50 protein-coding genes, 2 pseudogenes and 1 riboswitch (2 of these 53 cut by a window edge) are annotated in these 55806 nt (G+C 71.9%); of the genes and pseudogenes, 26 read left to right on the top strand and 26 right to left on the bottom strand.

The window, feature by feature from the left end; translation table 11 throughout:
* The 4 genes in view from ACESMR_RS12345 to ACESMR_RS12330 are tightly spaced (at most 49 nt apart) and all read right to left on the bottom strand, a layout consistent with a single transcriptional unit that may run on beyond the window.
* Positions 1–599 carry the 5' portion of a choice-of-anchor D domain-containing protein gene (locus ACESMR_RS12345; protein ID WP_373047379.1) on the bottom strand. The gene continues 220 nt to the left of window position 1, outside the view, so 599 of the gene's 819 nt are visible here — the first part of the coding sequence; its start codon is at positions 597–599; its stop codon lies off the left edge, out of view.
* Positions 599–2632 (bottom strand): choice-of-anchor D domain-containing protein, encoded by a 2034-nt coding sequence (locus ACESMR_RS12340; RefSeq protein ID WP_373047378.1) that lies wholly within the window; start codon positions 2630–2632, stop codon positions 599–601. The genes ACESMR_RS12345 and ACESMR_RS12340 overlap by 1 nt, the downstream gene beginning before the upstream one ends.
* Positions 2632–4644: a choice-of-anchor D domain-containing protein gene (locus ACESMR_RS12335; protein ID WP_373047377.1), complete on the bottom strand. Its 2013-nt coding sequence runs from the start codon at positions 4642–4644 to the stop codon at positions 2632–2634. Before ACESMR_RS12335 ends, ACESMR_RS12340 begins: the two co-directional genes overlap by 1 nt.
* Positions 4645–4693: 49 nt before the next feature.
* A complete protein-coding gene (locus ACESMR_RS12330; RefSeq protein ID WP_373047376.1) occupies positions 4694–7012 on the bottom strand; it encodes a neutral/alkaline non-lysosomal ceramidase N-terminal domain-containing protein in 2319 nt (772 codons plus the stop codon).
* A gap of 234 nt (positions 7013–7246) precedes the next feature.
* Between ACESMR_RS12330 and ACESMR_RS12325 the strand changes: the two genes are divergently transcribed.
* Both ACESMR_RS12325 and ACESMR_RS12320 read left to right on the top strand, forming a co-directional pair.
* Complete coding sequence (locus tag ACESMR_RS12325; protein ID WP_373047375.1) at positions 7247–10132, top strand: MopE-related protein; 2886 nt, start codon at positions 7247–7249, stop codon at positions 10130–10132.
* A complete protein-coding gene (locus tag ACESMR_RS12320) occupies positions 10129–12840 on the top strand; it encodes a choice-of-anchor D domain-containing protein (RefSeq protein ID WP_373047374.1) in 2712 nt (903 codons plus the stop codon). Before ACESMR_RS12325 ends, ACESMR_RS12320 begins: the two co-directional genes overlap by 4 nt.
* A gap of 13 nt (positions 12841–12853) precedes the next feature.
* Here the strand turns inward: ACESMR_RS12320 and ACESMR_RS12315 are convergent, their stop codons facing one another.
* Both ACESMR_RS12315 and ACESMR_RS12310 read right to left on the bottom strand, forming a co-directional pair.
* Entirely contained in the window at positions 12854–13876 is a 1023-nt protein-coding gene (locus ACESMR_RS12315) for an arginine N-succinyltransferase (RefSeq protein ID WP_373047373.1), read from the bottom strand.
* Positions 13877–13884: 8 nt separating this feature from the next.
* Positions 13885–15267 (bottom strand): M20/M25/M40 family metallo-hydrolase, encoded by a 1383-nt coding sequence (locus ACESMR_RS12310; protein WP_373047372.1) that lies wholly within the window; start codon positions 15265–15267, stop codon positions 13885–13887.
* A 135-nt stretch (positions 15268–15402) separates the two neighbouring features.
* Between ACESMR_RS12310 and dtd the strand changes: the two genes are divergently transcribed.
* Positions 15403–15852 (top strand): D-aminoacyl-tRNA deacylase, encoded by a 450-nt coding sequence (gene dtd / locus ACESMR_RS12305; RefSeq protein ID WP_373047371.1) that lies wholly within the window; start codon positions 15403–15405, stop codon positions 15850–15852.
* Between the two features lie 10 nt (positions 15853–15862).
* On the opposite strand, the gene ACESMR_RS12300 is transcribed toward dtd, so the two are convergent.
* From ACESMR_RS12300 to ACESMR_RS12260, 9 genes are all read right to left on the bottom strand, one after another.
* Complete coding sequence (locus ACESMR_RS12300; RefSeq protein WP_373047370.1) at positions 15863–16786, bottom strand: energy transducer TonB; 924 nt, start codon at positions 16784–16786, stop codon at positions 15863–15865.
* Between the two features lie 33 nt (positions 16787–16819).
* Positions 16820–17716 carry an ABC transporter ATP-binding protein gene (locus ACESMR_RS12295; protein WP_373047369.1) on the bottom strand — a complete coding sequence of 299 codons (897 nt, stop codon included), beginning with the start codon at positions 17714–17716 and terminating at the stop codon, positions 16820–16822.
* Positions 17713–18726, bottom strand: a complete 1014-nt coding sequence (locus tag ACESMR_RS12290) for a hypothetical protein (RefSeq protein WP_373047368.1) — start codon at positions 18724–18726, stop codon at positions 17713–17715. Before ACESMR_RS12290 ends, ACESMR_RS12295 begins: the two co-directional genes overlap by 4 nt.
* Positions 18710–20929, bottom strand: coding sequence for a serine/threonine-protein kinase (locus tag ACESMR_RS12285; protein ID WP_373047367.1), 2220 nt, complete (start codon positions 20927–20929; stop codon positions 18710–18712). The genes ACESMR_RS12290 and ACESMR_RS12285 overlap by 17 nt, the downstream gene beginning before the upstream one ends.
* Positions 20926–22467, bottom strand: a complete 1542-nt coding sequence (locus ACESMR_RS12280) for an adenylate/guanylate cyclase domain-containing protein (protein ID WP_373047366.1) — start codon at positions 22465–22467, stop codon at positions 20926–20928. Before ACESMR_RS12280 ends, ACESMR_RS12285 begins: the two co-directional genes overlap by 4 nt.
* Positions 22468–22573: 106 nt before the next feature.
* Entirely contained in the window at positions 22574–23632 is a 1059-nt protein-coding gene (locus ACESMR_RS12275) for a FecCD family ABC transporter permease (RefSeq protein WP_373047365.1), read from the bottom strand.
* Positions 23629–24459 carry an ABC transporter substrate-binding protein gene (locus ACESMR_RS12270; protein WP_373047364.1) on the bottom strand — a complete coding sequence of 277 codons (831 nt, stop codon included), beginning with the start codon at positions 24457–24459 and terminating at the stop codon, positions 23629–23631. Before ACESMR_RS12270 ends, ACESMR_RS12275 begins: the two co-directional genes overlap by 4 nt.
* The gene (locus ACESMR_RS12265; RefSeq protein ID WP_373047363.1) at positions 24459–26138 is read right to left on the bottom strand and encodes an MXAN_6577-like cysteine-rich protein; all 1680 of its coding nucleotides are present in this window, start codon (positions 26136–26138) and stop codon (positions 24459–24461) included. Before ACESMR_RS12265 ends, ACESMR_RS12270 begins: the two co-directional genes overlap by 1 nt.
* Complete coding sequence (locus ACESMR_RS12260; RefSeq protein ID WP_373047362.1) at positions 26135–28141, bottom strand: TonB-dependent receptor plug domain-containing protein; 2007 nt, start codon at positions 28139–28141, stop codon at positions 26135–26137. Before ACESMR_RS12260 ends, ACESMR_RS12265 begins: the two co-directional genes overlap by 4 nt.
* Before the next feature lie 97 nt (positions 28142–28238).
* A riboswitch (cobalamin riboswitch) is annotated at positions 28239–28446 on the bottom strand.
* A 161-nt stretch (positions 28447–28607) separates the two neighbouring features.
* Here ACESMR_RS12260 and ACESMR_RS12255 point away from each other — a divergent pair.
* The 6 genes and pseudogenes from ACESMR_RS12255 to ACESMR_RS12230 all read left to right on the top strand — a co-directional run bounded on the left by ACESMR_RS12255 (position 28608) and on the right by ACESMR_RS12230 (position 33976).
* On the top strand, positions 28608–29069 hold the full coding sequence (locus ACESMR_RS12255; RefSeq protein ID WP_373047361.1) for a MarR family winged helix-turn-helix transcriptional regulator: 462 nt from the start codon (positions 28608–28610) through the stop codon (positions 29067–29069).
* Positions 29020–30252, top strand: a pseudogene (locus ACESMR_RS12250) (MFS transporter); the annotation flags it as partial. The gene ACESMR_RS12255 and the pseudogene ACESMR_RS12250, both read left to right, overlap by 50 nt.
* A 187-nt stretch (positions 30253–30439) precedes the next feature.
* Positions 30440–31189 (top strand): arsenical resistance protein ArsH, encoded by a 750-nt coding sequence (gene arsH, locus ACESMR_RS12245; protein ID WP_373047640.1) that lies wholly within the window; start codon positions 30440–30442, stop codon positions 31187–31189.
* Positions 31186–31956, top strand: a complete 771-nt coding sequence (locus ACESMR_RS12240; RefSeq protein ID WP_373047639.1) for a phosphodiesterase — start codon at positions 31186–31188, stop codon at positions 31954–31956. Before arsH ends, ACESMR_RS12240 begins: the two co-directional genes overlap by 4 nt.
* A gap of 293 nt (positions 31957–32249) precedes the next feature.
* Complete coding sequence (locus tag ACESMR_RS12235) at positions 32250–32966, top strand: hypothetical protein (RefSeq protein WP_373047360.1); 717 nt, start codon at positions 32250–32252, stop codon at positions 32964–32966.
* 344 nt (positions 32967–33310) lie between these two features.
* A complete protein-coding gene (locus ACESMR_RS12230) occupies positions 33311–33976 on the top strand; it encodes an ATP-binding protein (RefSeq protein ID WP_373047359.1) in 666 nt (221 codons plus the stop codon).
* A gap of 253 nt (positions 33977–34229) precedes the next feature.
* Here ACESMR_RS12230 and ACESMR_RS12225 read toward each other — a convergent pair whose 3' ends face one another.
* A complete protein-coding gene (locus ACESMR_RS12225) occupies positions 34230–35210 on the bottom strand; it encodes a LysR family transcriptional regulator (protein ID WP_373047358.1) in 981 nt (326 codons plus the stop codon).
* A gap of 110 nt (positions 35211–35320) precedes the next feature.
* On the opposite strand from ACESMR_RS12225, the gene ACESMR_RS12220 reads away from it, so the two are divergent.
* Both ACESMR_RS12220 and ACESMR_RS12215 read left to right on the top strand, forming a co-directional pair.
* The gene (locus ACESMR_RS12220; protein WP_373047357.1) at positions 35321–35644 is read left to right on the top strand and encodes a rhodanese-like domain-containing protein; all 324 of its coding nucleotides are present in this window, start codon (positions 35321–35323) and stop codon (positions 35642–35644) included.
* 30 nt (positions 35645–35674) lie between these two features.
* Entirely contained in the window at positions 35675–36166 is a 492-nt protein-coding gene (locus ACESMR_RS12215) for a DoxX family protein (RefSeq protein WP_373047356.1), read from the top strand.
* A gap of 129 nt (positions 36167–36295) precedes the next feature.
* Here ACESMR_RS12215 and ACESMR_RS12210 read toward each other — a convergent pair.
* The 6 genes and pseudogenes from ACESMR_RS12210 to ACESMR_RS12185 all read right to left on the bottom strand — a co-directional run.
* Positions 36296–36463 (bottom strand): annotated as a pseudogene (locus ACESMR_RS12210) (integrase core domain-containing protein); the annotation flags it as partial.
* A 195-nt stretch (positions 36464–36658) separates the two neighbouring features.
* Entirely contained in the window at positions 36659–37015 is a 357-nt protein-coding gene (locus ACESMR_RS12205; protein ID WP_373047355.1) for a ComEA family DNA-binding protein, read from the bottom strand.
* Positions 37016–37026: 11 nt separating this feature from the next.
* Positions 37027–37302 carry a hypothetical protein gene (locus ACESMR_RS12200; protein WP_373047354.1) on the bottom strand — a complete coding sequence of 92 codons (276 nt, stop codon included), beginning with the start codon at positions 37300–37302 and terminating at the stop codon, positions 37027–37029.
* Between the two features lie 186 nt (positions 37303–37488).
* A complete protein-coding gene (locus tag ACESMR_RS12195) occupies positions 37489–39576 on the bottom strand; it encodes an Ig-like domain-containing protein (RefSeq protein WP_373047353.1) in 2088 nt (695 codons plus the stop codon).
* A 30-nt stretch (positions 39577–39606) separates the two neighbouring features.
* Positions 39607–40284, bottom strand: coding sequence for a PKD domain-containing protein (locus ACESMR_RS12190; protein WP_373047352.1), 678 nt, complete (start codon positions 40282–40284; stop codon positions 39607–39609).
* Positions 40285–40498: 214 nt separating this feature from the next.
* Complete coding sequence (locus ACESMR_RS12185) at positions 40499–40792, bottom strand: DUF3467 domain-containing protein (RefSeq protein ID WP_373047351.1); 294 nt, start codon at positions 40790–40792, stop codon at positions 40499–40501.
* A gap of 54 nt (positions 40793–40846) precedes the next feature.
* Here ACESMR_RS12185 and ACESMR_RS12180 point away from each other — a divergent pair, with 54 nt between their 5' ends.
* The 4 genes from ACESMR_RS12180 (at position 40847) to ACESMR_RS12165 (ending at position 44790) form a co-directional block, all read left to right on the top strand.
* Complete coding sequence (locus ACESMR_RS12180) at positions 40847–41662, top strand: alpha/beta hydrolase (RefSeq protein ID WP_373047350.1); 816 nt, start codon at positions 40847–40849, stop codon at positions 41660–41662.
* Between the two features lie 24 nt (positions 41663–41686).
* A complete protein-coding gene (gene glpK / locus ACESMR_RS12175) occupies positions 41687–43171 on the top strand; it encodes a glycerol kinase GlpK (RefSeq protein WP_373047349.1) in 1485 nt (494 codons plus the stop codon).
* A gap of 78 nt (positions 43172–43249) precedes the next feature.
* Complete coding sequence (locus tag ACESMR_RS12170; RefSeq protein ID WP_373047348.1) at positions 43250–43984, top strand: hypothetical protein; 735 nt, start codon at positions 43250–43252, stop codon at positions 43982–43984.
* A 77-nt stretch (positions 43985–44061) separates the two neighbouring features.
* On the top strand, positions 44062–44790 hold the full coding sequence (locus ACESMR_RS12165; RefSeq protein WP_373047347.1) for an alpha/beta fold hydrolase: 729 nt from the start codon (positions 44062–44064) through the stop codon (positions 44788–44790).
* Here ACESMR_RS12165 and radA read toward each other — a convergent pair.
* Positions 44787–46208: a DNA repair protein RadA gene (gene radA / locus ACESMR_RS12160; protein WP_411293366.1), complete on the bottom strand. Its 1422-nt coding sequence runs from the start codon at positions 46206–46208 to the stop codon at positions 44787–44789. The two genes, ACESMR_RS12165 and radA, sit on opposite strands and share 4 nt — an antisense overlap.
* Before the next feature lie 72 nt (positions 46209–46280).
* Positions 46281–46727: a DoxX family protein gene (locus ACESMR_RS12155; protein ID WP_373047346.1), complete on the bottom strand. Its 447-nt coding sequence runs from the start codon at positions 46725–46727 to the stop codon at positions 46281–46283.
* A gap of 143 nt (positions 46728–46870) precedes the next feature.
* Here ACESMR_RS12155 and ACESMR_RS12150 point away from each other — a divergent pair, with 143 nt between their 5' ends.
* From ACESMR_RS12150 to ACESMR_RS12110, 9 genes are all read left to right on the top strand, one after another.
* Entirely contained in the window at positions 46871–47638 is a 768-nt protein-coding gene (locus tag ACESMR_RS12150) for an SDR family NAD(P)-dependent oxidoreductase (RefSeq protein WP_373047345.1), read from the top strand.
* Positions 47639–47740: 102 nt separating this feature from the next.
* The gene (gene bioB / locus ACESMR_RS12145) at positions 47741–48751 is read left to right on the top strand and encodes a biotin synthase BioB (RefSeq protein ID WP_373047344.1); all 1011 of its coding nucleotides are present in this window, start codon (positions 47741–47743) and stop codon (positions 48749–48751) included.
* Entirely contained in the window at positions 48748–49920 is a 1173-nt protein-coding gene (gene bioF, locus ACESMR_RS12140; RefSeq protein ID WP_373047638.1) for an 8-amino-7-oxononanoate synthase, read from the top strand. The genes bioB and bioF overlap by 4 nt, the downstream gene beginning before the upstream one ends.
* Positions 49920–51284 carry an adenosylmethionine--8-amino-7-oxononanoate transaminase gene (gene bioA, locus ACESMR_RS12135; protein WP_373047343.1) on the top strand — a complete coding sequence of 455 codons (1365 nt, stop codon included), beginning with the start codon at positions 49920–49922 and terminating at the stop codon, positions 51282–51284. The genes bioF and bioA overlap by 1 nt, the downstream gene beginning before the upstream one ends.
* Positions 51281–52111 carry an MBL fold metallo-hydrolase gene (locus ACESMR_RS12130; RefSeq protein WP_373047342.1) on the top strand — a complete coding sequence of 277 codons (831 nt, stop codon included), beginning with the start codon at positions 51281–51283 and terminating at the stop codon, positions 52109–52111. The genes bioA and ACESMR_RS12130 overlap by 4 nt, the downstream gene beginning before the upstream one ends.
* A 34-nt stretch (positions 52112–52145) precedes the next feature.
* Complete coding sequence (gene bioD, locus ACESMR_RS12125) at positions 52146–52859, top strand: dethiobiotin synthase (RefSeq protein ID WP_373047341.1); 714 nt, start codon at positions 52146–52148, stop codon at positions 52857–52859.
* A gap of 115 nt (positions 52860–52974) precedes the next feature.
* Positions 52975–53244 carry a hypothetical protein gene (locus ACESMR_RS12120; RefSeq protein WP_373047340.1) on the top strand — a complete coding sequence of 90 codons (270 nt, stop codon included), beginning with the start codon at positions 52975–52977 and terminating at the stop codon, positions 53242–53244.
* 40 nt (positions 53245–53284) lie between these two features.
* Positions 53285–53818 carry a hypothetical protein gene (locus ACESMR_RS12115; protein ID WP_373047339.1) on the top strand — a complete coding sequence of 178 codons (534 nt, stop codon included), beginning with the start codon at positions 53285–53287 and terminating at the stop codon, positions 53816–53818.
* Between the two features lie 2 nt (positions 53819–53820).
* Positions 53821–54666: a class I SAM-dependent methyltransferase gene (locus tag ACESMR_RS12110; RefSeq protein WP_373047338.1), complete on the top strand. Its 846-nt coding sequence runs from the start codon at positions 53821–53823 to the stop codon at positions 54664–54666.
* Here ACESMR_RS12110 and ACESMR_RS12105 read toward each other — a convergent pair.
* On the bottom strand, positions 54663–55097 hold the full coding sequence (locus ACESMR_RS12105) for a PaaI family thioesterase (protein WP_373047337.1): 435 nt from the start codon (positions 55095–55097) through the stop codon (positions 54663–54665). The genes ACESMR_RS12110 and ACESMR_RS12105 overlap by 4 nt on opposite strands.
* A gap of 119 nt (positions 55098–55216) precedes the next feature.
* On the opposite strand from ACESMR_RS12105, the gene ACESMR_RS12100 reads away from it, so the two are divergent.
* The gene (locus tag ACESMR_RS12100) at positions 55217–55342 is read left to right on the top strand and encodes a hypothetical protein (protein WP_373047336.1); all 126 of its coding nucleotides are present in this window, start codon (positions 55217–55219) and stop codon (positions 55340–55342) included.
* A 27-nt stretch (positions 55343–55369) separates the two neighbouring features.
* The gene (locus ACESMR_RS12095) at positions 55370–55759 is read left to right on the top strand and encodes an AhpC/TSA family protein (RefSeq protein WP_373047335.1); all 390 of its coding nucleotides are present in this window, start codon (positions 55370–55372) and stop codon (positions 55757–55759) included.
* On the opposite strand, the gene ACESMR_RS12090 is transcribed toward ACESMR_RS12095, so the two are convergent.
* A protein-coding gene (locus ACESMR_RS12090) for a metallophosphoesterase (RefSeq protein ID WP_373047334.1) crosses the window boundary here: on the bottom strand, positions 55760–55806 show its 3' portion. It continues 1186 nt past the right edge of the window; 47 of the gene's 1233 nt are visible here — the last part of the coding sequence; its start codon lies off the right edge, out of view; its stop codon occupies positions 55760–55762.

Below are 55806 nucleotides of genomic sequence, written 5' to 3'. Positions count from 1 at the left end.
TCCTGCGCCGGGCCCGTCACCGATCGCTGCTCGAGGGAGAAGCCGTCGCCCTGCACGGCGAGGTCCACGTCGCAGGGGGCGGTGCCGCCGTTGGTGAGACGATTCGAGCGGGTGGCGAGGTAGCCCACGCCCACGTTGGACCAGCGCACGGGGCGGGTGTCGACGCGGAGCTCGCAGCTGCCGGACGGCAGCGGCAGTCCGGTGCCGACGAGGCGGAGGGAGAGGCGCTCGTCGCCGGCGGTGAGGAGGAGGATCGCCTCGTCGCTGCGCGACGCCTGCGGGGCGAAGCGGACGATCAGCGTGGTGGAGGCGCCTGGGGCGAGGGTGGTGGGGCCGGGGATCCAGGCGGTGAAGGGGGGAGCCAGGGCGCCGAGGGCCAGCTCCACCGCCTCGGCGCCGGCGTTGCGCACGAGCAGCGTCTGCTGGCGCATGCCGCCGATCGCCACCTCGCCGAAGAGGACCGCGGCGTCGGCCTCCCCTGCGGGATCGGCTGGGGCAGGCTCGAGGACGAGGGTGCGGTTCGTTTCCGGAAGGCGCGCTGGCTCCCCGCCGCAGGCCGCGAGGCAGAAGAAGAGGAGGGCGGGGGCGGACCAACGCATCACAGACACTCCACGCGGTAGGTGACCTGGAGCAGTGCGCCCTCGGGCGGCTCGTGCCCGAGGACGAACTCGATCCGATTGCCCGCCTCCCTCCAGCGCCAGCGCGTCGCACCGTCGTCGGTGACTCGCGCCACGACGGTTCCGTCGATGCGAACTTCGATGTCGTCCTGCACGTCGCCGTCCAGGTCGTGATCCTGCGGCACCTGCGTGAGATGGAAGCGGGTGGTGAATTCCCAGGCGTTCGTTCCGATCCGAAAGAGGCTTGTCGGCCAGGATGCCGGCGCGCAGAGATCGCCGGCTACGCCATTGGTGCGTTCGGCGATCTCCGCATAACGGTTCTCTTCGAGCGTGGTGCCGCACGCTTCGCCAGGGACGATCGCGTGCGCGGAGAGCATGTTCGAGTTCCGGAAGCCCTTGATGGAGAAGAACCTCTCGGCCCAGGTGAGGACGTCCTCGCCCGACGCGTCGTCGGCTGCAGAGACGAAGACGATGGAGAGATTGGCCTGGTCGCGGAGGAAGCCCGCGTTGCCGTCGTCGGCTTCCGGGTGGGCGGGATCGTCGGCCTCGTCGACGAGCACGGAGAGCGCACGCCATGCTGCAGCGAGGCCTTCGTTCGGCGCTGCGCTGCACGGTTCGATGGCCAGGAGGTCGGCGAGCGTGGTGGGATCCGCTGTCTGGGTATCGAGCCAGCGGGGCGCGCTGCCGTCGACGGGGAGGAGCCTGCCGTCTGCACCGGAGCCTGCGCAACCGGCGGTGGCGATCCGGGACGTCGTGGTCACGCCGATCCTGCCGAGCAGCCGTTGCTGTCGGGCGAAGGCAGCGTAGTCGGCCATGAAGTCCTCGACGACGGGCAGCGCCGACGCCATCGCGGGACCATCGTCGATCACGAAGAGCTGATCGACGCGGGGCAGCGGATCCTGGACGAAGGTGTCGGTCTGGAGCTGCTGCGGCGCACCGCTCCCGACGAGGTCGACGGCGTGCACGGCGCCGTTGCCTTCGGTGAGGAGGAAGCGCCCTGCATCGGCGCCGCGATCGCCCGGCATGTAGACCAGGGTGACGCTCGCGCCCCCCGCGATCGGCTCTCCCAGGTGCGGGCGCTGCCGGATGGCGAACTCGTCGCACGCGCCAACGCCATCCATGGACTCGCAGGCATAGGTCGACGATGCGACCTCCACGAAGCGGAAGGAGGCGGGGTGGCTGCAGCGGTTGGTGAGGCGGATGTCGCGCTCTTCGACGGCGCAGCCTGGCGCAACCGCGCCGAAGTCGAGCACCCCGGTGGAGAGCACCAGGCAGCTCGCGACCGCCTCGCCCTCCAGCGGCACGCTCCAGCTCTCCTCGCCGTGGCGGACCTCGAGCAGGCCCGTGGTCGTGCCGGTGGCGGCGGGCGTCCAGCGGACGGGAAGGGGGATCGCCTCGTGCGGCGGCACCGTGACCGCGCCGCTCTCGACCGAGAAGCCGTCGCCCTCGACGGCGAGGGAGACCTCGCAGGGAGCGGCGCCGGTGTTGGAGAGGTAGGGCTCGCGGACCGCCTCGTAGCCCACGCCCACGCCGAACCAGCGCAGGGTGCGGGTGGCGACGTGGAGGACGCAGCTCCCCGGCGGTGCGGGTGTTCCGCTGCCGGCGAGGCGGATCGAAATTCGCTCGCCGCCTGCTGCGAGGGTCAGAATCGACTCGTCGCCGCGGGCCTCCTCCGGCGTGAAACGGAGCTCCAGCTCGAGGGCATCCCCCGGCGCGAGCTGCGCGGAACCGTACGCCGCGAGCGAGAAGGGCGGCTCCACGCTGCCGAGCTCGACCTCGGTGGCTGCGCCGCCGACGTTGCGCACGAGCACCGTCTCCGCCCGGGACTGGCCCACCTGCACCGGCCCGAAGAAGACGGCGGCGTCGGCCTCGCCAGCCGGATCGGCGAGGGCGGGCTCGATGGCGAGCGCTGCTGGGGCGTTCTGTTCCGCCGGCGCGGGCTGCCGCGGCTCGCAGCCGCAGGCCGTGGCGAGGAACGGGAGGAGGGTGCCGAGGAGGATCTGCCGGCCGCCCATCAGAAGCACCTCGGCCGGTACGTGATCGAGATGCTGGAACCCTCGGGCGGAGCGTGCTGCGGTTCGAAATCGACGGCGGTCACGTCCCGCGTGAAGGTCCAGCGCCGGCTCCCGTCGTCGGCGAGCGGCGGGACGAGGACGTCGTTCACCCGCACTTCGAGGCCTGCGTCGTCTTCGGACGACATGGGAGCCCCGGTGAGGAAGAAGCGGGTCTTGTAGGGGAACCCGGTGCCACCCACGCGCTGGTAGGCCGAACCCCAGGTCTCCGGCGCACAGAGGTCGGCGACCACACCGTTGGCCTGCGCGGCGAGATCCCAATGGCGGCTCCCTGCGAACGAGGTGCCACACGCCTCGCCGGGGATCGTCGCCCAGATCGCGAGCATGTTCGGGTTGCGGCTGCCCTTGATCGACGCGAAGCGGTCGAACCAGTCGGCGACCTCCTCGCCCGACGCGTCGGCCCGTGGCGAGACGAAGACGATCTCCACGTTCGCGTCCTCGCGCAGGAAAGAGGCATTCCCGTCGTTCAGCTCCGGGTGGACGGGATCGTCCACGACAGTGGCGAGCTCCGAGAGGGCCCGCCAGGCCATGGCGAACCCTTCGTTCGGCGCGGTGCTGCAGGCTTCGATGTCGAAGAGGTCCGCCAGTTCGGCAGCGGTCGCCTCGCGTGTCGCGAGCCAGCGCGGTGCCGTGCCGTCGACGGGAACGAAGCGGCCGTCCGCGCCGGAGCCGGCACAGCCGGCGGTGGCGATGCGCGACGTGGTCGTAACGGCCCAGCGCTCGTCGACGAATTGGGTCTGCTTGAAGGCGGCGAGCTCCTCCGCCCACTGGCGCACGGTGGGCAGGCGTGCGTCCATTCCGGGCCCATCGTCGAGGACGAAGAGCCTGTCGACCTCCGGCGCTTCGGGCTGCGAGAAGTGATCCGTCACGAGGGGCGGCAGGTCGCCGTTGCCGCGGAGCTCGACCGAATGCTCGGCGCCGTTGCCCTCGGCGAGGTGGAAGGTGCCGGTCTCCGTTCCCAGCTCCTGCGGGTAGAAGGCGAGCGCGAAGCTGGCGGAGTGCCCGAGCCCCAGGATCGTCCCGGGGATCATGGGCCGCATGCGAATGCTGAAGACGGCCGCGCCGTCCGGAGCCGCAGGTCCGGCGATGCGGACGTCGGTGAGCTCGATGTCGTGCGTGCAGAGGTTGGTTGCGGTGACGGAGCGCTCGGTCGTTGCGCAGCCATGGACCGCGTTGCCGAAATCGATCGTCGCGGTGGAGAGCGCCAGGCAGCTCGCTACCGCCTCGCCCTCGAGCGGCACGCTCCAGCTCTCCTCGCCGAGTCGGACCTCGAGCAGACCCGTGGTGGTGCCGGTGGCGCCGGGCGTCCAGCGGACGGGAACGGCGATCGCCTCGTGGGGCGGCACCGTGACCGCGCCGCTCTCGACCGAGAAGCCGTCGCCCTCGACGGCGAGGGAGACCTCGCAGGGAGCGGCGCCGGTGTTGGAGAGGTAGGGCTCGCGGACCGCCTCGTAGCCCACGCCCACGCCGAACCAGCGCAGGGTGCGGGTGGCGACGTGGAGGACGCAGCTCCCCGGCGGTGCGGGTGTTCCGCTGCCGGCGAGGCGGATCGAAATTCGCTCGCCGCCTGCTGCGAGGGTCAGAATCGACTCGTCGCCGCGGGCCTCCTCCGGCGTGAAACGGAGCTCCAGCTCGAGGGCATCCCCCGGCGCGAGCTGCGCGGAACCGTACGCCGCGAGCGAGAAGGGCGGCTCCACGCTGCCGAGCTCGACCTCGGTGGCTGCGCCGCCGACGTTGCGCACGAGCACCGTCTCCGCCCGGGACTGGCCCACCTGCACCGGCCCGAAGAAGACGGCGGCGTCGGCCTCGCCAGCCGGATCGGCGAGGGCGGGCTCGATGGCGAGCGCTGCTGGGGCGTTCTGTTCCGCCGGCGCGGGCTGCCGCGGCTCGCTGCCGCAGGCCGTGGCGAGGAACGGGAGGAGGGTGCCGAGGAGGATCTGCCGAGTTGTACCCATGCCTTGCACATGTGGGCACGGGCCCCAGCGGATCACCCAGCGGCGGCGATTAGGGCAGCGCGAAGGCCTCCCCGTTGCGGTTGCCCCAGCGATCCCGCAGGGCGCCTGCAGGCACCACCACGCCATCGGCCCCGGCGGGCAGCAGCGCCCGGAATCCGGGCCCCTCGCCGGGCGCGAAGCGAAGGGCAGCGCCGTCCAGCGCGTCGAAGCGCACCTCGACTTGCACGTCGCCTGCCCGCAGGGGCCCATGGGCTTCGCCGGCGAGTACCGGAACGAAATCCGGCGGGAAGCTCGTGTCCACCGCGCGGAAGCCGCCGATCTGCCAGCCGTCGTTGCGCCGCTCCGCCGCATAGACCGGCTCGCGCACCGGATAGAGCAGGGTGGCGCGGAGCAGGCCGTTCGCGACGGCTCCCTCCACCCGCATCCGGCTCGACGGGACCACGGCGAAAGGCCGCGACCGCAGCGCGAAGGGCGCCACGACGCCGCCACCCTGCGCGCTCCCGCGGACGTGGAAACGGTAGCTCCCCACCGGCAGATCCCGCGGCGGCTCGTAGATCACCCGCCAGCGGTGTCCTCGGCTGGTGGCGGCGGGCGCCTCCCGGTAGCTCGGCTCCGCCGTGTAGAAGGTGGGCAGCTCCGGGCCGCGCAGGTTGCTCACCGGGATCCACCCGCCGATCCGCAAAGGCTCCCAGCCGCCGTCGCCCCGGCGCTCGAGCGTGACCTCCGGCGTGCCGAGGGCCGGATCGCCGCCGTGGAAGGAGAAGGCGATCTCGGTCAGCCGCTCGGCGACCGCGGCGGGCTCCTCGGCCACCGCAGGCGCAGTGGTCGAGTCGGTGGCGACGACCGGCTCGTAGCGCCAGTCGGGATCGCGCACCGGCCGCACCGCCTCCGATCGCAGGAAGGGCCCGGCCTGCAGCCGCTGCAGCGTGATCCGGCTCTGCTCCACCACGTAGTCGGCGTAGCGCCAGCCCCAGAAGGTGATGTTGGTCTCCGAGCCACCGGAGAGCCAGTCGTCGCCGAAGAGGATGTAGCCGTCGTGATCGAGGCTGTAGCCCAGCGGGATCGCGTGGGCGTAGCCCGCCTCCTTCGCCGCCTCGGCGAGCACCCGCCCCACCGCCGCGGAGGGCTCGCCGGGCAGGGTGAGCACGGCGAGATCGCCCAGGCGCAGCGCGCCCAGCCAGGTCTCGTATTTGCCGCCGCCTGGCTCTGCGCGGCCGAGGCAATCGAGCGCCGCGGGATCCTTCGGGCCGGTGCCGCAGCCCGAATCGAGGAAGTGGCAGAGCATCGCGCCGTCTCGCGGAAACGCGCCGTCGTCGTAACCGAGGCGGTCGGCGTCCAGCGGCACCCGCCTCGTCACCAGCGCGAGATCGAGCGAGGGGGTGGTCTCGATCCCCTCGTAGAGCGCGAGGATGCTCGCGGCGAGATCTTCGCCGATCCGCTCCATCGCCTGGCTGCCGCGGTGATCGGCGACGTCGCCGTTGGGGCTCACGGCGGCTGCTGCACCCTGCAGGTAGATCGCCACCACCGGCTGCTCGAAGCGGCGCTCCACCGCGTATTCGACGTGTCCCGGTGCGTCGACGCTCAAGGCGCGGCTGTCGTGATCGTAGAGTGTGCCGTGGAGCGCGTAGTGGAAGAGTACGGCGATCGGCGCGCCATTCACGGCATCGTCGAGACGCAGCACGGTCAGGGTCGTGTCGCGATCGCCCTTGCCGCCGATCCAGTCGTCCTGGCAGCGCCGATCCCGGGAGGCGGACTCGTCCACGCCCTTCGCCCAGCCGAAGCGAGCGGGCCGCATCGACTCGTATGCAGCGCCGATCGCCTCCACCACTGCGCCGGCGAGGCGGTCGGTGCTCTCGGCGGAGAAGGTGTCGATGCCGTGGGCGAGCGCCTCCCGCTGCGCCGGCGGCTCCGCTGCGAGCATGGTCGGGCGGATGCTCTGCTGGGAGAAGCGACCGGCGGAGGCGTGGGTGTGGGTGGCGTGGAGGAGGAGCTTCCCGCCGAGATCGAGCCCGAGGCGTGCGGCGGCGAGGGCCTCGACACGACTGGTGAGGGCGGCGGTGACGAAGATCACGTCGAGCTGGGCGAGGACCACCTGCCTGCCGCCGCTCTCGAGGAAGACGGCCTTGGCCCGCGGCGGCGACTGCTGGGCGCGGGTGGCGGGGAAGATGTCGGCGAAGGGGCTGCCGGGATCGTCGGGGGGCTGCGGGGCGCCGATGACGTCGCTCTGCAGGTAGCCGGCGTGGGAGTGGCCGATGGGGATCGGCAGGAGGCTCGAGCCTGCGCCTGCACGGAGCTGGGCGGCGGGGCCGCCATCCGTCCCGCAAGCCACGACGAGGAGGAGAGAAAGCGGCGCGATGCGTCGAAACATGGGAGCAGCTTTCGCACCGGCCCGCCGCCGGGGAAGGGGTTGTGCGCCGGCTGCACGGCGAAGGTGGTGATCCGCTTCCGCTGTCGGACACATGCGCGAAGGAGGTGGGCGTGCAGGCAGCGGACACGCCGTGCGGGCAATGTCGGCGCCTCGTGGTACGGTCGGTGGAACGAGAAAGCTTCAGGACGGGGGTGGCGCGTGCCGTTGGCTCGATGCCGTTTGCTGTTGCTGTCGTTGTTCGTCGCCGCATGTGGAGCCGAGGTCGAGCCACCCGAAGAGGTGGAGGTGCCGGGCTTCGGCGGGAGCGGCGGTGAGGGTGAACCGGACGATTGCGATCGCGACGGCGACGGCGAGCGGGCTGCATCCTGCGCGGGACCCGACTGCAACGATCGCAACCCGGCGGTGCACAGCGGCGCAGCGGAGATCTGCGACGGCCTCTCGGACGAGAATTGCGACGGTACGGTCGACGAGGGCTGCGACTGCGTCCCCGGCGAGGTCCGCCCCTGCTACCCACCCGGCGAAACGGATCCCACCCGCAGGGTAGGCAGCTGCACGGACGGGCTCCAGACCTGCGACGGCGACGGCGCCTGGGGTAGCTGCGAGGGGGCGGTGGTCCCAACGGCGGAGGGGGAGAGCTGCGACGGCGTCGACCAGGACTGCGACGGCACCGCCGACGAGGACGTACGCAACGCGTGCGGCGTCTGCGGCGAGCTGCCGGTGGAGATCTGCGGCAACGGCCTCGACGACGACTGCGACGGCGTGCGGGACGATCCGGACCGCTGCTCCGTCCGCTGCGACGGCGTCGACTGGGACGATCCGCAGCCAGCGGCGCTCGCCTGTTGCGTGCAGACGTGGGACGGCCGCTCGTCCTCGGTCACGCCGAGCCGCACCGCGTACGAATGCGAGGAGTGGCCGGGACTGCCGTCGTGCATCGAGCGTGAATGCCTCGACCTCGACGGCGATCCGTCGAGCCCCTGCGAGAAGCGTTGCGCGGACACCGACGGTGACGGCGCGGTCGATCGCTGCCTCTGCGGCGAGCTGCTGCCAGGCCACGATCCGGTGGCCTACGAGGGCTGCGGCTTCGAGAGCCCCTGTGCCCTGCAGGATTGTGCGGGACGGATCGATCAGCCCTGCTATTCGGGGCCGCCGCAGACGCTGGGGGTGGGGGTCTGCAGAGGCGGCCGATCGAGCTGCGAGGAGGGCGAGGCGGGGCGGGCCTGGTCTTCGTGCGTGGGCGAGGTGCTGCCGGCCCACGAGGTCTGCGACAACGGTATCGACGACGATTGCGACGGCGCCATCGACGAGGAGGACGGCGCCACCGGTGCCCGCTGCCCGCCGATGGCCTGCCCACCGGAGGCGGTGGAGCGCTGCGGCAACGGGGTGGACGACGATTGTGACGGCTTCCCGGACGACGGATGCGCGGCGGCGGATCAGCCGCAGCCCTGCTACGGCGGGCCGATCGGCACCCGCGGGGTCGGCGCCTGCAGCGACGGAACGCAGGCGGGGGTCGACGGCAGGTGGGGCGTCTGCGAGGGGCAGGTGCTCCCGGCGCCGGAGCGGTGCGGCGACGGGATCGACTCCGATTGCAACGGCCTCGGCCAAGGTGACACCGAGGACCCGGGCTGCTGCATCGCCGCCGGCGAGGAGACGTGCAACGGCGTCGACGACGATTGCGACGGTCTGGTCGACGAGGGGGTGAGCAACGCCTGCGGCCGCTGTGACGGCAGGTGCTTCACCGAGCTGCTCGAGGATCCGGCCGACTGCACGGTGGCCGGTCGGAGCTGCGACGGCGTGACCCGGGATCCCTTCGACCCTGCAGCCCTCGCGCTGCGGGCGGACGCTGGCGCCGTACCGACGCAGCTCTACGTCGGTCGCGTCGGCTCGATTGCCACGGTGGCTCGACTCGACGGGGAGACGGGGGCGATCGCCTGGGAGACCACGGTCGGCTCGACGCCGTCCGACGTCGTCGCCTCGCACGATGGATCCGCCTGGGCGGTCGGCGCCGGCACGATCTTCCATCTCGCGCCAAGCGGCGAGGTCCGCTGCGAGGCCTGGATCGGCCAGTCGATCTCGGCTGCGGCGGTCGATCCCGTGGGCCACCTCTGGGTGGCGAGTGGCAGCGTGGGGGCGGTGCGGCTCCACCAGATCGACGGGACGGCGGTGCTGCCGCCGCTGGTGACGGGTGGTCCGGTTCGCTGCAGGATCAACGACCTCGCGCCCGGGGATCCGAACCGGCTCTCGAGTCTCGACGGGCAGGTGAACCGGATGCCGGTGGCGCTCGGGGTGGCAGCGGATGGGACGGTCTGGCTCGCCTCCTCGCCGGTCCTGACCTGGCGGGACGATCGTTGGAGCGCCACCGCGGTGAACGACCTGTGGATGGCGGGCGGCACCCTCGACGAGGCCGGTGATTTCTGGGCGGCGGGGGAGGCGCTCTTCCGCATCGACGGGGCCGCCGGCACGGCGCGGAGCTTCCCCTTGGCCCCGGCGGGGACGCGGCTCGGGCGCACGATCGCCACGAGGGCGGGGGCGATCTGGGCGCTCTGCCACCCGGTTACCACCGGGATCGCCGCAGGCGTGCTGCGCTTCGAGCCTGCGACCGAGAGCAGCACCTTCTTCCCGGTGGGCGTCCCGTCGGGCGGCTGGTCCTCGGGAGTCCAGGGGCTGGCGGAGGATGCCCTCGGCAGGCTGCTGACCGTCTTCGACAACCAGCTGCGCCGGCTCGATCCCTCGAGCGGCACGTGGACGGATCTGCCTGCTGCGAACGGCACCAACGCCCGCCTCGTCGCCCGCGAGCTCAGCGCCGTCGGGCAGCTCCGCCACCCGCGGGGTAGCTGGTCCCAGGTGATCGACGGCGGCTTCCACGACATCGAATGGACCGGGATCGATTGGGAGGGGAGCGTCCCCGCGGGTAGCAGCGTCCAGGTCGAGATCAGCGCCGCGCGCACCAGCGAGGAGCTCGACGCCGCGGTCTGCGGCCCCTGGGAGAGCGCGCCGGTGGATCTGCGCAGCTGCGGCGAGGCGCGGGGGCGCTTCGTCCGCGTGGTCTTCCATCTCACCGGCGGGCCAGGTGGTGAGCGCCCCTCGATCCGCAACGTCGCCCTCTCCTGGAGCCGGCCATGATCCGTTCGCTCGCCCTGCTGCTCGTCGTTGCCCTCGCCACCGCCTGTGGTGGGGAGAAGCTCCAGGACGCTGGCGCGAAGCTCGAGATCGCGCCTGCCGCGCTCGACTTCGCCGGCGTGCTGGTGAGGCGGAGCCAGACCCGGGAAGTGCAGGTCCGCAACGTCGGCGTGGCGCCGGCGACCCTCACGCTGGTGGAGGCGCCGGCTGGTTTCCGGGTGGAGCCGGCGCAGGTGCTGGTGCAGAGCGGGACCCTGGAGACCCTGCGGGTGATCTTCGCGCCGGAGGAGGAAGGCCACTTCGAGGGGCGCATCGTCTTCGCCGCGCAGGGGCAGGGAGAGCTCGAGGTGCAGGTGCGCGGCGAGGGGACCGAGCGCGCCCTCGACACCGAGCTCGTCCTCGACTTCGGCGAGGTGCGCCTCGGTTCGGTGAAGACCCTGCCGCTCGACGTGGCGAGCCTCACCGACATCGACCTGGGAGTTGAGGTCGACTTCACCGGGTCGGACGCACAGGCCTTCAACGCCGGCACGGGAAAGCTCTCGCTCCCCCCCCGGGGCACCGGCCGGCTCTTCGTGCAATTCGCCCCGATGGTCCGCGGCCCCCACGCTGCGCGGCTGCGGCTGGAGCCCTGTCCTTCCTGCGCGGAGATCCTCGTGCAGTTGAAGGGAAGCGGGCTCGACGAGGACGCATCGGTGCAGCCCTCGCCGCTCGATTTCGGAACGCTCACGCCCAGGATGACGATCCGCCGCGAGGTGCGGGTCACCAACCGCGGCGATACGGGCACATGGCTCGTCGACGCCGAGCTGCTCCACGCCCCGGGCGCGCCGCTCCGCCTCGAGGAGCAGGCGTGGCCGGTCCGGGTGGAGAACGCCTCGACGATCCTCCACGTCGACTTCGCGCCGGAGGTCGAGGGGGTCTGGCAGGCGACCCTCCGCCTGGTGGTGGCAGGCAGGCCCATCGACATCCCCGTGATCGGCAGGGCGCAGGAGCCGGTGCTCCGCGTCGATCCGGCCTCGCTCGACTTCGGGGTGCTGCTCCCCAACCGGCTGCTGCGGCGGCAGCTCGTCCTCGAGAACCGGGGTGGCGATCCGATCACCATCGACCGCCTCGAGCTCGAGGGGGCGGTGCTGCAGGCCTTCCGCTTGGGGCTGCCCCTCGAGCTTCCCTTCGAGCTGGGTGACGAGCCGGTGGAGGTGAACGTCGACCTGAGCTGGGCCGTGCCGATGCAGGCCCGCGGCGCCGTGCTGATCGGCGTGCGGGACCGGCCCGATTCCGGGCTCCGGATCCCCCTCTCCGGCCTGGTGGTGGAGGCGGGCAGCGCCTGCAACCTCGCCTTGCCCGAGGTGGTGCGCTTCGGCCTCGTGCCGCTGGGCGAGCGGAGCCGCCGGCAGATCGTGCTGCGCAACGAGTCCACCTCGACCTGCTGGCTCTGGAATTTCGGCCTCGAGGGGGCCGGGCCCTTCCGGGCGATCGAGCTGCCGCAGGGGCCGGTGTCGCTGGGACCTGCAGGCGAGCTGCTCCTCGACGTGGAATACGAGCCGGAGGCGCCGCAGCTGGACGGCGAGGAGGCGGTGCTCCGCTTCGAGGAGCTCGATGCCGGTCGTCCCGAGGTCCGGATCCCACTGCGGGGTGCCGCAGCGGCGCTGGCGGTGGAGGTGACCCCGGACCGGCTCGACTTCCTCCCGCTGCCGGTGGGCTCGCACGAGCTGCGGGCGGTGGCCCTCCGCAACACCGGAAGGACGCCGCTGCCGCTGGGTGGGGTGGCGCTCGAGGCGACGGGCTTCCTCTCCCTCGCCGCCACGCCGCAGATGGAATCCCTCGCTGCTGGAGAGCAGGCGGTGGTGCAGCTCCTCCACGCGCCGCAGCTGCAGGGCCGCTCCAGCGGCCAGCTCGCCTTCTCGATCGTGGGGATCGGAGAGCCGCTGCTGGTGCCGGTGGAGGGCTACGCGACGCCGGGCCCCTGCCCCGGCTGCACGCTGCCCGTCGCCGCCTGCCCGCCTGCGGACGGGACCGAGGCCGGCACGGCGATCGCTCTCGTCGGCGCCGCGAGTGATCCGCTGGGCGGGGCGATGGACTGCAGCTGGTCGGTGGCGAATGGGCCCGCCGGTGCGGTTACCACCGTCGAGGTGGGAGGGGAGCGCTGCACCGGCCGCTTCTCGGCGGATCGGCCGGGCCGCTACGAGCTCCGGCTCGAGGTGGCAGGGGCCGGCGGGACGGCGTCCTGCACCACCAGCGTCGACGTCTTCGCAGCGCCGGGGCTCACGGTGGAGGCAAGCTGGAGCGATGCGGTCGACCTCGACCTGCACCTCCTCCACCCGGAGGCCGGACCGCCCTCGGACGCCGCGGCGTGGTTCGGTGCCGGGGATTGCCACGCGGGCAACCCGGCGCCGGGCTGGGACGGCGCCGGCATCGCCGACGATCCACTGCTCGAGCGCCACGCGCAGCGCGGGCCGGGGCTGGAGCGGATCCGCCTCGAGGCGCCGGTGGCCGGACAGGCCTACGGCGTCGGGCTCCACTTCGCCGGCACGCTGCAGGGGCTCGCAGCGGTGGAGGGCACGGTCTCGATCCGCTGCAGCGGCGAGGAGGTGGCGCTCCTCACCGAGACGCTGCAGGCGCTCGGCGATGGCGCCGACGTGGGCACGGTCACCTGGCGTGCGGACGGCACCTGCGTCTTCACGCCGTCCGATGCGGTGGTGCAGCCGGCGCCGTGAGGCAGGGGTTCGGCTACTCGAAGGGAATCACGGCGACGCGATCGCCGGGCTGGACCCCGAGCATTTCCCTCGCCCAGCCCGGCAGGCAGATGGTGCCGCCGTCGATCCGGGTCGGGGTCTTCACGCAGCGGAAGCGGTTGTCGGGATCCTTCCGCTCCACCGCTACGAGCGAGATCTCCATGTCGTGCTCGAGATCCTTCTCGAGGACCTTGCACTTGCGGAGCGCGCGGATGAGCGAGACGTCCTCGGTCTTCGCCTCGAAGTGGGGGCCGCCGTCGAAGGGATCGATGCGCTCCACGTAGCGGAAGCCGATCCGCTCCAGCATCTTCTTCACGCCCTCGGTCTCGGGACCCACCCTGCCGATCACCTTCTGCGTCCGATCGGGGAAGAGCGTGGCGTAGATGTCGCTGGCAGGGAAGAGCTCCTTGATGAACTCCTTGTTCTGCCGGCTGAGGCGATCGGCCTCGAGGTAGGTCATCCCGGTGAACTTCTTGCCGAGCGCCTCCCAGAGCAGCGATTTGCCGTTGGGCAGCAGCGGCGGCAGGAGCTCCGCCAGCACCGTGTCCCGGAACCAGTTGCGGTGCAGGCCGATGAAGAGGAAGCGCACGAAGGAGAGCTGCTTGCCGGGCTTTCCCTGGCCGCGGAGCTCCGGGTCCACCACCAGCCCGCCAATCTCGGTGGGGCCGTCGTAGTTGTAGGCGATGGAGAGCACGGTGTGCTCGAAGTGCTTGTCCACCGTGGCGGAGTAGGTCTGCCGCTTGGAGACCTCGAGGAAGACGTGGGGCGCCTCGCGCGTGCCGTGCTGCGCGATGATCATCGAGGTGCCGACCAGCGTGCCGGTGCGCAGATCCTCGAGGACGAAGAGATATTCGCGCTCGGCGGGATCGCGGATCCTGCCGGCGAAGGAGCGCACCGACGTGTCGATGATCGACTCGAGGGCCTTCTCGTCGTTGGGGAGGTTGACGGTGTTGAGCACCGCAGCGAGTCGCTGCAGGCCCGGCAGGTCGCTTTTGGCGACGTCACGAAGCAGGAGCATACGGTCGTTTATCCGCACAGGTTCCGGATCAGCTCCCCGTACCACCGCGTAGCGTCGCGGATCTGCGCGACGCTCTGGCGCTCGTTGGCGGTATGGGCATTGCCCGTGGAGCGGCCCGGGCCGAAGACGATCGCTTCGAGCCCGGCGGTGACGAAGACGCCGCCCTCGGTGTTGGTGGGTTTGGCCATCGGCGTCGGGTCGAAGCCGAGGTTGCGCGAGGCCTCCATCGCCGCGTCGCGGAGACGCGAGGCAGGAGGCAGCGCCATCGCCGGGTTGGAGCGGCCGCGCTCGATCTCCACCTGGACGCCGCCCTGTTCGCCGAGTCGCCTCGCGAAGGCGTCGAGCCTGTCGAAGATGTCGGCGGGGTCGTGCCCCGGAAGAAGGCGCGCGTCGCAGGTGATCTCCACCGAGCCGTCGTCGGCGGTCTGGATCACGTTGTGGTTGCACACGGCGGTGGCGGGATCGAAGCGCTCGTCCCGCAGCGGCTGCCGGTGGAGGACGTCGGCTGCCAGGGCGGCGGCGATGTGCCGCCCGATCTCGATCCCGGCAGCGCCGGAGCGGGCGGCGCCCTCGACCAGCTCGTGCTCGATGCCCGCCTGCTGCGCCGCCTGGCGGAGCTTCTCGTCGAAGCCGAGCTCGATCACGCAGCGGGCGGGGATCTTGTTGGCCAGATCGCCGCCGCTGGCGCGCTCGGGCCAGACGCCGTGCTCGGCGCAGAAGGCGAAGGCCTTCTCGATGGCGTTGACGCCGTGGAGCGGGGTGGAGGAGTGGGCCGCCTTGCCGTGGAAGGTGAGGCGCAGGCGCCGCTCGGCACCGGGCCGCGCGGCAGCAGGGCGCAGGTGCACGTGGGCGACGAGGTAGCCCTTGTGCGCGTCGATGATCCGCAGCTCGGAGGGCTCGCCGCAGCTCACCCAGGCCGGGTTGAAGGGGCGGTTGGCGAGGAAATGCTTGGCGCCGAGGCAGCCGACCTCCTCGGCGAAGGTGCCGCAGAAGGCGACCTTGCCGTGGGTCTCGGCGGGGGCGAGGGCCATCGCCTGGAGCTTGGCGAGGCTGTCGAGCTTCACGTCGGCGACGCCGAGGCCGTAGAGCGTGTCGCCGTCCTGCTTGAGCCGCCACGGGTTGGTCTCGGTCCAGAGATCGAGGGGACCGGAGCCGACGGTGTCGGTATGGGTGACGAGGAGGAGGCTGCCGTCCCGGGGCTTGGCGCCCTTGTGGTGGACGATCAGGTTCGCGTGGGCCGTTCCGAGGGCGTGGGCTTCCTGGCGGAAGGTCTCGAGCCCGAAGCGGTGGGCGATTCCTTCGAGGACTTCGACTGCCTTCAGGTTGCCGTGGGCGGAGACGGAATCGGCGGCGATGAGGTCGCGGGCTGCTGCGAGGAGATCGAATTCCATGGGATGTCCTGGCGCCGACCAGCGCAAGGAGCCGGTTGAAGCGCACGGCACCCTAACATAGGCATGCGATCCCGGGACAACCGGACGGTAGCGCTGCCGTTCGGCCAACACTCCCGGAAAAGCGAGGGATGACAGATGCGTGCCGTCGTGCAGCGGGTGAGGCGAGCAGCGGTGACGGTCGGCGACGAGCGGGTGGGGCGGATCGACGGCGGGCTCTGCGTGCTGGTGGGGGTGGGGCGTGGGGACGACGACGCGGACGCCGACGCGCTCGCGGAGAAGGTGGTCGGCCTGCGGATCTTCGAGGACGAGGCGGGCAAGATGAACCGCTCGGTCCTCGACGAGGGGCTGGAGATCCTCGCCGTGTCGCAGTTCACCCTCTTCGGCGACGTGCGCAAGGGCAAGCGCCCGAGCTTCGTGGAGGCGATGGAGCCGGTCCGGGCCAACGAGCTCTTCGAGCGCTTCTGCGCGACCTGCCGGGCCCTCGGCGCGCCGGTGGAGACGGGGCGCTTCCGGGCGGAGATGCAGGTCGAGCTGGTGAACGACGGGCCGGTGACCATCCTGCTCGACAGCAAGCGGCTCTTCTGACGGCGGGCGATCAGCGCAGGTGGAAGTCGATGGCGACCTGCACGCAGCGATCGCGGGCGGGGTAGGGCGCGGAGCCCGCGATTACGCAGCGGGTGGCTGCGTCGTCGAGGAGGCGCGAGCCGCTGGAGCGCTCGACGGTGACCAGGTCGGGGGCGCCTGTCGCGTCGACGCAGAAGCGGACGTCGACGGTGCCCTCGGTCCTGCGCCTGCGGGCGGCGCGTGGGTAGCAGCGCTCGGTCTGCCAGCGGAGGCGCTCGAGGAGGGAGGCGTCGCCGGCGGCGGGGCCGGCGCCTTTGCCGGTGCCTGCGCCCGTGCCGCCGCCTCTGCCCGCGCCCGAGCCTTCTCCGCCACCGCGCGCTGCGAATGCGGCAGCGGTGCCCGTGCCCTCGTCGGCGGTGCCTTCGCTGGCGCTCGCCTCGCCGGCGGTGTCGAAGGGGGCGTCCCGGGGTTCCGTGTCGACGTGGGCCGCTGCAGCGGTGGATTCCTGCTCCGACTCCGCTTCGGGCGCAGACGGTTGCATCGTCGGGGTAGGGGTAGCCACCACGTCGGCCTTTTCGGCGACGGCGACTTCCGCGTCGGCGCGCTGCGGTGCTGCTACCGCTTCGTCGGCAGGAGCGCGGACCACTGCAGCGGGGCGTTGCCGGTCGGGCCGCTCTGCCGCGCGCACCGCGCGGGCCGGCTGCGCCGTCTGCTGCAGCGCGGCCTTGCCAGGCGCCCCCCCGTCTTCGCCTGCAGGAACAGCACCGGCACCGGGCGCCGCGCCGCCGCCCGCCGCTGCATCACCACCACCACCACCAGCGGGCAGCTCGACGAGCTGCAGCTCGATCCGCTCGACGCGCGCGGGCGTCGGCGGCGTGGGCAGCAGCGAGAAGAGGCCGATGGCGGCGCCGTGCACCACGGCGCTCACCGCCAGCGCGCGGGAGAAGGACTTCACGGCGCGCACCCTACCCGAAAGCCCGCCGCGCGATCACCTGCCGCCGCCCCGGAGGCGCAGCGCCGGCACGAGGAGCGGCTCGCCGGTGGCGGGGTGGACGGAGGCGACGAAGGGCACGCCGAAGACCTCGCCGAGGCGCGAGGGGGTGAGCACCTCTGCCGGCGTCCCCTGCGCCACCACGGCGCCGCCGCGCAGCACCGCCACCCGGTCGCAGATCTCCGCCGCCTGGCCGAGATCGTGGAGCGCGCAGACGACCGTGCCCCCGGCGTCGACGTGGGCCCGGGCCAGCTGCAGCACCAGCGCCTGGTGGGCGAGGTCGAGGTGGGCGGTGGGCTCGTCCAGGATCCAGATCGGCGCCTGCTGGACCAGCACCCGCGCCAGGTGGACGCGCCGACGCTCGCCGCCGGAGAGCGCGTGGAGCGGCCTCGAGGCGAGCGCCGCCGCATCGACCCGCGCCAGCGCCTCCGCCGCCAGGGCCCGATCGCCCGGACCGTCGAGCCCCATCGGCCCCAGGTGCGGGGTCCTGCCCATCAGCGCCACCTCGGCAGCGGTGAAGCCGGGATCGGCAGGGGGTTCCTGGGCGAGGAAGGCGATCCGCCTGGCCACCTCCCGGCGGGGCAGCGACGCGAGCGGATCGCCGTCGATGTGGACCTCGCCGGCACCGGCACGCACCAGCCCCGCCAGCGCCCGGGCCAGGGTGCTCTTGCCGGCGCCGTTGGGGCCGAGGAGGCCGACGAAGGTGCCGGCGTGCACCGCCAGATCGACGGAGCGGAGCGCCTCGACGCCGCCCGGGTGGCGGACGCCGAGCCCACGGGCTTCCAGCGCCGGCTGCTGCTGCGCCGCCCCGCTCGCGCTTCGCGCGCGAGACGCTCTCTCTTGCGTCCGCTCCGCCTTCGGCTCCGCTGGAGCGTTCGTTTCACGGACGCTCACGGCGCGCCGATCGAGGCAGGCGCGTCTGGAGGCATCTCGTCGAAATACCAGAGCGCCGCGGTGCCGAGGGCAGCCGCCACCGTGGCGGTGTAGAGGAGCCGCGCCACGTCGAGGCGATCGAGGGCGTCCTGCCTGGTGGAGGCGAAGGGATCACCTGCGTCCTTCTGCGCCCTGGCGTCGTCCATGGCCCCCGCGGCGGCAAGGTGCGTCGCGATCGCGCCGGCGAAGAGGGCCACGGTGGTACCGCCGGCGACCCACTTGCCGGTGGAGGTCCACCGCGAAGGCGGCGCGGGATCGAGCGCCGGCGCGAGGACGAGTTCGATCTCCGCCCGTGCCCCGGGCTGCACCTCGACGGTGGAGCGGGCGCTGCCGCCGGCGCCGCGGAGCTCCACCTCGTGGGAACCGGCGGCGATCTCCACCGGCGCCTCGAGGGGCAGGGTGCCGGCGGGGGCGCCGTCGACGAAGAGCTCCCCCGGCTCGTTCGCCCGCACCAGCAGCGTGCCCTTGCGCTGCTGCTGCAGCTCCTCCGGCAGCACGCCGGCGAGGGCATCGCGCATCGCCACCTCCCAATCCGGTCCGGGCTCCGCCCAGGTGGCGGAGGTGCCGGCCGGGGCTGCCGCCGCGCTGCGATCGACGAGCCGGAGCTCGAGGCCGTAGATCCCGCCGAAGCGACCGATGCCGATGCCGATCACCCAGCGCACGCCGAGCGCCTCGGCGATCTTGCGGAGGCAGGTCGCGTCGGAGCCGCAGGTGAGGGGATCGGGCCCGCCCGCTGCACGGAGCTGGCTGCTGGAGGCGGCGGGATCGAGGACCGCGGCGCCGCTCTCCGCGGCGACGGTGGAGGCGATGGCGCCGAGGCGGTCGGCGAGGGCGCCGACGCCGACGGCCTGGGTGATCACCACCGCGACCTTGCGGGGCGCTGCCTCCGTGTCGGCGAAGGCGCGCACCGGCATCGCCGCGAGCAGAAGGGCGAGGCCCAGGGAGGCGAGTCGTTCAAGGCGCAAATGCACGGCGTCTTTCCTCGAGGAGGCGATCGAGTTCGTCGAGCTGCTGCTGCAGCGCATCGTGGTGCTGCGGATCCTCGATCAACCGCTGGAATTGCGAATCGGTGGCACGGACGAGGCCGCCGACGATGGCGCCGACCTGGTCGGCGCCGTGGGCGCGCACCAGCTCCTCGTATTTGCGCAGGACCTTGCGGCGTTCTGCTGCGAGGCGGGTGCGGCGATCGGGCAAGGCCGCCGCCACTTCGGCGGCGGGCTTCGGCGCTGGCTGCGTCGCAGGGCGGGCTGCCGCCACCGGCGCTACCGTGGCAGGCGCCGCCTCGACGCGAGCGGGAACGGCGGCGGGCGCCGGCGCCGGCAGGGGATCCGGCTCGGCCTCTTCGACAGGCTGCGGCGCAGGAGCTGCCACCACCGCCGGCGCGGCGACCGATACCGGTGCCGGTGTCGGGGGCACGGGCGCCGGTTCGGCGGGCCAGAAGATCGACGCAGCGCCGGCGATGCCGAGGAGCGCGCCTGCAGCCACCCAGCCCGCAGCGCGCTTCTTCCGCGGCGCCGGGGCCGTCTCGTCACCGGGCTGCAGCGCCGGCACGGCGGCCGGCCCCTCCGCCACGGCGGCAGCCGATCCGATCCCCGGCAGCTCGATCTCCTGCGCCACCGGCCGCGCTGGAAAGGGCGCCTGCGGCGTCCGCTCCGGCGCCGGCACCGCCCCGGGACCGCTCTCCGCCGCTGCCTCGTACCAGGGCACCCCCCGCGGCGCCGACGTCGCAGCAGCTGCAGCGGAGCGGAGCGCCGCTGCCCCGCCGCTCCGATCGCGATCCCAGGGAACGAGCTCCGTCTCGGCCTCGTGCTGCACCGCCGGCGCCCGCCGCCCCGTGTCCGCACCGGCGCCTGCAGCCTCGCCTTCCGGCCGGAGCACCGTGCGTGCCGTATCGCCCGGCAGCGGCGTGGTGCCGGTGGTGAAGGGATCGTCGGATCCGCCGCCGACCCGCTTCTCTCCCTCCGACCACTGCCGCGTCTCCTCGTCGCTACCGGTCAGACCGGTCGAGACCGGCTGCCGTGCAGGCGGCGCGAAGCGGCGCGTCTGCCCCTGCGGCTCCCCCTGCTCCTCGCCGAAGCGCGCGGTGCCCGCATGCTGCGGCCGCGCCCCCTGCGAGACGAGGCGGGGCACCGACGCGGCGCGGGTGGTCTCCTCCGCCGCGGGGCTCTGCCCGCCCTCGCCCCTGGTGAGCGCCGCCATCCACGCCCGCTCGCGCTCGTGCTCCTCCGCGAACACCTCGGCGAGAAGCGCCGCGAGCCGCTCCGGCCCTGCGTCCGGCGCCACCTCCGAGAGGCAGGCGGAGAGCCGGCCCCGCAGCTCCTCCGCGTTGCCGAAGCGTTCCGCCGGATCGATCGCCAGCGCCTTCGCCAGCGCCGCTGCGACGGAGTCGGGCACCTCCGGCGCGAGGCGCTGCACCGGCGGGATCCGCGGCGAGGCGGCCCATTCCACCACCTCCACCGGCGAGGCCTCCTCGAAGGGATTCCAGCCGGTGATCATCTCGTAGAGGATCACGCCGACCGCGTAGAGATCGGCGCGGCGATCGAGGGGCAGGTTCCGCGCCTGCTCGGGCGCCATGTAGTGGAACTTCCCCATCACCACCGAGGGGTCGCGCTCGGGCTCGCTGATCGTCGACCGGGCGAGGCCGAAGTCGATCACCTTCACCTCTCCCTCGTAGGAGAGGAGCACGTTCTGCGGCGAGACGTCGCGGTGGACCAGCCCGAGCTCGTTCCCCTCGCCGTCCTTCTTGCGGTGGGCGTAGGCCAGGGCCTCGAGGATCTTCACCGCGACGTAGAGGGCGATCGGCAGCGGCACCCTGCTGCCGCCCGTGCGCATCCGCTGCAGCAGCCGGCGCAGATCCTTGCCGTCGACGAATTCGAGGGCGATCCACCACTCGCCCGCCTCCTCGCCGCTGTCGTAGACCTGCGCGATCGAGCCGTGCTGGAGCTGCACCAGCGTCTGCGCCTCCTCGCGGAAGCGCCCGGCGAAGTCCGGATCCCGGGCCAGCTCGGGCAGGACCTTCTTGATGACGCAGAGCTTCTCGAGGCCGCCGGCGAAGCGGGCGCGGGCGAGGTAGATCTGCCCCATGCCCCCTGCTGCCAGGGGCGCGAGCAGGGTGAAGCGCCCGAAGCGCTGGGGCCGGAACGGACGCAGGCCGCTGCCCTTCGCCAGGCTCACGGCACCACCTCCCGGCCGACGATCTCCGCCACCTCGACCATCCCGCTCCGTCCCTTGAGCTGCCGCTGCCCGAGGCTGCGCACCGCGAAGCCCGGGCCCGCCGCGCGGACGGTGGAGCTGCCCGCGACGATCTGCCCCGGCGAAGCCTCGCCCACCAGCCGCGCGGCGACGTTCACCGCATCGCCCACCGCGGTGTACTCGAGACGCTCCTCGCCGCCAACGGTGCCGGCGAGGACCCTGCCCGTGTTCACGCCGATGCGCAGGCTGCAGCGATCGGCCTCGGGCCATCCCGCCATCATCTCGTCGAAGGCCGTGCGCATCGAAAGCGCCGCGTCGAGGGCCCGGGCTGCGTCGTCCTCGCCCCGGCGCGGCGCGCCGAAGATCGCCATCACCGCGTCGCCGATGAATTTGTCGACGGTGCCGCCGTGGGCGAAGACCACCCGGGCCATCCGCCGGTAGAAGCCGTCGAGGAGCTCGACCACCCGCGCCGCAGGGAGCCTCTCGGTGAGCGGGGTGAAGCCGGAGATGTCGGCGAAGAGGAGCGTCGCCTCGCGCTCCTCCATATGCGACCCGCCGTCGAGATCCGCCGCCAGCTCCGCAGCGAGGCCGGCGCCGAGGAAGCGGGCGAGCCGCTGCCGCCGCTGCTCCTCCGCCACCGCCCGTTCCCGGAGCCGCTGCTGCTCGATCCCGGCGCCGGCGAGGTGGGCCAGCGCGGCGATGGTCTCCACCAGCTGGCGCAGCGCCACGTCGTCGGCGTCGCGGGTCAGGTAGAGGATCCCCTCCACCGCCCCCTCGCGCAGGAGCGGCGCGCAGATCACCTCGGTGACCCCGTAGTGGACCACGCTCTCGCTGCCGGCGAAGCGCGCGTCCTGGGCCGCGTCGGTGACGCAGAGGGTGGCGCGGGTGCGCAGGCATTCCTCCACCACGCTGCGGGAGACGGGCACCTCGCCTGCTGCGAGGCCGCCCCGGTGGCGCACCACCGCAGGCGCGAGCGCCGCGCCGAGCTGGACCACCACGGTGCGGGCCCGGGCCAGCTCGAGGACGAGATCCGCCACCTCCTCGAGGAAGCGCTCCAGCGACGGCGCCGAGGCGAGCTTCTCGGAGACCTGGTAGAGCAGCACCAGCGCCGCCACCTCGGGGCCCTTCGCCAGGGCCCCTGCGGCGTCCAGGGAGCGGGCGCTGTCGAGGCGGGCCAGCGAGGCCGAGGGTTCCTGCCGGAGGATCACCGTGGTGCCGGCGGAGAGGGCGTCGACCCGCTGCACCCGGAGGCGGTTCTCGCCGATCTCGACCCGGTCGCCGGCGTCGAGCCGCGCTGCTGCCTCCAGGGGCATGCCGTTCAGCAGGGTGCCGTTGCGGGATCCGGCGTCGGCGACGAGCAGCCCCTCCCCCTCCACCACCAGCCTGGCGTGCCGGCGGGAGACGAGGGCGCCCGCGAGGACGATGTGGTTCTCCTCGCCGCGCCCGAGCAGGGTCTCGCCTTCCGGCAGCTCGTATTCGGTGTCGAGGTAGCCGGGGCCGTTGATGACGATCTGCCACATCGCGGGCTGCGGGCCTCTCGGCTGGGGGGTGAACCCCCGTGAGCCTGCAGGGGAGTCGGGGAAAAGGCTTTCGCGAGGGCGAATCGTAACCGAGCCCGGATGGGTGTCAACCAGCCGACCGGCGCAGCAGGAGCAGGAAGAAGGGCCCGCCGGCGAGGGCGGTGAGCGCGCCGACGGGAAGCTCCGTCCCCAGGGGCACGAAGAGGACCCGCGCCGCGGTGTCGGCGAGGACGAGGAAGGCGGCGCCGCCGAGGGCGGAGGCGGGAACGAGGAGGCGCTGATCGGGGCCGAGGAGGAGCCGGACCAGGTGGGGAACGAGCATGCCCACGAAGGCGACGAGGCCGGTGAGGGAGACGGCGACCGCCACCGCCAGCGACGAGGCGAGGAAGATCGAGGCGCGGACCCGGGGGACGTCGATCCCCAGCGAGGCGGCGCCGTCGTCGCCCAGGGCGAGGAGGTTGAGGGCGTTGCCCTGCGCTGCGAGCACGGCGGTGGAGACGACGGTGGCGGCGAGGGCGAGGGCCAGGGTCCCGTAGCTCTCGTAGCCGATCGCGCCGGTGAGCCAGAAGAGGAGTTCCTGCGCCTTCTCCGGCGAGACCACGGTCTTGAGCAGGGTGATCACCGCGGCGGCGAAGGAGTTGAAGATCACGCCGGTGAGGAGCGTGCGGGTGGGATCGAGCCTGCCGTTGCTCCGCCCCGCGGCGAAGGCGAGGAGAGTGGCGAGGGCGGCGCCCACGAAGGAGAGGATCGCCACCGCGCCGCCGCCCAGGGCAGGCAGGGCGAGCAGGCCGCCGCCGACCAGGGCGAGGGTGCCGCCCAGGGCGGCGCCGCCGGAGACGCCGAGGACGAAGGGATCGGCCAGCGGGTTGCGCAGGAGCCCCTGGTAGGCGGCGCCGGCAGCGGAGAGGCCGAGGCCGGCGATGGCGGCGAGGAGCAGCCGCGGCATGCGCAGGCCGAAGAGGATCCGCCCGTCGAGGGAGTCGGGACGGGAGAAGGCGGCGAGCAGATCGATCGGCTCGGCGCCCACCGTGGCGGCGAGGAGGATCGAGGCGAGGAGGAGCGCGCCGAGCACGCCGAGGGCGGTGGCGAAGCGGCTCATCGAGAAGCGGCGCCCGACGGTCGGGGTCGCTGCAACCGCCACCAGGCGATCGGCGTGGGAGGTCATTTCGGCGCCTCCTCGCCGAGGAGCCGGGCCAGCTCGCGAAGCGCCTCCACCATCCGGGGACCGGGGCGGAAGAGGCCGGGCGAGCGCAGGGCGCGGACCCTGGCGCCGAGGCCGGGGATCGGCGCGCCGCCGCCGTGGCCCCCGGTGACGTCGACGACCAGCTCCGGCGCTGCGGCGAGGGCCGCTTCGGCGGAGAGGGTGGGGTAGGCGCCGGTTGCGGTGCCGGCCACGTTCTCGCCGCCTGCGGCGACGAGGAGCTCGTGGGCGAAGGAGGCGGGCCCCGCCACCACCAGCGGTTTCCAGGCGTAGACGAGGAGGGCCTTGCGCTGCGGGCCCGCCGCAGCCGCCGCGCGCGTGCTCTCGATCGCCGCCCGGATCCGGGTGGCGAGGGCCTCGCCACTGGCAGCATCACCCAGCGCCTTGCCCACCGCGCGGATCGCCTCGAGGGTCTCGGCGACGGTGTCGAGCGGGAGCACGAGCACCGGGATCCCGAGCTGGGCGAGGCGCTCCACCGCGCCGCGGTTGCCGGGCGACGGCTGGACGAGGACGAGATCCGGCGCCAGCGCGAGGACCGCCTCGGGCGAGGGATCGAGAAAGCCCCCGACCCGCTGCAGCCCCTGCACCTCGGGGGCGTCGTCGTAGCGCGAGACGCCCACCAGCGCGCCGCCCCTGCCGAGATCGAGGACGATCTCGGTGAGGGAGGGCGCCAGGGTGACCACCCGCTGCGCCGCCCCCTTCGGCGCGGATCCCAGCCAGTGGGGCGCCGCCGCGAGGGCGGGCGACGACCAGCAGAGGAGGACGGCGAAGAGGGCGAGCAGCGTGCGCATCACGGGGCGGCGAGGACGTCGGAGTTGAACTCCCAGCCTGCCTCGACCACGGGGCAGACGTCGACCTTGGTGGCGGTGCCGTCCGCCTCCACCGCGAAGAAGCCCATGCCGCCGGCGTCGGCGACGAAGAAGCGGCCTTCGGCGGTGGGATCGAGGGAGATCTGCGAGGGGCCGCCGCCGGTGGCGATCCGGTTGGTCACGGTGCCGGTGGTGGTGTCGAGGATCGCCACCTCGCCCTGCCAGTAGGAGTCGGTGCAGGCGACGTAGAGCAGATCGCCGTCTGCCGCCAGGTAGCCGGCGTTGGTGCAGGTGCTGCCGAGATCGATCAGCGCCTTCGCGCCGGTCTCGGGGTTGTAGCTGCCGAGGCGGCCGTTGCCCGCGGGGGCGTACTCGCCGTCGAGGTTGTTGAGCGCCACGTAGACCACGTCCCGCACCACCGCCACGCCGGCGGGGTAGGCCTTGCCCTCGACGCCGGTGAGCTCGAGCGCCACCGCGTCGCCCTTGACGCCGACGGCGCCGGAGAAGTCGACGGGGATCACCACGTCGGCGAGCCAGGAGGAGACCCAGAGGGTGCCGGCGCTGTCGAAGGCTGCGGACATGGGGTTGATGTTCTCGCCGAGGGCCACCGCGTCGGAGACCCGCGGCGCCGCGGGATCGGCGAGGTCGACCACCGAGATGCTGTTGCTGCCGGAGGCGACCACGTAGGCCTTCGTGCCGCGGACGATCACCTGGTTGGGCGCAGCGCCCACGACGACCGAGCCCACCTGCCGCATGGTGGCGCGATCGAGGACGTAGAGGGTCTGGTCGAGGCTGCCGATGGCGAGGAGGAGGTCGTCGCCGTAGAGCGCCAGCGACTGGGGGCCGTCGATGCCGGTGGCCTTCGGGCTGGTGACGGCGTTGGTCGCCTTGAGCAGGGGGACGACGCTGCCGTCGGTGAAGCAGGCGGCGTAGAGGTTGCCCACGGCGCAGACGCCGCCGAGGCAGGAGGTGCCGCCGCCGCAGACCACGCCGCAGCCGCCGCAGTTCTGCTCGTCGGTGCGATCGTCCACGCACTGCATCGATCCTGCGACCTCGCAGGCGATCCCCTCGGCGCAGGTGAAGACGCAGGCGCCGTCGGTGCACGTCTCGCCTGCGCCGCAGATGGTGCCGCAGGCGCCGCAATTGTCCTCGTCGGTCATGGGATCGATGCAGAGGATGGTGCCCTCCACGTCGCATTCGAGGCCGGTGCAGGCGCCGGTTACGCAGGCCCCCGCCTCGCAGATCTCGCCGGTGCCGCAGGTGGTGCCGCACGCGCCGCAGTTGCGCACGTCGCTCTGCGTGTCGACGCACGATGTGCCGCAGGCGGTCTCGTCGCCGGTGCAGGTGCAGGCGCCGTCGGTGCAGAGCTGGGCGGTGCCGCAGGTGTTGTCGCAGCCGCCGCAGTGGCGCTCGTCCTGGGCCACGACGACGCAGCTGCCGCCGCAGAGCGCCTCGCCGCCGGCGCAGACGCAGGCGCCGTCGACGCACTCGAGGCCGGTGCCGCAGACGTTGCCGCAGCCGCCGCAATTGGTCTTGTCGAGGCCGACGTCGGTGCACTGGCCGTCGCAGTAGACGTCCGAGGCGCAGACGGGCTCGCCGTCGTCACAGCCGGCGAGCAGGGCGATGCAGAGGAGCGGCAGCAGCCGCACGAGCGTCTTCATTCGTTGTTCTCCATGCTGCTGCGCGCGCCGCCCTCCGGCGACTGGGCGCGAAGCGTGAGCGTGAACGCCCTGCCGGCCTGGGGGTAACCCAGCTGATCCACCAGCGGCGCGTCGAAGGCGTTGTCGATCTGGCCGGAGAGCCAGAGGGTCCAGGGAAGGCTGACGAGGCGCACGCCGGCGCCGGCCGAGACGGTGGTGGCCTCGGGGAGCGCGAACGTGTTGGTGCGGTTGATGAACTGCTCCGACTGGTGGCTCGCCGAGGCGAAGGCCTCGTAGCCGTCCGCGCGGTAGACGGCTCGGAGGTGGAGCCGGTGCGCGGGGCGGTAGGGCAGCTCCTTCTTCCAGATGTGCGGCGCGTCGCGGAGGTTGCGGGTCTGGGCGAGGCTGTAGCTGCCGCCGACGGTGAGCTGCCGCAGCGGCTGCAGCGAGAGCTCCACCTCGCCGCCGCGGATCTCGGCGTCGTCGAAGTTGGCCGGCTTGCTCACCATCGCCCCTGCCAGCTCGTAGAGGATCAGGTCCTCGATTCGCGAGTAGAAGCCGGTGAGCTGCACCAGCGTCCGGGGGAGCCGGAGCACCGCGCCGCCGTCCACGGTCCAGCCGGACTCCGGATCGAGCGCGGGGTTGGCCTTGACGCCGGCCTGCTCGAAGTAGAGCTCACCCAGGCTCGGGGCCCGGAAGGTGCGGCCCCAGTTGCTGCGGAGCTCGATCGCCTCGAGGGGCCGCCAGGCCACGCCGATCCGCGGCGAGAGACCCTCGTGCTTGCCCACCTTCTCCCAGCGCAGCGCCGGCGCGACGGTGACGCTGCTGCCGAGGTAGAGCTCGTCGCCGAGGGAGAGGGCGACCCGCTCCCGCTGGCGATCGGCATGGTAGGGGCTCCGCAGCCACTCGCTGCCGAGCGCCACCTCCGCGTGGAGGAGCGTCCAGCCGGTGGGCGCCAGCTCGGCGCCGGTGCGGGCGAGGAGCACGTTCTCGATCTGCCAGGGCTTGCCGGCGTCGTCGGTGAAGGGCTGGCAGAGGACGCCGCAGGCGGGGCGGTCGGACCAGACCGCCACCTCGTCGTGCCGCAGCTCGACGCCGCCGAAGAGGCGCACGTCCGCGTGGGGATCGCCCTCGATCCGAAGCGCGGTGAGGAGGCGCCACTCGTCCCTGCGGTGATCGTCGGGGAAGTAATAGGTCCCGGCGAGCCCCCTGCTGCCGAGACTCCCCAGGGCGAGGGCGTGGATAACGGTTCCCTCGCCGAGATCGAGGCGGCCCTTGAGCAGGGCGCTCAGGTCGGTGGCGTCGTTGTTCTCGACGGTGCGGCGGGTCCTGTCGCCGGGGTTGGCCTCCGGGGTGGGATCGTAGAGCCCCTCGTAGGCGCCGCTGGTGTCGCGGTACGTGATCGCCGCCAAGCCCGTCGCCGCGCCGGTGCCGCCCCAGGCAGCGCCGTCGACCGCATAGGAATCGAACGATCCGGCGGAGAGTCGGACCGAGCCGCCGACCTCGTCGCGCAGGGCGCGGGTCTCGAGGAGGGCGGCGCCGCCCAGGGCGCCGGAGCCGTAGCGGGCGCCCTCGTTGCCGCGCAGCACGGTGATGCGCTCGAGGAGCGCTGCGGGAATGGTGCGCAGGTCGACGCCGCCGCCCGCAGCGGCGTTGAGGGCGATGCCGTCGAGGAGCACCAACGACTGCTCCGACGAGCTGCCGCGGAGCCTCAGGGTGGCGCCGCCAGGGGCCCGGTGGATCCGCGTGCCCGGCGCGTGGAGGAGCAGATCCGCCACATCGATCTGCTGCCCCGCGAAGTCCTTCGTCTCGACCACCGTGCCGAAGCCGGTGGGCTCCTCGGCGACGGTGGGTTCGGGGGGCGGCGCCTCCGCGTCGGCGGTCACCGTCACGGTTCCCAGGCGCACGTCCTCCTCGCCGGCGGCGACGGCGGGAGCGACGAGGAGCGCCGCTGCGAGGACATGAGGGCAGGGCCATCCGCGCAGGCTCGTGCGCCTGCGGAGGCCGGGCCGAAGGGCCAGCATTTCCACCTCGCAGCCCCTTCTCGCGCGGGGTCGCGAACGCGGCTCTTCGCCGCTTCGGAGGGAGCGCCGGCGCGACCATCGCACCGGGGACGAGCTCTCTCCTCGACTGGCCGCGGGCAGGTTTCCTGGCTCCCGGGTGCAGGGGCTTCTTCGCCCTGCGAGACCCCCGGCCTTCCCCTCCCAAGGGAGAGTGGCCGCTACGCTGGGGATCTCTTCGCCCGGTTACAGTGGCGGGACCGCGCCGGAATCACACCGGCTTCCCTTTTCCCGTGTCTTCCACGGGCACCCACGGCTTTCCGTCCGGCGCGCAACCTAGTCGCGCGCCCGGCCGGCAGTCAAGCGGGCGTGCCAGCGGCCCCCGGTGCATGCGGCGCTGCCGGGCGCGGTACCCGCGCAGCCGCGCTTGACAGCGAACCGCCCTCTCTCTACGTTTGGTTGACTCAAGCAACCATGTGGGTGTCGACGCATGACCGGTGCATCCAGGATTCCCGTGGCCCAGGCGCGCGAGCTGAACGAGGTGCTCGCGGCTCTGGTGCATCTGCTCGGTATGCAGAGCGAAGAGCAGGTGTGTTGTCACGACATCACGCTCTCGGAATACCGGGCGCTGCGCGCGACCAGCGAGCGAGGGCTGCCCGCGATCCAGGATTTCGTGCAGGACCTGGGCGTGAGCAAGAGCGGCGCAACGCGGATCATCGACCGCCTCGAGAAGAAGGGGTACGTGGAGCGCGTACGGGACCTTCACGACGACGCGCGGTTCTGCTGCGTTCGTCTCCTGCCAGCGGGCGAGCGCCTCGTGGAACGGATCGAAGCGGAAACGATCCCGCAGCGCCAGGCGCTGCTCGCTGCCATCGATCCAAGTAGGCGGGCCGAGGTCCTCGATGCACTGCGCGTTCTTCAGCGAGCCGTGCAGGGCCTGCGGCCCACGTAAATTCGCCATCGGGCGAGCTACCCGATTTTTCCTGGTCCGATGGTTGAGTGATTCAACCAGTTCAGCGAGGTGGTCGCCAGCGAGCTGGTTGGACCTCGACAGGCGAGCGGAGGCGAGAATGAACGAGCGCGCGCTGATCACCGGCCTTTGCGCCGCACAGGTGGTCGGCATGCTCGGACACGCCGGCTTCATCGGCCAACTTCCCGAGCTCCGTGCCGCGTGGTCGCTCTCGCCTTCGCAGGCCGGTTGGATCGTCGGCGCGTTTCACGGCGGCTATGCGCTCGCCGTACCCATCCTTCTTTCGGCCACCGACGGCTATGGCGCGCGAAGGATCTACCTGGGCGCCGCGTGTGGAAGCATGGCGGGCGCGCTCCTCTATGCTCTGGCGGTCCGCGGCCCCGGGACCGCCGCCGTCGCACAGCTCCTGATGGGCGCGGGCCTCGCCGGCACCTACATGCCGGGTCTCCGGCTGTTGGGCGAGCGGGTCGGCGTTGCGTTCCAATCGCGGGCGATCGCGCTCTATACGGGCTGCTACGCACTCGGGACCAGCGCCTCGTTTCTCTTCGTCGGGTCGATCGGCCAGCAGCTCGGCTGGCGCTGGGCTTTCGGCCTGGCTGCGATCGGGCCGGCGCTTTCGTTCGTGGCGATCGCCGTCCTCGTTGGCGGCTCGAACGGCGCTGCGCCGGTGCGCACGCAGCTGCTCCAGAACGCGTTTTCGAGATGGAAGCTCGTGCTGCAGGACCGATCGGCCACGGCCCGCGCGATCGCCTATGCGGCGCACAACTTCGAGCTCTTCGGGCTCTGGTCGTGGGTCGTGGGCTTCCTGGCCTTCGCCTACGCCCAGCGGCCGGACGATGCCCTTCGACCCGATCCGACGGTGATCGCCGCGGCGCTTACGCTGCTGCTGCTGCCGGCGAGCCTCGCGGGAAACGAGCTCGCCGAGCGCCTCGGCTGGCGACGATTGGTCGTCGGCATCATGTCCGCCTCGGCGCTTCTCGGCTGCGCACTCGGGATCGTTGCCGGCGGCGTGCCGTCGTGGGTTCTGCTTGCGCTGCTTCTCGTCTACGGAGCTTTGGCCGCAGCGGACTCGGGGGCCCTCACATCGAGTCTGGTCCGCGGGGCGGATCCCGCGCTGCGCGGAACGACGATGGCGTTCTATTCGACGGTCGGCTTCACAGGCGCGTTCGCCGGACCGCTCGCCTTCGGGATCGTCCTGCATCGCTTCGGCTCGGAAACGGCGCAGGGCTGGAGCGTCGCGTTCGCCGTGCTGGGGCTGGGCGCATCGGTCGGACCTGCAGCGCTCGTCCTCCTCGACCCGGCCCGCCGCGTGCCGGCCCGCATTCCACCCGACATCGCCACTGGAGGAAGCCATGACGAATCAGATGCCCAATGTTTCGCCTGCGGATCTCGAGATCCCCTCGCAGGAGAGGCTCGCCCCGGCACGGCACCTGGTGCACCGGCCTCGCATCCTTCTGCTCTACGGATCGCTGCGGGAGCGATCGTACAGCCGGCTGCTCACCCTCGAGGCCGAGCGCCTGCTGCGGCACTTCGGTGCGGAGACCCGGGTCTTCGATCCCCGTGGGTTGCCGCCACCGGACAGCGTCCCGACCGACCATCCCAAGGTCGTCGAGCTGCGGGAGTCCTCGCTCTGGTCGGAAGGGCAGGTGTGGTGCTCGCCGGAGCGCCACGGCACGCTTACCAGCGTCTTCAAGAGCCAGATCGATTGGCTGCCGCTCGAGAGTGGCGGCGTGCGGCCGACGCAGGGGCGCACCCTGGCCGTGATGCAGGTGTCGGGGGGCTCGCAATCCTTCAACACGGTCAACGCGCTCCGCGTATTGGGTCGGTGGATGCGGATGGTGACGATCCCGAACCAATCGTCGGTGCCCAAGGCCTTCCAGGAGTTCGACGACGCCGGACGGATGCGCGCCTCTCCGCTCTACGACCGCGTCGTGGACGTCATGGAGGAACTGGTCAAATTCACGCTCCTGGTACGCGAGCGCTCCGACTATCTCGTCGATCGGTACAGCGAACGGAAGGCGGTCCGGCCGGCGCCGGAGACGAACGACCTCAGCTCCATCGCGATGGAGCACGAGGCGAAGCGAGCAGGATCGTCGCGATGAAGATCCTCTGGCTGTCGGACCTGCACGTGACGGCACCCGGCGCGCCTGCGCCCGCGGGCGTCGATCCCAATCGGCGCTTGCGCAGCGCTCTCGACCACGCGGTCGCGCGACACGCCGACGCCGATCTGCTGGTGATCACCGGAGACCTGGTCCAGGGTCGCAGTGCTTCGGCCTATCCCGTTCTTCGCGGGGTGCTGGCGGACCTGACCATCCCCGTGCGCCTGCTCCTCGGCAACCACGACGATCGGGACGCCTTCTTCGACGCATTCCCGGACGCACCGAGAACGGACGGGTATGCCCAGTTCATGGAGAAGATCGGCGGCTACAGGGTCGTCTACCTCGACACGCTCGCCGCCGACGGGAAGCACCATGGGGAGTTGTGCGCACGCCGTCTGGAGTGGCTCGAGCGCGTCCTGGCGGACGGAGACGAGCCGACGCTCATCTTCATGCACCATCCGCCCTTCGACGTGGGCGTCCCGGGGCTCGATGCCTTGAAGCTCGTCGACGGCGATCGATTCGCGTCGGTGCTGCAGCCGGCAGCCGTTCGTCAGATCTTCTGCGGCCACCTCCATCGATCGGTGGGCGGATCATGGAGTGGCATTCCGGTTTCCGTGATCAAGAGTCCACACGTCGGATTTGCGCTCGAGATGACGGAACGGAAGCTGGTGCGGAGCGACGACGCTCCCGGATACGGCGTGGTGCTCGCGGATAGGGAGGGCGTTGTCGTGCACCTCGAGGAACTCACGTCGCCGATCGAACGTGGATAGTCCCCGGGGAACGGGAGCTGCCCGGCGCAGTGGTGCGCTGGGCCGGTTCGCCGGAGACGCCCGCCAGGGTGAGGAGCCGCGCGGCCAGCGTGGCGCACGTGCGAAAACCATGGCCGGCTCCCTCGGAGCGCCGGTGGCGAGGGGAGCGGGGTGGCGACCGCGCCGCCTTCTCGTGCGGGGTCGCAATCGTGGAGGGCAGTCAAGCAGACGACAGGGCGCAGGCAGCGGGCCTCGCAAGTGGGGGCGGCCCGGGGATACGACTCGGCCGAGACGCTGGCGCGCGAGGTGCGGGGATGATCGCCTACAGCCGATGGACGGTGCTGCCGCACGGGCCGTGGCGGGAGCTGGCCGAGAACCTCTGGTGCGTCGAGGGGACCCTCGCCGGCGGGATGAGCGGCTGGCCGCGGACCATGACGGTGGTGCGGCGCTCGGACGGCACGCTCGTGATCCACAGCGCCGTGGCCCTCGACGAACCGTCGATGACGCGGCTCGAGTCGTGGGGCGAGCCGGCGATCCTCGTGGTGCCGAACGGCTCGCACCGGACCGACGCGCGCGTCTTTGCGGCGCGGTACCCCGGGCTGCGGATCTACTGCCCGATCAACAACCGCGAAAACGTCGAGCAGGCGGTACGGGTCGACGGCAGCTACGACGACTTCCCTGCGGACGCTGCGGTGCAGGCCGAGCATCTCGATGGCGTCAACCGCTGGGAGGGCGTGCTGCACGTCCGCTCCCGTGACGGCGTCACGCTGGTCTTCGCCGACGTGGTCACCTGGGTGCGGGATCTGCCGGAGCCCGGCCGCTCGGCGGTGGAGTCCGGCGGGTTCGTCGATCCGCTGCCGACCTTCGCGCCCTTCGCGAGGGCGGGCCTGCTGCGCGACGCGCCGGCCCTGCGTGCGCATCTCGAACGGCTCGCAGCGATCCCGGATCTGGTGCGCGTGGTGCCGGGCCATGGCGATGTGATCCACGAGGATCCGGCGGGGGCGCTGCGGGCGATCGCCGCCAGCCTTTGACGGCAGAGCGGCCCGGCCTCCTCGGAAGGGAGTCGGGCCGCCTGCTGCGTCGGTCCGTTTCAGCGCGCGGCGGAGAGGGTCGTCTGCCCGCACCGCACCTCCATCCAGGCGAGGTCGGTAGGACCGTCCACCTTGAGCCGCTCCTTGTGCTTGCGGAAGAGCGCCGGCCCGATCCCCTTGACCCGGATGACCCCCCAGGCACGAAGGCGATGCCCACCCGGAGCCAGATCGGTTTCTCGAGACCAGTGCGCTCGCGGAAGGTGTAGACCCTGCCCGGCGTCCTCGGTCTGGCGAGCCCGGCGGGGCACCTCCCTCCGACGATTCGAGACGCGAAGGAGTCCGAGATGCGAGCAACGAGGCGCGTGCTTCTGTCGTGGAGCAGCGGCAAGGACTGCGCCTGGGCGCTGCACGAGCTCCGGCGCGATCCCACCGTCGAGGTCATCGGCCTCCTGACGGTGATCGACGAGGGGGCGGGGCACGTCCCGATGCACCACACGCCCCGGGATCTCGTTCGAATGCAGGCAAGTCGGACCGGGTTGCCGCTGCACGAGGTCCATTGGACGGCCGACGCCACCGGCGCGGCGTATGAGCGCGAGATGCGCGCGGCGCTCGAGCGCATCCGCGCTCTCGGCGCGACCGACGTGGCGTTCGGCGACATCTTCCTCGCCGACCTGCGGGCCGAACGGGAGCGGAAGATGCGCGAGACGGGATTGGGCGTGCTCTTTCCCCTGTGGAATCGGGACACGGGCGAGCTGGCCCGGGAGATGATCCGCGGAGGGCTTCGGGCGCGCATCACGTACGTCGACACCGATGTCCTGCCCGTGGAGCTGCTCGGCCGGGAGTTCGACCGGTCCTTCCTCTCCGAGCTGCCGGGCAGCGTCGATCCCTGCGGGGAGCACGGCGAGTTCCACAGCCTGGCCTTCGCAGGCCCGATGTTCTCGTCGCCCATCGACTTCCGGGTCGAGGAAGCTGCCGGGCGCCATCTGCGGCTGGGCCGGCCCACGGGTTGAGCGTCGGGCCGACAAGGCTGCGAGGCGGCTGCGGCGCAAGTCGACGGGCCGGACCGGCGGGCGTGGGGCGATGCGGAAGCCGCCTGGGCCCGGGCACGACCGTCGCGATGGCCTCCCGCAAACATCCGCAGGTCGCAACTCGGGATGAGAAAAGAATGCTGGCGGCGGAGCGCCTGCACAGCCATGCGCTTCGCGCGATACCTCCACCGTTCGCGGCGCGTCTCGACGCGTCGCGAGCAGCGAAGTGGGTTCTTCACGTCCGGGAGCGTCCGCTGCCGAGCCGGCCGGAATCGCGGGCAGGGGCTCGCTGGGGGCGAGGCGCCGCTGTCCAACGGGGCTGGGCGAAGTAGCGAACCAAGAAGTCGAGGAACACCCTGGTACGCACGGGCAGACGCTTGCTCTCCGTCACCATCGCGTAGATGCCGATCTCCGCCCGCCGGTGCTCTCCGAGCACGAGACGGAGCCGGCCCGCCTCTACGTCCGACGCAACCATGAAATAGGGCACCACGGCCAGGCCAAGACCGGCCAGCGCGGCACGCCGGAGGACGGTGCCGTCCGTGGCGACGAAGTTGCCGCGCGCCGGCACGGAGTAGGATCGCTCCGGGCTCCGAAAGCGCCACTCGCCCGACAGCGGCACGTTGGCATAGTGCAGGCAGTTGTGACCCACGAGCGCCTCGGGAGTCTCGGGGACACCCGCTCGCTCGAGATAGTCGGGTGAAGCGCATACCACGAGGCGATCCGCGGCAAGCCGCCTCGCAATCGCGCTGGAGTCCGCGAGCCGGCCCACGCGGACTACCACGTCGAAGCGACCCTCCACCATGTCCGTGAGCCGGTCGTCCGTCGTGAGGTGCACCTCCACCTCCGGGTACTCGTCGAGGAACTCGGCGACCGCCGCTGCCAGGTACATCTGCGAAAAGGTGACGGGGGCACTCACCCGCAGCACGCCTCTCGCCTCCGAGGTGGCGGTCGCCACGGCGGCCTGTGCCGCGGATGCCTCCTCCAGCACCCTGGCACAGTGCTCGTAGAACCGAAGCCCCTCTGCGGTGAGCGCCAGCTTGCGGGTGGATCGCCGCAGGAGCTGGACGCCAAGCCGCTTCTCCAGTTGCGTGATGCGCTTGCTGACCCCCGACTTGGCGATGCCCGACTGGCGCGCAGCCGCACTGAAGGATTGGAGCTGCACGACCCGCGCGAACAGCGCCATCGATGGTAGGAGCTCGAGATCGAAGGCGGACATCGTTCTCATCTCGGAAACAGTGTTTTGGCCTGGCCGATCGTAGTTCGCCGACGCTCCTGGCGCTATCTCTCTCCTCGTTCGAAGCATCCACAAGACGAGGAGATCAAATCATGAAGACGATCAAACGCGACGAACTGAAGGCGATCCTCGACCGCGGCGAGGCGATCACGCTCCTCGAGGCGCTGCCCGAGAAGTACTACTCGGCGGGCCATCTCCCCGGCGCCCGCAACTTCCCCCACGACCAGGTGGCAACCCTCGCCCCGAAGTTGCTCGGCGACAAGGGCGCCAACGTCGTCGTCTATTGCGCCAGCGAGACGTGCGAGAACTCGACGCTCGCGGCGCGGGAGCTGGAAGCGCTCGGCTACGGCAGCGTGCGCGTGTACGTCGACGGCAAGAAGGACTGGGAAGCGGCAGGCTTCCCCCTCGAGCGCTAATCCCCACGAACCCATTCGCGGAGGCACACCATGTTGCGTAGGCTTCTCTCGACGACCAACGATTCCGGGCCCCTGATCGCCCGGCTCGTCCTCGGGTTCGTGATGTTCCCCCACGGCGCCCAGCATGCCCTCGGCTGGTTCGGCGGCTACGGATTCGGCGGGACCTTCGGCTGGATGACGGAGACGCTCGGCTTCCCCACTCCGCTGGCGGCGCTTGCGATCGTGACGGAGCTGATCGCGCCGATAGCCCTCGTGCTCGGGATCGGCGGGCGGTATGCCGCGCTGGGAATCGGCGGGCTCATGCTCGGCGCAGCGAGCACCCACGTGCAGCACGGCTTCTTCATGAATTGGTTCGGCGCGATGCCGACGGGCGCGGAGGGCTACGAGTACCACCTGCTCGCGCTCGCCCTCTCGGCAGTTGTCGCGATCAAGGGTAGCGGCGCCTACTCGGTCGATGGGCGCCTCTTCTCCGGAGAGGTAGCCGTCGGATCGGCCGCCACCAGCATCGCACGCGCGGCGTGAGCCTTTGCGACCCGGCGCGCCGGACGGTTCCGCTCCTGCGGCGCCGCGCGCTCGTTCGTACGGGCGAGCATCGCGCAGCTTCTTGCATCCCCTGCGCGTCGCAGCGCGGTACTCGGCGGGGGTGAGCCAGCCCAGCGCCTGGTGCGGACGCTCGGTGCCATAGCGGGCAATCCTGGCGAGCGGCGCCTCGCGCACCTCGGCCGCGCTGTTCCAGTCGCGCAGCCAGACTTCTTCCTTCATCGTGCGGATCGGCCGCTCGACCACCGCGTTGCCACCCGCCCTCCGATGATGCGCCACGACGCCTCGCGCTTCGTGAGCACGGTCATCGGGTCCGTCGCGATCCGCCGGCTCGGCTCGGGAGCGATCACGTGACCACGCCGCGGCTCGCGAGGCGACGAGGCGCCGAGGAGCTCGGCTCGGTGACGTTCGCCGCAACGAGAGCGGCCCGGCCTCCTCGGAAGGAAGCCGGGCCGCCTGATGCGTCGGGCCGCTTCAGCGCGCGGCGGAGAGGGTCGTCTGCCCGCGCCGCACCTCCATCCAGGCGAGGTCGGTGGGACCGTCCACCTTGAGCCGCTCCTTGTGCTTGCGGAAGAACGCCGGCCCGATCCCCTTCACCCGGATGATCTCCCACGGACGCTGGAAGGGCCGTTTCTGCCGCATCTCGATGATCCGCCGCGCGGTGGCGGGGCCGACGCCGGGGAGCAGGGCGAGCTGCTCGGCGGTGGCGGTGTTGAGGTTGAGCGAGCCGACGAGCTCGCCTCCCTTCCGGGAGGCTGCAGCAGCGTCACCGGCGAAGCCCGCCAGGCCGAGGAGCAGCGCCGCCAGCGCGGCGCAACGTGCGAGAACCATCGCCGCCTCCATCAGAACGCCGCTTCTGCAGCAGCGAGCGGAAGCGGGGTGGCGACGGCGCCGTGGCTGCGGCCGATCCCGTTCGAGGACTCGTTGTGCTGCGGCGCCTCTTCCCGCCACTCCCGCATGTGCAGCTTGCCGTCGAGCGGCTGCGCGTCGAGGTAGAGGCTGAAGGAACCGTCGCGGTTCACGAAGGCGATGCCCACCCGGAGCCAGATCGGCTTCTCGAGACCACTGCGCTCACGGATCGTGTAGACCGCCCACTTCTTCCTTCCCGTACCCTCCATGCTTCCCTCCAGGCCAATTGCCGCCGGTCCGTCCGGCGGGTGGAGGGGGAGGGTGCGCGGCCCGTGCCGCCTGGCGCCGCCGCGATCCCGGCGGGTTGCGGCGGCGCGTGGGGGAACGGCAGCCGGGCCGGCCCGGCTGCCACTCTCCCGCGGGGCTCGTACGTTGCCCACTCGCCCCGCTGGCGCTCAGCGGACGAGGAGCTGATCGACGAACCAACCGTCGAGGTTCGCAGCCCCGTCGACGTCGAGACGGAAGCGGAGCTGGAGCTGGCTCGACCGGGATCCCGTGTCGATCACGTGGGAGCGGAGCTGCCAGCCAGCCGGTCCCGACAGGCTCGCCGCAGGGATCCATGTCCCGCCGTCGAGGGAGTATTCGAGGTGGGCCGCGTCGCTTCCGTCGGTGGCGAGGCTCTGCCTCGACCAGTAGCTCACGACCACCGAGCGCTTCCCGCCGACGTCGATGGGCGGTGTGGTCGCCGCGGCGTCGGTGCAACCGCAGGCGTCGGGGCTGTCCGAGAGGCCCGCGTTTCCCGCGTAGGTCGCGTCGGTGTCGATCCCCCAGGCGCCGCTGGTCGACCATCCGGCGAGGGCCCCCTCGAAGTTCTCCACCAGCAGCGCGTCCTGGGTGGTGAAGGTGTGGGCGAGGACCCCGCCCATCACGTTGCCCGCCTGGTCCCGGATCCCCGCGACCTCGAGGCGGTAGCGGCTCCCCGGCGAGAGGAGCTGCCGGGGCACCAGGCTGGCGAGCCGATTCTCCTCGTCCCAGAAGACCTCCGCTGCCACCGGCATCCCGCTGGTGTCGTCGATGAGCCGGATGCCGGCGAGGCTGGATGCATCGATCGCCTCGTCGAAACCGACGGTGGCGGGGGAGAAGGGATCCACCGCCGACGCACCTGCCGCGGGCTGGGCGCCGATCGCCCGAGGCGGCGTGGTGTCGAGGGTGTTGCCGGTGGTGAATTGCCAGGAGAAATCGGCTGCCGCCCCGGATACGTCGCGGATCCCGCGCACCTCCACCCGGTAGGTCGCGCCCCGGGCGAGGGGATCGAGGGGCTTCAGGGTGGCGGTCCAGCTCCTCGGATCGTAGCTGACCTCCGCCGGGACACCGGAGATGTAGAAGGTGCCTGCGCCGACCGAGCCGGGATCGAGCGGCTCGTCGAAGGTCACCACCACGTCGGTGGTCGGCAGCACGCCGGTCGCACCGAGCGTCGGCTGCTTGTACGCGACGCGCGGCGCAACTCCGTCGCCGGGGGGACCCGCCGTGAACGCCAGCGTGTGGTCGGCGTGGAGGGTGTCGCTCGCCGCGCTGCGCACGCCTGCGTCGCCGCCGTCCACCTCGAGGAGATAGGCCCGCCCCGAGACGAGGCCTGTGGGTGTCACCACCAGGCTCTTGGTGCCGCCGTCCCAGCGCGTGGAGATCGAGGCAGCATTCCCGGTCTGCGCGTCGAGGAGGCGCACGTTCCCGTTGAAGCTGTTGCGATCCATCGCGCTGTCGAAGCGGAGCCAAAGCTTGCCGTCCGCGAACCAGGTTTCGCCGTCCGCCGGCGTCGTCGCGATCACGCGGGGACCGACGGTGACGAGGGCGGTGTCGGTGACGGTGCAGACCCCGTCCGAGACGGTGAGGGTGTAGGCGGTATTGCCCTCGGGCAGCGCCCACGGCTCGGGGGCCGTCGCGTCGGAGAGGCCGCAGGACCAGTTGTCGCAGGTCCAGCCGTAGGCGTAGCCCGGCCCGCCGGGCGTTCCCAGATCCACCAGCTCGCCGCGGCCGACCCGGCGGTCGGGGCCCGCATCCACCGAAGGCGGCTCGCGCACGTCGAAGGTGAGGTAGAGGTTCGCCGAGCAGCCGGACGGATCCTGCACGCTCATCCGGATCTCCTTCCCCTCTTCGGGAACGAAGGCGGGTGTGGTCTGGCCGTGGTGATCGATGCCGGGGTTGCCCTCCAGGTCCCAGTTGCAGCCTGCCGGTGGACCGCCGTCGGCGCTGGTGGAGGCGAGGCAGTCGATCACCACGCTCTCGCCCGCGCAGATGGTGCGCCCGCCTCTGGTGAAGGTCGCCACGGGCTCGGGACGGTGACCGACGCGGATCTCCTGGGCCAGGCTGGCGGTACAACCGAAGGAATCGGTGACGGTGATCCTCGCCGGGGTACCGGTCGCCGTATAGGGGCCGATCCGCGAGGAGGTGGACTCGGTCGTTCCGGAGACGCCGTCGACGTCCCACGCGAAGTTCGCCACCGGCTTGCCGTCCGCATCCCGGGAACCGGAGGCGTCCAGGATCACCGCCTCGCCGTCGCAGATCAGCTCCGAGCCCTAGAGGAACGCCAGATCGATCTCCGGCTCCTCCCGGTAGTCGAGGAATTGCTCCGCCACGTCGGTGCAGCCGTTCTTGTCGGTGACGGTGAGGCGCACCGTGACGTCCTCGGTGTTGCGGTGGGAGAAGGTGGATCCGGTCCCGGAGACGCCGCCGCCGAGGGACCACTCGTGGATGACGGGACCTCCGTTCACGCCGGCGCTGGCGGAGCCGTCCAGCACCACGTCGCCGCCGCGGCACATCACCTGCTGCCCCGCGGCGAAGGAGATCCGCGCCTCCGGTGCCGGGAGCCGCTCGACGGTGACCTGCGCGCTCGACGAGCGATTGTCCGCGTCGGTGACCGTCACCGTATAGGTGGTCGTCTCCCCACCGGTGGCGATCGGCGTGGACGAGGTCGGATCGGAGAGACCTTCGGCCGGCGCCCAGCTGTAGCGATACGGCGGCATGCCACCGGAGGCCCGCGCCGTGAGGGGCACCTCGCTCCCCCCGCAGGTGATCCCGCCCTCGCTTTCGATCCAGGGCGAGAGCCCGTGCTCCTCGCCGACCGGCTTGCCGAAGGTCTCCCGCGCCGGAAGATCGATGAGACGATCCTCGCCGCAGCCTGCTCCTGCCGCGGCCAGCACGACATACGCAAAAGCCCAGCAGGCCGCCTTGCGGCCCGAGCCCCCCTTCACCATCGCCCTACCCCCTGGCCCTCGTCGGCCAACCATCGAACCGCACGGAGGATGGGGTCGGCCTTGCCCTTCGCAAAGCCGCGATCCGGGTTGGCGGGAAGCGCTACACCGCAGGCGCGCGGTGTGCGTTCCTTCTCCGTGGCGATCTCCTGCGCGCCTTTGGAGCGTGTGAAGAAATCGGCCCCGCAGAAGTGGGCTCCGGGCCTGACGGCCGGGGTCAGTTGAGCGGCGTATCGGGCCCGGTGCTCGCCGCCTCGACGACGCCGTAGCGCTGCTCGTAGCGGTGGAGGCTGTCCTGCATCGCGGCCAGCAGCCGCTTCAGGTGGCGGGGCGAGGTGATCACCCGGGAGCGGACCCGCGCCCGCGGCTGCTGCGGCTGCACGTAGATGAAGTCGAGGACGAACTCGGTCTCGGTGTGGGTCACCGTGGCCATGTTCACGTAGCTACCCTGCGCCGTCTCGTCGTCCATGCTGATCTGCAGCTGCATCGTCCCTGCCGGCTTGTCGCTCATTGGCCGTTCCTCCATGGATGCCGCGGACCTACGGCGGTGGCGGCGTGGAAGTCAATGGGCCGTTCTGGTAAGCCGGACGCCGTGCCCCCAGCCTCCACCGACCCCTACGACATCGGCGAGGGACCCGAAGCGGTCCTGCTCCTCCACGGCTTCAGCGGCTCGCCCTGGGAGCTCCACCCGTTGGCGGAGGGGCTCGCCGCTGCGGGCTTCCGCTGCAAGGTGCCGCTCCTCCCGGGCCACGGCGTCGACGCCCACCGGCTGGGCGAGACCGGCGAGGCCGACTGGCTCGCAGCAGCCCACGACGCCCTCGACGCCCTCCTCGCCGAGGGACGCAGGCGGGTCTTCCTCGCCGGCTTCTCCGCTGGCGGCGCCCTGGCCATCCGCATCGCCGCGGAGCGGCCCGGCGATCTCGCCGCCCTGGCGCTGCTCGCCCCGGCCCTCGGCTTCCACGGCAACGCCCGGCTCTACCGCGGCCTCTTCCGCCACCGGCTCCTCTCCCGGCTCTACCCCTACGTCGGCAAGGGGAGCATGGACGTGCGCGATCCGGTGATGAAGCGCGACGCTCCCTACCTCGCGCGCCTGCCCACCGCCGCAGCAGCGCACCTCGACCGCGTGGTCCGCGGCGCCCGCGAGGCGCTGCCGCAGGTGCGGACCCCGGCGCTGGTGCTCTGGGGCGCGCAGGACGCGGTGGTCCCCCGCAGCGCGGCGGAGGAGGCGGCGAAGCGGATCGGCTCCGGCCCTGCGCGCCTCGCGGTCTTCCCGCAGTCGGCGCACCAGCTCGCCCTCGACGTGGAGCGGCAGGCGGTGGCCACCGAGGTGGTCCGCTTCTTCTCCGTCTTCGTCCGACCCGAGACCGGCGCCCCTGCCTGAAGGCAGAGCGCCACGAGGTGACGCATGGCCGGCGACTACGTGCTCTCCATCGACCAGGGCACCACCGGCACCACGGTGCTGGTGCTCGATCGCAAGCTCGACGTGAAGGCGCGGGTGAACCGCGAGTTTCCGCAGCACTTCCCCAAGCCGGGGCAGGTCGAGCACGACCTCGAGGAGATCTGGACCAGCGTGGTCCTCTCGATCAACGAGGCGCTGCGCAAGGCCCGGGTGAAGGGGACGAGCGTCGCCGCGATCGGGATCACCAACCAGCGGGAGACCACCGCGCTCTGGAACCGCCGCACCGGCAAGCCGGTGGGCCGCGCCATCGTCTGGCAGGACCGGCGGACCGCGCCCCTCTGCCGCGAGCTCAAGGAGGCGGGCCACGAGCCGATGATCCGGGAGCGCACGGGCCTCGTGATCGATCCCTACTTCTCCGGCACCAAGCTCAAATGGCTGCTCGATCACGTGCGCGGCGCGAAGGAGCGGGCCCGCCGCGGCGATCTCGCCTTCGGCACCATCGACTCCTTCCTCGTCTGGCGGCTCACCGGCGGCGCGGTCCACGTCACCGACGTCACCAACGCGAGCCGCACCCTGCTCATGAACCTGCGGACGCTGGCGTGGGACGAGGAGCTGCTCGCGCTCTTCGACGTGCCCCGTGACGTCCTCCCGGAGATCCGCGGCTCCTCGGAGATCTACGGCTTCACCAGCAAGGTGCCCGGCCTGCCGGATGGCGTTCCCATCGCCGGGATCGCCGGCGACCAGCAGGCGGCGCTCTTCGGGCAGGCCTGCTTCGAGGTCGGCGACTCGAAGTGCACCTACGGCACCGGCGCCTTCCTCCTCATGAACATCGGCGAGAAGCCGCTCCCCTCGAAGGCGGGGCTGCTCACCACCGTCGCCTGGCGCCTCGGCTCGGGCGAGACCGCCTACGCCTTCGAGGGCTCGAGCTTCATCGCCGGCGCCGCGGTGCAGTGGCTCCGCGACGGCCTCGGCCTGATCGAGAAGGCGAGCGACGTGGAGGTGCTGGCGGCGCAGGTGAGCCACACCGGCGGGGTGGTCTTCGTCCCGGCGCTCGCAGGTCTCGGCGCGCCGCACTGGCGGCCCGACGCCCGCGGCCTCTTCACCGGCATCGATCGCGGCACCACCGCCGCCCACCTGGCCCGGGCGGTGCTCGAGGGGATCGGCTTCCAGATCCACGACCTCGCCGAGGCGATGGAGCGCGACGCCGGGCGGACGATCAAGAGCTTCAAGGTCGACGGCGGCGCCAGCGCCTGCAACCTGCTCCTCCAATTCCAGGCGGACCTGCTCCAGACCCAGGTGGTGCGGCCGAAGATGGTGGAGACCACCGCGCTGGGAGCGGCGTTCCTCGCAGGCCTCGCGGTGGGCGTCTGGTCCTCGAAGGACGCGATCCGGCGGGTGTGGAAGCAGGACAAGCGCTTCACGCCGAAGATGAAGCCCCCGCTGCGCGACGAGAAGCTGGCAGCCTGGCAGGCGGCGGTGGGCAAGGCCTGACCTCCCAGGCGCAACGACCGCCCTGGGGCCCCCTGCCGGGCGGCGGCACGGGCTGCACGGCATGTGCAGCGTTGGGGCATGGACTGGCGCCGTACGATCCCGCTTCTTCTCTGCGCCGGCACCGCCGGTGCGCTCGCTTCGTGCGACCTGCCACCGGGCTTCAACGAGGTCGAGCCCGGGGAAGGGCCCGAGCGCGAGGTCGGCACCGCCGATTTCTCGCCGGTTCCCGAGTTCGGTTTCGGGGCGGAGCCGCTCTGGAACACCGACTTCGTCGGCTGGCAGATCGGCGGCAGCCTCAACTGCGCCGGCACCGTGCCCGGCGGCAACCCCGCCACCGGCGGCGGCTCGAACCCCGCGCCGGTCACCGATCCGATCCCGATCGTCGTCCAGATCTGGGACGGCGTGGAGGATCCCTGCGGCGAGACCCTGGACGAGGGGGATCGGGTGCTGCAGATCGAGCTCTCCGACGTGAGCGCCGGCACCTACAACGCCGGTATCGACTGCGTGGGGCCGCGCACCGCGCGGATCACCTACGGCAAGGTGATCGGCGGCAGGCTCTTCACCAGGACCGGCGTGGAGGGGACGGTGAGCGTCATCGGCGTCGAGGGGCGGATCGATCCCGAGGACGAGACGGTGATCGCTGCGGCGTTCAACGTCCGCTTCGGCGCGCCCATCTCCGATCCCGGCCTCGGCACGGTGATCGGCGGCAACCTGCCAGCGGGCGGCATCCCCCCGGTACAGGGCCAGACACCCGCCACCGGCACCGGCGGCTTCAGCTCGGGCGGCTTCCGCGGCATCGCCCAGTGTTTCTGACCGGCGGCACCATCGGGTTGCACCTGATGTGAGCCTTCGCGCGACAGGGAAGGCCACCCTCGGCTACCCTGCGCGGGATGGCCGCGACCGCCCCGATCTTCGCGCTGCACGCAGGCGGGACCACCCCCGCCCTCTGGGATCCGGTGCGCCGGGCAGCGCCCGATCTGGCCTTCGTCACACCCGATCTCAACCACATCGCCGAGCTCCTGCCCGGTGACGCCACCTACGCCGATCTGGTGGACGAGCTGCGCAACCTCGTCCCGCCGGGGCCCGTGGTCCTCGCCGGCGCCACCATCGGCGCGCGCCTCGCCCTCTCCGTCGCGTCGACCCTGGGCGAGCGGCTGCAGGCGCTCTACCTCCTCACCCCGACCCCGGTGGTGGAGGACCAGGCCTTCCTGGCCAAGCTCGCCGGCCTGCGCCGCTTCATGATGGAGGGCTTCTCGGCGGCGCAGGTGGAGGTGTCGCTGCCGGTGATGCTCTACCGCTGGGGCCCCCGCTTCACGGAGGCTGCCGACGAGCTGCGGCGCCTCCTCCACGAGGGCGCCGGTCCGCGGGGCATGGCCCTCGCACGGCGCTGCGAAAATCTGGGGCCCCAGCCGAAGGAGCTCCTCGCGACGGTCGACGCGCCGATCGAGGTGCTCTTCGGCGGCGCCGACCCGGTGCTCGAGATGGCCTGGCCCGACTCCTGGCGGGAGGTGCCGCAGGTGCGATCGGTCGAGGTGCTCCCCGACGCTTCCCACCAGCTGGTGCTCCAGATCCCCGGGCGGATCGCGGCCGATCTGCGCCGCCTCGCGACCCTTCCCTAACCCGCTCGCGAGCGGCGCTGCGGCTCCTGCCCCTGGGGCCCGGAGAGCTCCAACCCCGGGAAGAGCGACTCGAGGAGCTCGCGCACGCTGGCCACCCCGGCCAGCGGCAGCTCCGCCTTCTCGAGGCGGCGCAGGTTCGCCGACGGGATCCAGGCGGTGCCGAAGCCCATCTTCGCCGCCTCCGCCAGCCGCACCTCCGGCGCGGTGACGCCGCGGACCTCGCCGGCGAGGCCGACCTCGCCGAAGAAGACGCCGGAGGCGGGCACCGGCTCGTTGAGCCGCGAGGAGACCAGCGCGGCGCAGACCGCCAGATCGGCTGCGGGCTCGGTGAGCTCCACGCCGCCCGCCACGTTGACGAAGATGTCGCAGGGGCCGAAGGAGAGCCCGAGCTTCCGCTCGAGCACCGCGGCCAAGAGGGCCACCCGGTTCGAGTCGACGCCGATGCTCTTGCGCTGGCCGGTGCCGTATTGGGTCGGCGCCACCAGCGCCTGCACCTCGACCAGCAGCGGCCTCGTCCCCGAGACGGTGGCGGTGACCACCGAACCGGGCTGCCCCTCGGGCCGCTCGGCGAGGAAGAGAGCGGAGGGGTCCGGCACCTCGGCGAGGCCCGCCCCCCGCATCTCGAAGACGCCGATCTCGTTGGTGGAGCCGAAGCGGTTCTTGTGGGCGCGGAGCACGCGGAAGGAGTGGCCGGCGTCGCCCTCGAAATAGAGCACCGTGTCGACCATGTGCTCGAGGATCCGCGGCCCGGCGATGGCGCCGTCCTTGGTGACGTGGCCCACCACGAAGGTCGGCGTGTCGGTCCGCTTGGCGAAGGCCATCAGCCTGCCCGCCACCTCGCGCACCTGGGAGACCGTGCCCGGGGCGCTGCCCAGCTCCGGCAGGAAGAGGGTCTGGATCGAGTCGATGGCGAGCGCCCTGGGCTTCAGCTTCTCCGCCTCGGCGAGGACCTTGTCCGCGTCGGTTTCCGCGAGGAGGAGCAGGTTTTTCGCCGTGGCGCCGAGCCTGTCGCCCCGGAGCCTCGTCTGCCGCAGCGACTCCTCGCCGGAGACGTAGAGCACCGGCTTCTCGCCAGCCCCGAGCTTGTCCAGGGCTGCCAGCAGCAGGGTCGATTTGCCGATGCCGGGATCCCCGCCGAGGAGGACCAGCGAACCCGGGACCACGCCGCCGCCCAGCACCCGGTCGAACTCGGCGATGCCGGTCTGCAGGCGCGCCGCCTCGTCGGCCTCGACCTCGCCGATGGGCGTGGGCCTGGCCCCGGTACCGCCCGCGCCCCACGCCGGCCTGGCGTCGCCGCCCTTCGGCGCCTCCTCCTCCGCCAGCGTGCTCCAGGCCTTGCACATCGGGCACTGCCCGAGCCATTTGATCGACCGGTGCCCGCACGCCGAGCAGACGTATTCCGTGCGCTTCTTCGCCACCGCCCGCCTCCTTCCAAAGACGGGTCGCAGCCTAGCGCATGGGGCCGACATTGGGCCCGGGCCATCGCCCAACTACTTGAAAATCGAGGAGGAAGCCTTGGCCCTGCGGGCCCGGATCCAATCGTCGAAGGAGACGGGGCCCGAGCCGCCCAGGGCCATGACGAAGAAGATCACGCCGAAGAGGAGCGCCTTCTCCTGTGCGGCGAAGCCGTCGAGCCGGTGGGAGTAGACCGCCACCGCCATGGTGAAGGCGGCAGCCGCTGCAGCAGGCCTGGTGAAGAAGCCGATGGCGACGAGGAAGCCGCCGCCGAGCTCCGCCGCCACCGCCAGCCACGCGAAGAATTCGGGGTAGCGAAAACCCAGGCCCTGGACGGTCTCGAGGAAGCGCCCCAGCTGCAGCTCGGGATCGGCTGCGGCCCGCGTGAGCTTGGCGTAGCCGTGGGTCATGAGCAGCACCCCCGACACGATGCGGAGCACCGTCCAGCCGATGTTGCGCAGCGCGGCGTTGGTCCCGTTCAAAGCCGAAAACCTCCCGGAGCGGTCGAATCGAAGTAGCAGGCTCCGGGCCCAAAAGCCAATTTCCCAAACCTTGCAGCCCGGTCGGCGGTGCGGCAGAAGGGCCGACGACCTCGGGCACCGAGGATCACACGAGAGGTGAGAGCATGGCCAGGGATCTGCAGGGAGTACGTGCCGCCATCACCGGCGCCTCCGCCGGCATCGGCGCGGCAACCGCAGCCGAGCTCGCCGCCAGGGGCTGCGATCTGGTCCTCGGCGCCAGGCGCTTCGAGCGCCTCGACGCGCTGCGGGCCGACATCCACCGGGCCCACCCCGACGCGAAGGTGGAGATCCACCCCCTCGACGTCGCCGACGCGGCGCAGTGCGAGGCCTTCGCCAGGGCAGCGGGCCCCGTGGGAATCCTCGTCAACAACGCCGGCCTCGCCCGCGGCACCGACAAGGTGGTCGATGGCCACGAGCACGAATGGCGGGAGATGATCGAGACCAACGTGATGGGGCTGCTGCGGATCACCCGCCTCTTCCTGCCCGGGATGATCGAGCGGCGGGGTGGCACCGTGGTCAACGTCGGCTCGGTCGCGGGCCTCGAGCCCTATCCCGGCGGCGCGGTCTATTGCGCCACCAAGGCCTCGGTCCGCTCGATCACCAAGGCGCTCCGCCACGAGCTCCTCGGCACCGGCGTGCGGGTCTGCAACGTGGAGCCGGGGGCGGTGCAGACCGAGTTCTCCGAGGTGCGCTTCCGCGGCGACGCCGCCAGGGCCGAGAAGGTCTACCAGGGCTTCCAGCCCCTGCTGCCCGAGGACGTGGCCGAGGCGATCGGCTTCCTCGTGAGCAGGCCCGCCCACGTCGACGTCGAGGAGCTGGTGCTCTACCCCACGGCGCAGGCGTCGACGATGGCCTTCCACAAGACGGCCTGACACCAAGGGTGAATGCCGCAGGGCGTCGTCCCAAGCTCATTGAAGGGGCGACCGCCACCGTGGTACGCGCTCCGCGCAACCCAAGGCCCTGGGGAGGTTCAAGTGGCCCTCGAGATTCGACACGACTGGACGCTGGCGGAGATCCGCGCGATCCACGATCTGCCCCTCTTCGACCTCGTCTACCGGGCGCAGACCGTGCACCGCGAGGCCTTCGGCGACAACAAGGTGCAGCTCTGCTCGCTGCTCTCGATCAAGACCGGCGGCTGCAGCGAGGATTGCTCCTACTGCCCGCAGGCCGCCCGCTACCACACCGGCGTGCAGGCGCAGCCGCTGATGCAGGTCGACGAGGTGCTCTCGAAGGCCCGCCAGGCCCGCGAGGCAGGGGCCACCCGCTTCTGCATGGGCGCCGCCTGGCGCGAGGTCCGCGACAACGAGCATTTCGATCGCGTGCTCGACATGGTCCGCGGCGTGCGTGAGCTCGGCATGGAGGCCTGCGCCACCCTGGGCATGGTGAACGAGGATCAGGCCCGCCGCCTCAAGGCTGCGGGCCTCTCCGCCTACAACCACAACCTCGACACCTCGCCCGAGAACTACGCGAAGATCATCACCACCCGGCAGTACGACGACCGGCTCCGCACCCTGCAGAACGTGCGCAACGCCGGCATCAGCGTCTGCTGCGGCGGCATCATCGGCATGGGCGAGAGCGTCGAGGCGCGGTGCGAGATGCTCCGCGTGCTCGCGGCGCAGGAGGTCCACCCGGAGTCGGTGCCGATCAACGCGCTGGTGGCGGTGGAGGGCACGCCGCTGGCGGGCCAGAAGCAGGTCGAGACCATCGAGATGGTCCGCATGATCGCCACCGCCCGCATCCTCATGCCCCAGGCGATGGTGCGCCTCTCCGCGGGCCGGATGCAGATGGGCCAGGACGCGCAGCTCCTCTGCATGATGGCGGGCGCCAACTCGATCTTCTTCGGCGAGAAGCTGCTCACCACCGGCAACCCGGAATACGACGCCGACATGGAGCTCCTGGCCAAGGCGGGCGTGAAGCCGCTGGAGCCGGCAGCCTGCGAGCACGAGCCGCACGAGCACAAGCACGTGCACGTGCAGATCGCCTGAAGTCCCGGGCCGTGGGCGCGCTGGACTTTCTCGGGGACGAGCTCGAGGCGCTGCGGGCCAGGGGCCTGTGGCGCACGCTCGAGCCGCTCGCCTCGGCGCAGGGGGCGTCGGTCACCCTCGCCACCGGCGAGCGGCTCGCCAACTTCTCCTCGAACGACTACCTCGGCCTCGCCTCCGATCCGCGCCTCGTCCGCGCGGCGCAGGAGGCGAGCGGGCGCTGGGGCTGCGGCGGCGGCGCCGCCAGGCTCATCGTCGGCGATCTGCTCGAGCACCACGCCCTCGAGGCGGAGCTCGCCGCCCACAAGGGCGCGGAGCGGGCGATCCTCTTCAGCTCCGGCTGGCAGGCGAACGTCGGCGTGATCCCGTCGCTGGTGGGGCCCGGCGATCTGGTGGTCTCCGACGCGCTCAACCACGCCTCGATCATCGACGGCATCCGCCTCTCGAAGGCGAAATGCGTCGTCGTGCCCCACGGCGACGTCGGGGCGGTGCGCGCTGCGCTCGATCAGCCCGCGCGGCGCAAACTCGTCGCCACCGACGCCATCTTCTCGATGGACGGCGACGTGGCGCCGCTGGCCGAGCTGCGGGCGCTCTGCGACGACCACGGCGCGATCCTCTACGTGGACGAGGCCCACGCCACCGGCGTCCTCGGTCCCACCGGCGCCGGCGCTTGCGAGGCGGCGGGGATCCGCGCCGACGTGGTGATGGGCACGCTGGGCAAGGCGCTGGGCAGCTTCGGCGCCTACGTGGCGGGGTCCTCGCTCCTCTGCGAGTGGCTGCTGCAGCGCTGCCGCTCCTTCGTCTTCACCACTGCCCTGCCGCCGTCGGCCTGTGCCGCCGCACGGGCGGCGCTGCGGATCGTGCGGGAGGAGCCGGAGCGGCGCGCACGCCTCATGGCGAACGCCGTCCACTTCGCCGAAGGCTGCGAGGCGCTGGGCTACGACGTGCTCGGCTCCCGAACCCCGGTGGTGCCGGTGATCGTCGGCGCACCGGGCGCCGCCCTCGAAGCAGCGGCGTCCGTGCGCGCCAGGGGGGTGCTCGCCAGGGCGATCCGCCCGCCCACCGTCCCCGAGGGAACGAGCCGGCTGCGCTTCGCGCTGCGGGCCGATCACACCGAAGAGCAGATCGAGGCGGCGCTGGCAGCGCTGCGATCCCTGCGAGGAGGTCGATGATGGAGGAGAGGGAAAGCCGCCACGCACGCCTGCGGGCGCTCGATGCCGCCCACGTCTGGCACCCGTTCACGCAGATGCAGGGCTGGGCCGAGGAGGATCCGCTCATCGTCGAGAGCGGCGAGGGCCGCCATCTGATCGACGATCGCGGCAACCGCTACCTCGACGGGATCAGCGCCCTGTGGTGCAACGTCCACGGCCACCGCGTGCCGGAGATCGATCAGGCGATCGTCGATCAGCTCGGCCGCGTCGCCCACACCACGCTGCTCGGCCAGGCGAGCGTCGCCTCGATCGAGCTGGCGGCGCGGCTCGCGCAGATCGCCCCCGGCGATCTGCAGCGGGTCTTCTTCTCGGACTCGGGCTCCACCGCGGTGGAGGTCGCCCTGAAGATGGCCTTCCAATATTGGCGCCACCTCGGCCGCCCCGAGAAGCGCCTCTTCGTCTCCCTGGGCGAGGCCTACCACGGCGACACCATCGGCTCGGTCTCCCTCGGGGCGATCGACACCTTCCACAAGGCCTTCGGGCCGCTCCTCTTCGAGCGCCTCGAGATCCCCACGCCCTATACCTACCGGGTGCCCGCGGGCTTCACCGCCGCCTCGTGGATCGAGCATTGCCTCGCCACCGCCGAGGAGCTGCTCGCCAAGCGCGGCCACGAGATCGCCGCGCTGGCGATCGAGCCGCTGATGCAGGGCGCCGCCGGCATGATCGCCCAGCCGAAGGGCTTCCTCGCCCGCATCGCGGCGGCCTGCAGGAAGCACGACGTGCTGCTGATCTGCGACGAGGTGGCCACCGGCTTCGGCCGCACCGGCACCATGTTCGCAGTGGAGCAGGAGGGGGTGGTCCCCGATCTGCTCTGCATGGCCAAGGGGATCACCGGCGGCTACCTGCCGCTGGCGGCGACGCTGGCGAGCGAGCGGATCTACGAGGCCTTCCTCGGCACCTTCGCGGAAGCGAAGACCTTCTTCCACGGTCACACCTACACCGGCAATCCCCTCGCCTGCGCCGCGGCGATCGCCTCGCTCGATCTCTTCGAGAAGAACCGGCTCCTCGAGCGGCTCCAGCCGAAGATCACCTACCTGACCGAGCGGCTCGCGGGCATCGCCGAGCACCCCCACGTCGGCGAGATCCGCCAGAAGGGGACGATGATCGGCATCGAGCTGGTGCAGGACCGCGCCACGAAGGCCGCCTTCCCAGCGGAACGGCGGATGGGCCACCGGGTGATCTTGCAGGCCCGCAGGCACGGCGTCATCCTCCGGCCGCTGGGCGACGTGATCGTGCTGATGCCGCCGCTCGCGATCACCGACGAGGAGCTCGCGCTCCTCTGCGACGTGACCCTGCGTTCAATCGAGGAGGCCACCGCGACGTGAGGGTCCACCACCTCAACTGCGCCTCGTTCTGCCCCTTCGGCGGCCGCCTGGTCGACGGCAGCGGGAGGGTGTTGCGCGCGGCGCAGGTGGTGACCCACACGCTGCTGGTGGAGACGGGCGAGGGGCTCGTCCTCGTCGACACCGGCCTCGGGCTGCAGGACGTCGCGCATCCGCACGATCGCCTCGGCGGCTTCTCGCTGCGGCTCCTCCGGCCTTCGCTCTCCCAGGCGGAGACCGCGGTGCGGCAGGTGGAGTGGCTGGGCTTCCGCCGCGAGGACGTGCGCCACGTGGTGCTCACCCACCTCGATCTCGACCACGCCGGCGGCCTGCCCGACTTCCCGGCGGCGACGGTCCACGTCTACGGGCCGGAGCTCCACGCGGCGACGATCCGCGCCACCGCCAGGGAGCGAGAGCGCTACCGCCCCGCCCATTGGGCCCACGGCCCGCGCTGGCGGACCTACGAGGTCCACGGCGATCGCTGGTTCGGCTTCGAGGCGGTGCAAGCCCTCGAGGGGCTGCCGCCGGAGATCCTCCTCGTGCCGCTGCCGGGCCACACCCGCGGCCATTGCGGCGTGGCGGTGCGCAGCGGGGCAGGGTGGATCCTCCACGCCGGCGACGCCTACTTCTTCCACGGCGAGGTCCACGAGGCCGCCCGCCGCTGCCCGCCGGCGCTCTCGCTCTTCCAGCGCCTGGTGGAGATCGATCCCGTCGCCCGCCGCCACAACCAGGATCGCCTCCGGCAGCTGGTCCGCCACCACGCCGGCGAGGTGCGGGTCTTCTCCGCCCACGATCCCGCCGAGCTCGCCTGGGCGCAGGCTGCCGATTGACCGCCGGGCCCGCTGCGGCATAAGGCTCTCGGCCATGCCCGGCCTCCTCGTCACCGCAACCGACACCGGCGTCGGCAAGACCGCAGTCGCCGCCTCGCTGATCGCAGCGGCACGGGCCGCGGGCCTAGACGTCGGCGGAATGAAACCCGCCGAGAGCGGCTGCGCCAGGGACGCGAGCGGCGCCCTCCTTCCCGCCGACGCGCTCCTGCTCCAGGCGGCGGCGGGCGGCGGTGATCCGCTCGACCTCGTCTGCCCGTGGCGGCTGGAGGCGGCCCTCGCTCCGGGCATCGCGGCTGCGCTGGAGGGCGTGGAGGTGGAGCTCGACCGGATCGAATCGAGCTACCGCCAGCTCGCGGCGCGCCACCCCGGCGGCGTGATCGTCGAGGGCGCCGGGGGGCTCCTCGTCCCCCTCGATCCCGCCTTCCACACCGTCGCCGATCTCGCCCTGCGGCTGGAGCTGCCGGTGGTGGTGGTTGCCAGGGCTTCGCTGGGGACGATCAACCACACCGCGCTCACCGTGGAGGCCCTCGCCACCCGCGGGATCGAGTGCCGCGGCGTGATCCTCAACGCCGCCTCGCCGGACGTGGAGAACGCCGCCGCCGGCAACGCCCGCGCGATCGAGCGGCTCGCCGACGTGCCGGTGCTCGCCTCGCTCCCCTGGCTCGGTGAAATGACGCCGATGCAGCGGGTCGAGCGCCTCGCCGCGGAGCTGGGCCGAAAACTGGATCTACCCCGGATGCTCTCCTAGATTGCACCCACATCGGCGCCACCGCGGCGCCGCACGATCGCAGCGAAAGGCTGCGGCCCGCGACATCCGATATCGACAACGCATCGCTGCAGATGCACCGCCCGAGGTCCGCGCTTTGGCCGAAGTGATCGACATCACCCTGCACCGCACCGCCATCGACGTCATGGAAGAGCTCCTCGACAAGCGCGGGCTCGCCTTCTTCCTCAAGCGCGCCGGCTCGCTCCCCTTCGCCATCGACGACAAGCGGGTGGCGGTGGCGGTGGAGCTGGCAGCGCGGCGCAGCGGCAGGCGGCCCGTGCCCGAGGCCCGGGAGAGCTCCCACCGCGCGGTGCGGCGGCGGCTCATCTCGCTGGTCGCCGAGGCGATGGTCCACGTCGGTTTCTAAGGCTTGCGTCGGGCGGCTGCGGGCTGCAACCTTTCCCGCCATGGAGCTCCGCACCGAAGCGATCATCGATCACCCGCGCGACGTGGTCTTCCGCGTCTACCGGGACAAGCTGCCCGACCTGATCCCCTACCTGCCCAACGTGCGCGGCATCGAGGTGAAGAGCCGCAGCGAGAAGGGGCCGGTGGTCGAGCTGGTCAACGTCTGGCACGGCGGCGGCGACATCCCCGCTGCCGTCCGCTCGATCCTCTCCGACTCGGTGCTCTCCTGGACCGATTACGCCGAGTGGAACGAGGACGAGCACTCCTGCAAATGGCGCAGCGAGTCCCACTCCTTCAAGGAGGCGGTCGACTCCCGCGGCAAGAACCTCTTCGTCGAGCAGGGCCCGAACCGGATGGTGATCCGGATCGAGGGACGCATCGACGTCGACGCCGCCAAGGTGCCCGGCGTGCCGCGGCTCATCGCCGGCAAGGCGGGCAAGCTGATCGAGGGCTTCCTGATCAAGCAGGTGCAGGACAACCTCCAGGAGGTGGCCCGCGGCGTGGGGCGCTACCTCAGGGAAACGGGCGGGCGGTAGCCATGCGCCGCGCGCTCCACGAGGAGAATAGGCTCTCCTGGAACGAGGCCACCCGCGCCCACAACCGCCACAAGGGCGACCAGGCGGCCTTCCTGCGGGGCGGCGGCAGCACCCTCTTTCCCGAGGAGATCGAGCTGCTCGGCGACGTGCGGGGCAAACGCCTCGTTCACCTCCAGTGCAACGCCGGGCAGGACACGCTCTCTCTGGCGAAGCACCTCGGCGCCGAGGTCCTCGGCGTCGACATCAGCGACGAGGCGATCGACTTCGCCCAGCGCCTCTCGGCGGAGAGCGGCATCCCGGGTCGCTTCGTCCGCAGCGACGTCTACGATTTCCTCGGCCGGACCGAGGAGCGCTTCGACGTGGCCTTCGCCTCCTACGGCGCCATCTGCTGGCTCTCCGATCTCGAGGCCTGGGCCCGCGGCGTGGAGCGCATCCTCACGCCCGGCGGCAGGCTGGTGCTGGTGGAGTTCCACACCGCCGCGCAGATGTTCGACGAGAAGGGCGTGCGCCGCTATCCCTTCTCCACCTTCGGCAAGCCCTGGACCTGGGATGCAGGGGTCTCGGACTACGTCGCCGCCTCCGGCGAGGGGCTCACACCGCAGGGGGCGCAGGCCGCTGCAGCGACGTTCGAGAATCCCCACCGCTGCCACGAGTTCATCTGGGGGCTCGGCGAGCTGGTGAGCGCCGTCGCCGGCAGCGGACTCCGGGTGGAGCTGCTGCGGGAGTGGCCCTGGTCCAACGGCTTCCGCTTCCTCGACGACATGGAGATGCGCGAGGGGCGGCGCTGGTACCCCACCGGGCCGGCGATGCCGGTGATGTACGGCCTCACCGCCGCAAAGCCCGGTTAGCGGAAGCGCTTCACCGCTGCGAGGAAGCGCGCCGCAGCGACCAGCTCGCCGCTCTCGTTGGTGAGCTCCACCGGCACCCAGCCCTCCGCCTTGCCGCTCTCGTTGGTACGGGCCTCGTCGAGTGCAGCCAGCACCTCCGCCGGCGGCTCGCAGACCGCCCGGAGCGTGCCCTTCGCCTTGGCGTGGAAATCCGCCTCCACCCGCTTCACCAACATCCCCCACGGCCCCGGCGGGAAGTGGCGGAAGAGGAGCAGGCCCATGGTGATCTCGGCCTGGGTCATCTGGGCGCCGAAGTAGATCGAGCCCACGTGGTTGCGGGTCCGCCGCTTCAGGGGAAGCGAGCTCACCGCCCGCCGGTCCGAGAGCTCGAGGACCTTCATCCCCATCCCGCTGGTCAGGGGGATGATCTGGTGGATGCCGACCCCGAGCACGGCGTTGGCTGCTTGCGGGGAGACGCTTCGGATTTTTTCGATGAGCTCGAGCGCGTGCATGGTAGGTAGAGCGTAGCGCTCGTGCCGCACTGCGGCAATCCGGCGCAAAGGGGGATCCGATGGCACGCATCGACGACACGCTCGCAGGGGCGACGGTGCTCGACGCTTCGGGGCAGGTCCGCGAGCTGGGCACCTTCTTCCGCGACCGACCGGTGGCCCTCGTCTTCGTCCGACACTTCGGGTGAATGCTCTGCCGTGAGCAGGTGGCGCAGTTGCGCCACGCAATCGAAGCAATCCGTGGTCTCGGTGCGGAGCTGGTGGTGGTCGGCAACGGCTCGGTCCAGCACCTCCAGTGGTTCCTGGAGGACCAGGGCCATCCCGACTTCCCGGTCCTCACCGACCCGTCGCGCAAGCTCTACGAGGAGGCGGGCTTCCGCAGGGATGCCGGCGCCTACCTGAGCCTGGACGCGCTGCGGAACACCTGGCGGGCGCTGCGGTCGGGCTTCCGGCAGGCGCGGACCCGCGGCGATCCCTGGCAGCAGGGCGGGGTCCTGGTGGTGGCGCCCGGCGGCCGGATCACCTGGCGCCACGTGAGCCGGGCGCTGGGCGACCATCCATCCAGCGACGAGGTCCTCGCGGCGCTCCGCGAGGCGCGGGGCTGATCAGCGCTTCCGCAGCTCGAAGTCGTCGGTGACGGTGCCGTCGTCCT

This window comes from Vulgatibacter sp., assembly GCF_041687135.1.
Classification (GTDB): domain Bacteria; phylum Myxococcota; class Myxococcia; order Myxococcales; family Vulgatibacteraceae; genus JAWLCN01.
Note: the sequence above shows the minus strand (reverse complement) of the source record. Positions and strands in the feature narration are given on the sequence as shown.

Bases quoted from the DNA above. Each gene is read 5' to 3' on its own strand.
- ACESMR_RS12330 (WP_373047376.1), bottom strand. From the start codon at position 7,012: ATGTTTCGACGCATCGCGCCGCTTTCTCTCCTCCTCGTCGTGGCTTGC.
- arsH (WP_373047640.1), top strand. From the start codon at position 30,440: ATGACGAATCAGATGCCCAATGTTTCGCCTGCGGATCTCGAGATCCCC.
- ACESMR_RS12270 (WP_373047364.1), bottom strand. From the start codon at position 24,459: ATGCGCACGCTGCTCGCCCTCTTCGCCGTCCTCCTCTGCTGGTCGTCG.
- ACESMR_RS12200 (WP_373047354.1), bottom strand. From the start codon at position 37,302: ATGGAGGGTACGGGAAGGAAGAAGTGGGCGGTCTACACGATCCGTGAG.
- ACESMR_RS12170 (WP_373047348.1), top strand. From the start codon at position 43,250: ATGGACTGGCGCCGTACGATCCCGCTTCTTCTCTGCGCCGGCACCGCC.
- bioA (WP_373047343.1), top strand. From the start codon at position 49,920: ATGGAGGAGAGGGAAAGCCGCCACGCACGCCTGCGGGCGCTCGATGCC.
- ACESMR_RS12335 (WP_373047377.1), bottom strand. From the start codon at position 4,644: ATGGGTACAACTCGGCAGATCCTCCTCGGCACCCTCCTCCCGTTCCTC.
- ACESMR_RS12315 (WP_373047373.1), bottom strand. From the start codon at position 13,876: ATGCTCCTGCTTCGTGACGTCGCCAAAAGCGACCTGCCGGGCCTGCAG.
- ACESMR_RS12235 (WP_373047360.1), top strand. From the start codon at position 32,250: ATGATCGCCTACAGCCGATGGACGGTGCTGCCGCACGGGCCGTGGCGG.
- ACESMR_RS12100 (WP_373047336.1), top strand. From the start codon at position 55,217: ATGGCACGCATCGACGACACGCTCGCAGGGGCGACGGTGCTCGACGCT.
- ACESMR_RS12275 (WP_373047365.1), bottom strand. From the start codon at position 23,632: ATGACCTCCCACGCCGATCGCCTGGTGGCGGTTGCAGCGACCCCGACC.
- dtd (WP_373047371.1), top strand. From the start codon at position 15,403: ATGCGTGCCGTCGTGCAGCGGGTGAGGCGAGCAGCGGTGACGGTCGGC.
- ACESMR_RS12205 (WP_373047355.1), bottom strand. From the start codon at position 37,015: ATGGTTCTCGCACGTTGCGCCGCGCTGGCGGCGCTGCTCCTCGGCCTG.
- ACESMR_RS12260 (WP_373047362.1), bottom strand. From the start codon at position 28,141: ATGCTGGCCCTTCGGCCCGGCCTCCGCAGGCGCACGAGCCTGCGCGGA.
- ACESMR_RS12190 (WP_373047352.1), bottom strand. From the start codon at position 40,284: ATGGTGAAGGGGGGCTCGGGCCGCAAGGCGGCCTGCTGGGCTTTTGCG.
- ACESMR_RS12225 (WP_373047358.1), bottom strand. From the start codon at position 35,210: ATGTCCGCCTTCGATCTCGAGCTCCTACCATCGATGGCGCTGTTCGCG.
- ACESMR_RS12185 (WP_373047351.1), bottom strand. From the start codon at position 40,792: ATGAGCGACAAGCCGGCAGGGACGATGCAGCTGCAGATCAGCATGGAC.
- ACESMR_RS12310 (WP_373047372.1), bottom strand. From the start codon at position 15,267: ATGGAATTCGATCTCCTCGCAGCAGCCCGCGACCTCATCGCCGCCGAT.
- ACESMR_RS12220 (WP_373047357.1), top strand. From the start codon at position 35,321: ATGAAGACGATCAAACGCGACGAACTGAAGGCGATCCTCGACCGCGGC.
- ACESMR_RS12240 (WP_373047639.1), top strand. From the start codon at position 31,186: ATGAAGATCCTCTGGCTGTCGGACCTGCACGTGACGGCACCCGGCGCG.
- ACESMR_RS12320 (WP_373047374.1), top strand. From the start codon at position 10,129: ATGATCCGTTCGCTCGCCCTGCTGCTCGTCGTTGCCCTCGCCACCGCC.
- ACESMR_RS12180 (WP_373047350.1), top strand. From the start codon at position 40,847: ATGGGCCGTTCTGGTAAGCCGGACGCCGTGCCCCCAGCCTCCACCGAC.
- ACESMR_RS12340 (WP_373047378.1), bottom strand. From the start codon at position 2,632: ATGGGCGGCCGGCAGATCCTCCTCGGCACCCTCCTCCCGTTCCTCGCC.
- ACESMR_RS12215 (WP_373047356.1), top strand. From the start codon at position 35,675: ATGTTGCGTAGGCTTCTCTCGACGACCAACGATTCCGGGCCCCTGATC.
- ACESMR_RS12115 (WP_373047339.1), top strand. From the start codon at position 53,285: ATGGAGCTCCGCACCGAAGCGATCATCGATCACCCGCGCGACGTGGTC.
- ACESMR_RS12165 (WP_373047347.1), top strand. From the start codon at position 44,062: ATGGCCGCGACCGCCCCGATCTTCGCGCTGCACGCAGGCGGGACCACC.
- ACESMR_RS12110 (WP_373047338.1), top strand. From the start codon at position 53,821: ATGCGCCGCGCGCTCCACGAGGAGAATAGGCTCTCCTGGAACGAGGCC.
- ACESMR_RS12280 (WP_373047366.1), bottom strand. From the start codon at position 22,467: ATGTGGCAGATCGTCATCAACGGCCCCGGCTACCTCGACACCGAATAC.
- ACESMR_RS12255 (WP_373047361.1), top strand. From the start codon at position 28,608: ATGACCGGTGCATCCAGGATTCCCGTGGCCCAGGCGCGCGAGCTGAAC.
- bioD (WP_373047341.1), top strand. From the start codon at position 52,146: ATGCCCGGCCTCCTCGTCACCGCAACCGACACCGGCGTCGGCAAGACC.
- ACESMR_RS12265 (WP_373047363.1), bottom strand. From the start codon at position 26,138: ATGAAGACGCTCGTGCGGCTGCTGCCGCTCCTCTGCATCGCCCTGCTC.
- glpK (WP_373047349.1), top strand. From the start codon at position 41,687: ATGGCCGGCGACTACGTGCTCTCCATCGACCAGGGCACCACCGGCACC.
- ACESMR_RS12230 (WP_373047359.1), top strand. From the start codon at position 33,311: ATGCGAGCAACGAGGCGCGTGCTTCTGTCGTGGAGCAGCGGCAAGGAC.
- ACESMR_RS12150 (WP_373047345.1), top strand. From the start codon at position 46,871: ATGGCCAGGGATCTGCAGGGAGTACGTGCCGCCATCACCGGCGCCTCC.